50 protein-coding genes and 2 tRNA genes (1 of these 52 running past the window's edge) are annotated in these 57,671 nt (G+C 34.1%); 32 read left to right on the forward strand and 20 right to left on the reverse strand.

All coding sequences use genetic code 11. The features are described from left to right. Window positions 1-180: 180 nt before the first annotated feature. The 3 genes from PMI10_RS00275 to PMI10_RS00285 all read right to left on the reverse strand — a co-directional run bounded on the left by PMI10_RS00275 (window position 181) and on the right by PMI10_RS00285 (window position 2,580). On the reverse strand, window positions 181-1,212 hold the full coding sequence (locus PMI10_RS00275; protein ID WP_007803188.1) for a hypothetical protein: 1,032 nt from the start codon (window positions 1,210-1,212) through the stop codon (window positions 181-183). A gap of 89 nt (window positions 1,213-1,301) precedes the next feature. Continuing rightward, window positions 1,302-2,033 carry a hypothetical protein gene (locus PMI10_RS00280; protein WP_007803190.1) on the reverse strand — a complete coding sequence of 244 codons (732 nt, stop codon included), beginning with the start codon at window positions 2,031-2,033 and terminating at the stop codon, window positions 1,302-1,304. Then, complete coding sequence (locus PMI10_RS00285) at window positions 2,020-2,580, reverse strand: RNA polymerase sigma factor (protein WP_007803191.1); 561 nt, start codon at window positions 2,578-2,580, stop codon at window positions 2,020-2,022. The genes PMI10_RS00280 and PMI10_RS00285 overlap by 14 nt, the downstream gene beginning before the upstream one ends. Window positions 2,581-2,926: 346 nt before the next feature. On the opposite strand from PMI10_RS00285, the gene PMI10_RS00290 reads away from it, so the two are divergent. After that, window positions 2,927-3,454: a GNAT family N-acetyltransferase gene (locus PMI10_RS00290; protein WP_007803193.1), complete on the forward strand. Its 528-nt coding sequence runs from the start codon at window positions 2,927-2,929 to the stop codon at window positions 3,452-3,454. Between the two features lie 21 nt (window positions 3,455-3,475). Here the strand turns inward: PMI10_RS00290 and PMI10_RS00295 are convergent, their stop codons facing one another. Beyond that, window positions 3,476-4,453 carry a polyprenyl synthetase family protein gene (locus PMI10_RS00295; RefSeq protein ID WP_007803195.1) on the reverse strand — a complete coding sequence of 326 codons (978 nt, stop codon included), beginning with the start codon at window positions 4,451-4,453 and terminating at the stop codon, window positions 3,476-3,478. 153 nt (window positions 4,454-4,606) lie between these two features. Between PMI10_RS00295 and PMI10_RS00300 the strand changes: the two genes are divergently transcribed. Beyond that, the gene (locus PMI10_RS00300; protein ID WP_007803197.1) at window positions 4,607-5,467 is read left to right on the forward strand and encodes a hypothetical protein; all 861 of its coding nucleotides are present in this window, start codon (window positions 4,607-4,609) and stop codon (window positions 5,465-5,467) included. Between the two features lie 83 nt (window positions 5,468-5,550). Here the strand turns inward: PMI10_RS00300 and rlmN are convergent, their stop codons facing one another. After that, entirely contained in the window at window positions 5,551-6,594 is a 1,044-nt protein-coding gene (rlmN, locus tag PMI10_RS00305; protein ID WP_007803199.1) for a 23S rRNA (adenine(2503)-C(2))-methyltransferase RlmN, read from the reverse strand. A gap of 209 nt (window positions 6,595-6,803) precedes the next feature. Between rlmN and PMI10_RS00310 the strand changes: the two genes are divergently transcribed. The 3 genes from PMI10_RS00310 to PMI10_RS00320 all read left to right on the forward strand — a co-directional run bounded on the left by PMI10_RS00310 (window position 6,804) and on the right by PMI10_RS00320 (window position 8,773). After that, a complete protein-coding gene (locus tag PMI10_RS00310; RefSeq protein ID WP_007803200.1) occupies window positions 6,804-7,136 on the forward strand; it encodes a hypothetical protein in 333 nt (110 codons plus the stop codon). A 113-nt stretch (window positions 7,137-7,249) separates the two neighbouring features. Next, a complete protein-coding gene (locus PMI10_RS00315; RefSeq protein ID WP_007803202.1) occupies window positions 7,250-7,891 on the forward strand; it encodes an O-methyltransferase in 642 nt (213 codons plus the stop codon). Between the two features lie 171 nt (window positions 7,892-8,062). Beyond that, window positions 8,063-8,773 carry a phytanoyl-CoA dioxygenase family protein gene (locus PMI10_RS00320; RefSeq protein ID WP_007803204.1) on the forward strand — a complete coding sequence of 237 codons (711 nt, stop codon included), beginning with the start codon at window positions 8,063-8,065 and terminating at the stop codon, window positions 8,771-8,773. 127 nt (window positions 8,774-8,900) lie between these two features. Here PMI10_RS00320 and PMI10_RS00325 read toward each other — a convergent pair whose 3' ends face one another. From PMI10_RS00325 to PMI10_RS00355, 7 genes are all read right to left on the reverse strand, one after another. Continuing rightward, window positions 8,901-9,464 carry a phosphatase PAP2 family protein gene (locus tag PMI10_RS00325; protein WP_007803206.1) on the reverse strand — a complete coding sequence of 188 codons (564 nt, stop codon included), beginning with the start codon at window positions 9,462-9,464 and terminating at the stop codon, window positions 8,901-8,903. Beyond that, window positions 9,464-9,811: a Sec-independent protein translocase subunit TatA/TatB gene (locus PMI10_RS00330; RefSeq protein WP_007803208.1), complete on the reverse strand. Its 348-nt coding sequence runs from the start codon at window positions 9,809-9,811 to the stop codon at window positions 9,464-9,466. The genes PMI10_RS00325 and PMI10_RS00330 overlap by 1 nt, the downstream gene beginning before the upstream one ends. Window positions 9,812-9,914: 103 nt before the next feature. Further along, a complete protein-coding gene (locus PMI10_RS00335) occupies window positions 9,915-12,158 on the reverse strand; it encodes a M1 family metallopeptidase (RefSeq protein ID WP_007803210.1) in 2,244 nt (747 codons plus the stop codon). A gap of 65 nt (window positions 12,159-12,223) precedes the next feature. Continuing rightward, a complete protein-coding gene (locus tag PMI10_RS00340; RefSeq protein WP_007803212.1) occupies window positions 12,224-12,730 on the reverse strand; it encodes a DUF6702 family protein in 507 nt (168 codons plus the stop codon). Continuing rightward, window positions 12,727-13,482, reverse strand: a complete 756-nt coding sequence (locus PMI10_RS00345; protein WP_007803214.1) for a hypothetical protein — start codon at window positions 13,480-13,482, stop codon at window positions 12,727-12,729. Before PMI10_RS00345 ends, PMI10_RS00340 begins: the two co-directional genes overlap by 4 nt. Further along, the gene (locus PMI10_RS00350; RefSeq protein ID WP_035631171.1) at window positions 13,472-14,197 is read right to left on the reverse strand and encodes a carboxypeptidase-like regulatory domain-containing protein; all 726 of its coding nucleotides are present in this window, start codon (window positions 14,195-14,197) and stop codon (window positions 13,472-13,474) included. Before PMI10_RS00350 ends, PMI10_RS00345 begins: the two co-directional genes overlap by 11 nt. Continuing rightward, a complete protein-coding gene (locus PMI10_RS00355; RefSeq protein ID WP_007803219.1) occupies window positions 14,184-14,939 on the reverse strand; it encodes a hypothetical protein in 756 nt (251 codons plus the stop codon). Before PMI10_RS00355 ends, PMI10_RS00350 begins: the two co-directional genes overlap by 14 nt. A 162-nt stretch (window positions 14,940-15,101) precedes the next feature. Here PMI10_RS00355 and pepE point away from each other — a divergent pair, with 162 nt between their 5' ends. Continuing rightward, entirely contained in the window at window positions 15,102-15,809 is a 708-nt protein-coding gene (pepE, locus tag PMI10_RS00360) for a dipeptidase PepE (RefSeq protein WP_050992409.1), read from the forward strand. A 50-nt stretch (window positions 15,810-15,859) separates the two neighbouring features. Here the strand turns inward: pepE and PMI10_RS00365 are convergent. Continuing rightward, window positions 15,860-15,932: transfer RNA gene (locus PMI10_RS00365), tRNA-Gly, on the reverse strand. Between the two features lie 99 nt (window positions 15,933-16,031). Beyond that, window positions 16,032-16,104, reverse strand: a tRNA-Gly gene (locus PMI10_RS00370). A gap of 132 nt (window positions 16,105-16,236) precedes the next feature. Here PMI10_RS00370 and PMI10_RS00375 point away from each other — a divergent pair. Together PMI10_RS00375 and PMI10_RS00380 are read left to right on the forward strand one after the other, a co-directional pair. Continuing rightward, window positions 16,237-16,674, forward strand: coding sequence for a GNAT family N-acetyltransferase (locus PMI10_RS00375; RefSeq protein ID WP_035631172.1), 438 nt, complete (start codon window positions 16,237-16,239; stop codon window positions 16,672-16,674). Between the two features lies 1 nt (window position 16,675). Continuing rightward, window positions 16,676-18,259: a L,D-transpeptidase family protein gene (locus PMI10_RS00380; RefSeq protein ID WP_007803226.1), complete on the forward strand. Its 1,584-nt coding sequence runs from the start codon at window positions 16,676-16,678 to the stop codon at window positions 18,257-18,259. On the opposite strand, the gene PMI10_RS00385 is transcribed toward PMI10_RS00380, so the two are convergent. Beyond that, on the reverse strand, window positions 18,248-18,973 hold the full coding sequence (locus tag PMI10_RS00385; RefSeq protein ID WP_007803228.1) for a murein L,D-transpeptidase catalytic domain family protein: 726 nt from the start codon (window positions 18,971-18,973) through the stop codon (window positions 18,248-18,250). The genes PMI10_RS00380 and PMI10_RS00385 overlap by 12 nt on opposite strands. A gap of 269 nt (window positions 18,974-19,242) precedes the next feature. Between PMI10_RS00385 and PMI10_RS00390 the strand changes: the two genes are divergently transcribed. Then, window positions 19,243-21,651, forward strand: coding sequence for a DUF5916 domain-containing protein (locus tag PMI10_RS00390; protein ID WP_007803230.1), 2,409 nt, complete (start codon window positions 19,243-19,245; stop codon window positions 21,649-21,651). A 139-nt stretch (window positions 21,652-21,790) separates the two neighbouring features. Next, window positions 21,791-23,308 (forward strand): 2,3-bisphosphoglycerate-independent phosphoglycerate mutase, encoded by a 1,518-nt coding sequence (gene gpmI, locus PMI10_RS00395; RefSeq protein WP_007803231.1) that lies wholly within the window; start codon window positions 21,791-21,793, stop codon window positions 23,306-23,308. A gap of 167 nt (window positions 23,309-23,475) precedes the next feature. Here gpmI and PMI10_RS00400 read toward each other — a convergent pair whose 3' ends face one another. Further along, window positions 23,476-24,729, reverse strand: coding sequence for a DUF445 domain-containing protein (locus tag PMI10_RS00400; protein WP_007803233.1), 1,254 nt, complete (start codon window positions 24,727-24,729; stop codon window positions 23,476-23,478). A 248-nt stretch (window positions 24,730-24,977) separates the two neighbouring features. Here PMI10_RS00400 and map point away from each other — a divergent pair, with 248 nt between their 5' ends. The 7 genes from map (at window position 24,978) to pruA (ending at window position 33,670) form a co-directional block, all read left to right on the forward strand. After that, a complete protein-coding gene (map, locus tag PMI10_RS00405; RefSeq protein ID WP_035631175.1) occupies window positions 24,978-25,796 on the forward strand; it encodes a type I methionyl aminopeptidase in 819 nt (272 codons plus the stop codon). 59 nt (window positions 25,797-25,855) lie between these two features. Next, complete coding sequence (locus PMI10_RS00410) at window positions 25,856-26,230, forward strand: GxxExxY protein (RefSeq protein ID WP_007803236.1); 375 nt, start codon at window positions 25,856-25,858, stop codon at window positions 26,228-26,230. A 71-nt stretch (window positions 26,231-26,301) separates the two neighbouring features. Further along, window positions 26,302-27,075, forward strand: a complete 774-nt coding sequence (locus PMI10_RS00415; RefSeq protein WP_007803237.1) for a class I SAM-dependent methyltransferase — start codon at window positions 26,302-26,304, stop codon at window positions 27,073-27,075. Window positions 27,076-27,183: 108 nt separating this feature from the next. After that, on the forward strand, window positions 27,184-30,084 hold the full coding sequence (locus tag PMI10_RS00420) for a DEAD/DEAH box helicase (RefSeq protein WP_007803239.1): 2,901 nt from the start codon (window positions 27,184-27,186) through the stop codon (window positions 30,082-30,084). Window positions 30,085-30,164: 80 nt separating this feature from the next. After that, window positions 30,165-31,424 carry a type IX secretion system plug protein gene (locus PMI10_RS00425; protein ID WP_007803241.1) on the forward strand — a complete coding sequence of 420 codons (1,260 nt, stop codon included), beginning with the start codon at window positions 30,165-30,167 and terminating at the stop codon, window positions 31,422-31,424. A gap of 80 nt (window positions 31,425-31,504) precedes the next feature. After that, complete coding sequence (apaG, locus tag PMI10_RS00430; protein WP_007803244.1) at window positions 31,505-31,891, forward strand: Co2+/Mg2+ efflux protein ApaG; 387 nt, start codon at window positions 31,505-31,507, stop codon at window positions 31,889-31,891. Between the two features lie 153 nt (window positions 31,892-32,044). Then, window positions 32,045-33,670 (forward strand): L-glutamate gamma-semialdehyde dehydrogenase, encoded by a 1,626-nt coding sequence (gene pruA / locus PMI10_RS00435; RefSeq protein ID WP_007803246.1) that lies wholly within the window; start codon window positions 32,045-32,047, stop codon window positions 33,668-33,670. 148 nt (window positions 33,671-33,818) lie between these two features. On the opposite strand, the gene rsmG is transcribed toward pruA, so the two are convergent. Next, window positions 33,819-34,448, reverse strand: coding sequence for a 16S rRNA (guanine(527)-N(7))-methyltransferase RsmG (rsmG, locus tag PMI10_RS00440; RefSeq protein ID WP_007803248.1), 630 nt, complete (start codon window positions 34,446-34,448; stop codon window positions 33,819-33,821). A 107-nt stretch (window positions 34,449-34,555) separates the two neighbouring features. Between rsmG and PMI10_RS00445 the strand changes: the two genes are divergently transcribed. From PMI10_RS00445 to PMI10_RS00490, 10 genes are all read left to right on the forward strand, one after another. After that, window positions 34,556-35,656, forward strand: a complete 1,101-nt coding sequence (locus PMI10_RS00445) for a fatty acid desaturase family protein (protein WP_007803250.1) — start codon at window positions 34,556-34,558, stop codon at window positions 35,654-35,656. A 71-nt stretch (window positions 35,657-35,727) separates the two neighbouring features. Next, window positions 35,728-36,915 (forward strand): pyridoxal phosphate-dependent aminotransferase, encoded by a 1,188-nt coding sequence (locus PMI10_RS00450; protein WP_007803254.1) that lies wholly within the window; start codon window positions 35,728-35,730, stop codon window positions 36,913-36,915. A gap of 292 nt (window positions 36,916-37,207) precedes the next feature. Then, window positions 37,208-37,666 carry a ferritin-like domain-containing protein gene (locus PMI10_RS00455; protein WP_007803256.1) on the forward strand — a complete coding sequence of 153 codons (459 nt, stop codon included), beginning with the start codon at window positions 37,208-37,210 and terminating at the stop codon, window positions 37,664-37,666. Between the two features lie 202 nt (window positions 37,667-37,868). Beyond that, window positions 37,869-39,995, forward strand: a complete 2,127-nt coding sequence (locus tag PMI10_RS00460; protein WP_157489672.1) for a rhamnogalacturonan lyase family protein — start codon at window positions 37,869-37,871, stop codon at window positions 39,993-39,995. Between the two features lie 296 nt (window positions 39,996-40,291). Beyond that, window positions 40,292-41,365, forward strand: a complete 1,074-nt coding sequence (locus PMI10_RS00465) for a type I restriction endonuclease (RefSeq protein WP_007803260.1) — start codon at window positions 40,292-40,294, stop codon at window positions 41,363-41,365. Window positions 41,366-41,520: 155 nt separating this feature from the next. Then, window positions 41,521-43,395: a peptidase U32 family protein gene (locus PMI10_RS00470; protein WP_007803262.1), complete on the forward strand. Its 1,875-nt coding sequence runs from the start codon at window positions 41,521-41,523 to the stop codon at window positions 43,393-43,395. Window positions 43,396-43,956: 561 nt separating this feature from the next. Further along, window positions 43,957-47,118 carry a T9SS type A sorting domain-containing protein gene (locus PMI10_RS21500; protein ID WP_007803264.1) on the forward strand — a complete coding sequence of 1,054 codons (3,162 nt, stop codon included), beginning with the start codon at window positions 43,957-43,959 and terminating at the stop codon, window positions 47,116-47,118. 226 nt (window positions 47,119-47,344) lie between these two features. Further along, entirely contained in the window at window positions 47,345-48,505 is a 1,161-nt protein-coding gene (gene purT / locus PMI10_RS00480) for a formate-dependent phosphoribosylglycinamide formyltransferase (RefSeq protein ID WP_007803266.1), read from the forward strand. A gap of 3 nt (window positions 48,506-48,508) precedes the next feature. Then, window positions 48,509-48,826, forward strand: a complete 318-nt coding sequence (locus PMI10_RS00485) for a DUF6370 family protein (protein WP_007803267.1) — start codon at window positions 48,509-48,511, stop codon at window positions 48,824-48,826. After that, on the forward strand, window positions 48,826-49,401 hold the full coding sequence (locus PMI10_RS00490; RefSeq protein ID WP_007803269.1) for a Crp/Fnr family transcriptional regulator: 576 nt from the start codon (window positions 48,826-48,828) through the stop codon (window positions 49,399-49,401). The genes PMI10_RS00485 and PMI10_RS00490 overlap by 1 nt, the downstream gene beginning before the upstream one ends. Window positions 49,402-49,486: 85 nt before the next feature. On the opposite strand, the gene aceA is transcribed toward PMI10_RS00490, so the two are convergent. Beyond that, entirely contained in the window at window positions 49,487-50,767 is a 1,281-nt protein-coding gene (gene aceA, locus PMI10_RS00495; RefSeq protein ID WP_007803271.1) for an isocitrate lyase, read from the reverse strand. A gap of 214 nt (window positions 50,768-50,981) precedes the next feature. Next, window positions 50,982-52,583, reverse strand: coding sequence for a malate synthase A (aceB, locus tag PMI10_RS00500; protein ID WP_035631183.1), 1,602 nt, complete (start codon window positions 52,581-52,583; stop codon window positions 50,982-50,984). Between the two features lie 210 nt (window positions 52,584-52,793). On the opposite strand from aceB, the gene PMI10_RS00505 reads away from it, so the two are divergent. From PMI10_RS00505 to PMI10_RS00525, 5 genes are all read left to right on the forward strand, one after another. Further along, window positions 52,794-54,275, forward strand: a complete 1,482-nt coding sequence (locus PMI10_RS00505; RefSeq protein WP_007803275.1) for a helix-turn-helix domain-containing protein — start codon at window positions 52,794-52,796, stop codon at window positions 54,273-54,275. 6 nt (window positions 54,276-54,281) lie between these two features. Then, a complete protein-coding gene (locus tag PMI10_RS00510) occupies window positions 54,282-54,641 on the forward strand; it encodes a hypothetical protein (RefSeq protein WP_007803277.1) in 360 nt (119 codons plus the stop codon). Window positions 54,642-54,905: 264 nt separating this feature from the next. Then, window positions 54,906-55,622 carry a pirin family protein gene (locus PMI10_RS00515; RefSeq protein WP_035631177.1) on the forward strand — a complete coding sequence of 239 codons (717 nt, stop codon included), beginning with the start codon at window positions 54,906-54,908 and terminating at the stop codon, window positions 55,620-55,622. 172 nt (window positions 55,623-55,794) lie between these two features. Then, window positions 55,795-56,025 (forward strand): (4Fe-4S)-binding protein, encoded by a 231-nt coding sequence (locus PMI10_RS00520; protein ID WP_007803281.1) that lies wholly within the window; start codon window positions 55,795-55,797, stop codon window positions 56,023-56,025. Between the two features lie 155 nt (window positions 56,026-56,180). Then, the gene (locus PMI10_RS00525; protein ID WP_007803283.1) at window positions 56,181-56,714 is read left to right on the forward strand and encodes a YceI family protein; all 534 of its coding nucleotides are present in this window, start codon (window positions 56,181-56,183) and stop codon (window positions 56,712-56,714) included. A gap of 425 nt (window positions 56,715-57,139) precedes the next feature. Here the strand turns inward: PMI10_RS00525 and fabD are convergent, their stop codons facing one another. Further along, window positions 57,140-57,671: the 3' portion of an ACP S-malonyltransferase gene (gene fabD, locus PMI10_RS00530; protein WP_007803285.1), read on the reverse strand. It continues 344 nt past the right edge of the window; the window shows 532 of its 876 coding nt (coding positions 345-876); the start codon falls outside the window, past its right edge; it ends in the stop codon at window positions 57,140-57,142.

Raw genomic sequence — 57,671 nt, forward strand, 5'->3', positions numbered from 1 at the left:
CATCGAAACCTTTGTCCGGCTGAACGGAGTCGAAGCCCCTTCCAATTGACAAGCCTTCGACTCCGCTCAGGATGACACTTGGGTAATAGAGGTGTTTAGTACAATATAAAACGTCATTGGTAGCTTTTGTCGAAGGACTCAGCCTGACACCTATTTTTAATTATACCCAATAGATTATTCTTAATTCAAATCAAACCGAACACCTAACGAAACATTGTTTTCATTGACCACGTTATCTTTAAACAGCGGGTTTAAATCATATTTCAGATACAAACTTGTTTCTTTGTAACCAACATAGGCGCTTAAGCCATAAATAAATTTATTGGTATTGAAATCACCTTTTGTCTTAACAGTTGTTTTAAAATCGTCATCATCGTATTTCAGGATTTGTTTGGATTTTACATTTACTCCGGCATATCCTCCTACTCCAAAACGAAAACTTTGATGAGTTTTAAAAACCGGCTTTTCATTATAATTTTTACTTCCCGAAAAATCAAATTCCAAATGTACAGGGAGAACTAAATATACATTTCTAAAACGGGATTCTTTTAAGTCAACAGGATTCGTAACTAAATCTGTCTGATCTCCATTTACAACAAAACTTCGGTTATCTGTTGGTCGTATATTATTGTACATTAATGAAAGTCCATATTTTGCATGCAATAAATTATTATTTTTCAAAAGTCTGGAATTATACGTGAAACCCCACTCATAAAAATGAGAGCCTATAAACTTGTAATTCGAATCCTGAAGTTCTCCATCGATCATCGTATTATTCAAACCCAAAGCAAATACGAATTGAGAAGTTGTTCTCTTTTCACCATGAATAGAATCTTTATCCTTTTTTCCTCGGCTCCAATGAAAAGTAAATTTCTGTATAGAATCCTGTTCTTTAATTTTTCCGTCAACTTTTTGCTGTACCAGATCATTGAGTTCATTTTGTGCCAGGGTCACTTTTTCTTCAATAATTACTGCTCTTGCTTCTGCTAATTCTTTTTTTCGTTTATCAGCTTGCTCTTTGGTAATTTTCCCTTCCGATAATTGAATGTTAACCGCTTCGACTTCTTCTTTCAAAGTCTCTTTTTCTTCTTTTGTTATTTTTTCAATTTTGTTGGCGATCTGTTTCGCTCTTGATTCAAAAGTTTCCTGTCCCAGCACTTTGCTGACAAATAAGAAGACCAGAATAACGAGATAAATAGTAAAATTTTTCATGATTGATTTTTTTTAAAATTGATTGATTGATGATTATTTGTTATTGTTCATTATATCATTCCTGACATTGATATTGATATTGTATTTGATTATTCCTGCTGATTGCGGTTAGCTACCGCCACTTTTACGGTTTGGTAATTTTTATTGACTTTTGCAATTACTTTTTCCCTAAACGAAAGTTCTAATTCGCCATCAACCTGATTTAATAAGTCATTGGCATTGATTTTGATTTTGGATTTTGATTTTGACTTAGCCGAATTTTCTGCTATAACTGTTTTTTCGGCTGTGTTTAACAACTGATCTGCTGTTTCATTTTTAGGCGTTTCCGGAATAGAAATTTGATTATTAGTTGATTGTGTTTCTTGATTTTTTTTGATGATGACTGAAGACTCCGCTATTTGATTGTTTTCATTTTTAATAGTTTTATTTGATTTTTGAATTAATTTTTTTTCTTCTTCTTTAATTGAATTTCCTGTGTTTTTAATTGGTTCTTTTTCTGAGACTGCGATTTCTTTTTCAATTGAATCCATAGCATTCAAACTTGGTTTTACAACTGATTTTTTTTCAATATTTTCTTTAACAACGACTGTATTTTTTGGTATTTCAATTGTACTTTTCTTTTGATTAAAAAAGAAGGTCCCAACCAATAAAAATCCAACAATACTTGCTGCGATATACAGCCATTTATTTTTCTTTTTTGGTTTCTTTACTTCGGCCACACTCAACATGGCATCCAATCGGTCCCAGGCTTTATCACTTGGTTCAATTGTGCGTTGATTTAGTTTTTCACGGAAATCCTTGTCAAAATTATTCGGTTCCATTATCTTGTTTTTTTAAAATAGTAATTTGTGTTTGCAGCATTTTTCTGGCGTGCGATAATTGCGATTTCGATGTTCCTTCATTAATTCCTAACATCTTTGCAATTTCATTGTGTTTGTAACCTTCGATAGCGTATAAATTGAAAACCATCTTATAGCCATCCGGTAAAGCATCTATTAAAAACTGAATCTGATCTGTTGAAAACTGGCTATCGATTGCATTAAAACTCTCTTCGACATAAATCTCATCTTCAGTAAACTTTACTTTTTTCTGAACTCTTAAATACGATATACATTCGTTGACCATAATTCGGCGAATCCAGCCTTCAAAACTTCCTTTATGTTCAAATTTATTTAAGTTCGTAAACACTTTCATAAAAGCCGTAATCATTACATCTTCTGCTAATTGAATGTCTTTTATATATTGTCGGCATACACTTAACATTTTTGAAGAAAACCGGCTATAAACCTGCTGTTGTGCTTGTCGATTATTTTCGACAGCCAACTTTATGATTTTAGTTTCTTCTTGATGTAACTGAATAATTTTCATTAATAAGCGTTCAGGTTTTGTTTTTAAAACAGACTTCTATTAGCATAGACGAGTGAAGTTGTAAAATGGTTGCATGGAGGATAAAAATATTAAAAAATAAATTATTTAAATTCCAAATTCCAATCACAGAATCCTTATCTACAAAGGAATAAGAGCATTTTTATAGATTGAAAAAAATCTATTTTTTTTCTTTTAGTAACATACTTATTCCAAAGTTAATCTAAAGTTAATCCCGGAATTGCAAACTCTTTCATAATTTGGTATTTTTGAATAAAATGTTCATTCTGCTCTCGCAAAGAACAAGGAAGCTTAACAATAATCCCAAAAGAAACACTTCAAAAATCCGATGAAAAATATTGACATTCAAAAAGTAACTCTAAATGATATTGATCAACTACAGAAAATCGGCAGACAGACTTTTTCTGAAACTTTTTCAGGAGACAACTCTGAGGAAGACATGAAAAAATATTTAGATGAGAATTTTTCCATAGAGAAACTGACTGACGAACTTAACAATAAAAACTCTGAATTTTATTTCGCCAAGCTTGAAAATACTGTAATCGGGTATTTAAAACTGAACTTCGGTGAATCACAAACAGAATTAAAGGATAATAAAGCACTGGAAATTGAAAGGATTTATGTCCCAAAGGAATTTCACGGACAAAGTGTAGGACAAATACTTTACGAAAAAGCAATTCAGGTTGCTAAACAAAAAAATGTCGACTATGTCTGGTTAGGTGTTTGGGAAGAAAATCTGCGAGCGCTAAGCTTTTACAAGAAAAATGGTTTTACAGAATTTGATAAACACATTTTTAAATTAGGTAATGATGAGCAGACCGATATAATGATGAAGCTGCAATTGAAAGAACAATAATTCTAAACTAAAAACCCCGTTTTATTTTTTCCTTTCAATAACATAATTCACCATCAAAGTCAAAGCATCTTTATATTCAGAATCTTCGAAGTTTTGAAGTAATGAAAGCGCTTCCTGCTGAAATTCTACCATTTTGTTTTCGGCGTAAGCCAAACCATTATTATTTTTCACAAAAGCAATAACTTCTTTAACACGTTTTTTGTCTTTGTTATGATTTTTGATGGAGTTTATCAGCCATTTCTTTTCCTGTGGTGTACAAGTATTCAGAACATGAATTAATGGCAAGGTCATTTTTTGTTCTTTGATATCGATTCCGGTTGGTTTTCCGATAGCCTCTTCGCTATAATCAAATAAATCATCTTTGATTTGAAAAGCCATTCCGATAAGCTCTCCAAATTTACGCATCGTCTCTACCTGAACCTCATCTTCGATTACCGATTTTGTACCCAGGGCGCAACAAGCCGCAATAAGTGTAGCGGTTTTTTTTCGGATAATCTCATAATAAATATCTTCTGTAATATCGAGTCTTCGGGCTTTTTCTATCTGAAGTAATTCTCCTTCACTCATTTCACGCACGGCAACAGAAATAATTCGGAGTAAATCGAAATCACCGTTATCGATCGAAAGCAGCAGTCCTTTTGAAAGTAAATAATCCCCAACCAAAACGGCAATTTTATTTTTCCAAAGTGCATTAATGGAGAAAAATCCACGACGGCGATTACTGTCATCCACCACATCATCGTGTACCAAAGTTGCGGTATGAATCAACTCAATAACAGAAGCGCCACGATATGTTCGTTCGTTTACAACTCCTTCAGAAACCATTTTTGCTGTCAGAAAAACAAACATCGGGCGCATTTGTTTTCCTTTCCGGTTTACAATATAATAGGTAATACGATTTAGTAACGCAACCTTTGAGGTCATTGATTCATGGAACTTTTTTTCAAAAAGTTCCATCTCGTTAAAAATGGGCTGTTTTATTTGAGAAGTAATATTCATTTCGTTTTCAAATATACTATTTTAAATAAAAAAACGTTGTACATTTAAGGTTAGTATATGAACATTTTATACATTAATCTAAAAAACACACCAAAAATACCTCTATTTAATATCTAATTTGAATTCTAAAGTAAAACCCTAAAATTATTTATTATGAAAACAAAATTTTTATTAATTGCAACATTCATCACTTTATCATTTTTTATCAGTTGTAATTCTGATGATAAAACAAATGACGAGACAGCCAAAACAATCTCTAATGACGAAATTATCACCAACTCTAAAATCGATGCCTCAATAGAAGATGTAACGAATATTGCAGAAGATCAATTTACCGCACAACAAAACAGTACTAATAAACCTGGTGGAACCATAAAAAACTTTTTGCCAAGTTGTGCAGTTATTACAACCATACTGACTAATAACACCTGGACAACAACAGTTGATTTTGGTGTTGAAGGCTGTACGCTTGAAAATGGTAATTCAGTAAAAGGAAAAATGATTATTACATTCTCTAATGATTTTACAGCACCTACACAAACAATCAGTTATACTTTTGAAGGATTTTATCACAATGGTAAAAAACTTCAGGGCAGTAAAAGTATCGTCAGAACTAGAAAATCAACAGCTTTACTTTTAGCACAACATCCTGTTGCGACAGCGGCAATTGATATGACAATTACTTTTGATGACGGAAGTGTTTATACCAGAAAAGGTTCATTGACTAAAGAAACGATTGCAGGTTACGATACCTGGTTTAATTGGGAAGACAATGTTTTTGTTGTAACCGGAAGCGGATCAACAACTTTCCCGAATGGCGATACTTTTTCAGCAGAAATCACTACTCCGCTTGAATTTAAGGCCTCCTGCAAAACATCAATTGCTGTAAAAGGAATTCTATCTATTACCAAAAATGGGGCTACCGCTGTTATCGACTACGGAAATGGCGATTGCAACACTCTTGTAACGGTTACTAAAAATGGCGTTACAGAAGAAATTGATTTAAAAAAATAGACCCTTTTTTGCCCAAAAAAAAGCATTAAAAACAAGTTCAATTCTTGCTTTTAATGCTTTTTTATTTCGTTGAATATAAAAAATTATCCTTCTTTATTGGCTAATTGTCCACAAGCGGCATCGATATCTTTTCCGCGGCTGCGGCGAACTTTTACCACTACTCCAATATTCTCCAGTGCTTTTATGTAAGCCAGAATAGATTCTTCCGAAGCTTGCTGAAACTCTCCGTCATCAATTGGGTTATATTCAATTAAATTGACTTTACACGGCACATATTTACAAAATTTAACCAAAGCATCAATAGAAGCTTTATCATCGTTGATTCCTTTCCAGACTACATATTCGTAGGAGATTTTGTTTTTGGTTTTTCTGTACCAATATTCTAAAGCTTCACGTAAATCCGCTAATGGAAAATTTTTACTAAAAGGCATAATTTTAGCGCGAATTTCATCAATGGCTGAATGCAAAGAAACCGCCAATTTGAATTTCACATCATCATCGGCCATTTTTTTAATCATTTTCGGAATTCCGGATGTCGATACTATAATACGTTTTGGAGACATTCCTAAACCTTCAGGAGATGTAATCATATCGATTGCTTTAATGACGTTGTTATAATTCATTAAAGGCTCCCCCATTCCCATAAAAACAATATTCGAAAGTGGATGATTGTGATATAAACGGCTTTCTTTATCTATTGCAAGAACCTGATCGTAGATTTCGCCCGGTTCCAGGTTTCGCATTCTTTTTAATCGTGCCGTTGCACAAAAATTACAATCTAAGCTACACCCCACCTGACTGGAAACACAAGCTGTTGTCCGGGTTTCGGTTGGAATCAAAACAGATTCTACCACCAATCCATCATGAAGAAGAACTGCATTTTTCACGGTTCCGTCACTACTGCGCTGCATGGTATCAACCTTAATGTGGTTAATCACGAAATTATTCTCCAGCATCGCTCTTGTAGGTTTCGCTACATTGGTCATGTCGTCAAAACTGTGTGCTCCTTTACTCCACAACCATTCATAGACCTGATTTCCACGAAAAGCTTTGTCATTATTTGCGACAAAAAAATCCCGCAACTGATCTTTTGATAAGGCTCGTATGTCTTTTTTCTCGATTTGCATGCTGCAAAGTTACTAAGTATTTATGGAAACCTTTTCATTCTGAAAAAAGTTTACTTCAATCTTTTAAATTTATAAAACTTGGCACGAGAATTGTCTTACTGTCGATAGAAAAATAATCTTACAAAGAGCTCAATCATTTTAAAATTTGTATTTTTATTTTTTCAGCTTTATCCCTTTATATTTTATCAACTTTAAAAAATTAATTAATCATGAAAAAACAAATTTTAAGTTTAGCTGTTGTTGCTTTATTAGCATTCTCTGTTCAATCTTGCGGAGACAAAAAAGAAACCAAACCTGAAGATGAATTAACTCTTGGAAACAAGGTAGATTCATTGACAACGGATATTGAAGAAGTAAAAGATACTGCTGTGGTAAAAGCCAAAGCAGCTACTGAAGAAGTAAAAGAAAAAACCAAAGAAACGGTACAAGAAGTAAAAGACGCAACTAAAAAAGGGGCTGAAAAAGTAGAAGCAGCTGCAAAAGCAGCCAAAGACGGAACTGTGAAAACAGCCAAAGATGTTAATGAAGCTTTGAAAAAATAATTTCTTTCAGAATTCAAAATTGGAACCATTCGCTACAACGAATGGTTTTTTTATGCAAAAAAGTTAGCCGATATTTTTTGTATTTTTGTTCTTCAAATTTAGAAGATCATCACATGCATTTTATATCACAGGAACTAGAAGATTATATCGAACAACATTCTGAAAATGAACCGGAATTATTAGCGAAATTAAACAAGGAAACCTATCAAAAAATACTTTTGCCAAGAATGTTAAGCGGGCATTTTCAGGGTCGGGTTTTAAGTATGTTATCAAAACTGATCCGTCCGGTAAATATTCTTGAAATCGGAACTTATACAGGTTATGCCGCTTTGTGCCTGTGTGAAGGAATGCAGGAAAACGGGGAGCTTCACACCATTGATATTAAAGAAGAATTGATAGATTTTCAGCGAAAATATTTTGATGCATCTCCTTGGGGCAAACAGATTTTTCAGCATTTAGGCGAAGCAGTAAATATTATCCCAGATCTGGATATCAAATTTGATTTGGTTTTTATTGATGCCGATAAAGAAAATTACCTGAATTATTGGGAAATGATTGTTCCAAAAATGAATAAAGGCGGCATTATTTTATCTGATAATGTTTTGTGGAGCGGAAAAATCCTGGAACCTGTACACCCGAATGATGTTAGTACAAAAGTGCTTGTAGAATATAATTTACTTTTGAAAAATGACCCGAGGGTTGAAACAGTTTTATTACCCATTCGTGATGGATTGACTGTGAGTCGGGTGCTTTAATATACCTATTTTTGTCATTTCGAGGAACGAGAAATCACATCCAATATTCGACAACAATGCGTTCTCAGCTTGTGTGCTTCACTAGTGTGATTTCTCCTTCGTCGAAAAACAAATATGACGCTTATTTTTTTTCTTCCAGTTAAAGCAGGAGGCAATTCAAAATATTAAATAATGAAAAACGAAATTACTTCTGAAGGTTTTACAATTTTAAATAATGTTTACACTGAAAATGAACTTGAAAAACTGATTTCTTTGATTGAAAAAAAGACAGAAAGCAACACAGAAAATGCAACTTTTAGAAAATCTCAGGATTTATTTGCTATCAGACAATTTCATAAAGAAATTCCGGAGACTCTGGATTTTATTTTTAATCAAAACTTAAAAGATATTATCGAAAATACTTTTGGAAAAGGATATTTCATAACTAAATCAATTTATTTTGACAAACCGGAAAAATCGAATTGGTTTGTTGCTTATCATCAGGATTTGACTATTTCTGTGAATAAAAAAATTGAAATCGAAAATTTTGAAAACTGGACTGTAAAACAAAATCAATTTGCTGTTCAGCCTCCTACAGCAATTCTGGAAAAGAATTTCACTATTAGAATTCATATTGATAAAACCACCAAAGACAATGGCGCCTTGAAAGTCATTAATAATTCGCATTCGAAAGGAATTTTCAGAGTTGAAAATCTGGAAATTGAAAATGAAACCATTTGTGAAGTTGAGAAAGGCGGCATAATGATTATGAAACCTTTGCTTTTTCATGCTTCAAATAAGACAACAAATAACGAAAGAAGGCGCGTTATTCATATAGAATTTAGCAATCAACAACTCCCGGACGGATTAGACTGGAGCGAGAAAGATTTTATTCGAAATTAAATTGTCTTATGAAAATTGGTACCATAGCCCAGATGGAAACGGCATCCTTTTGTTTTTTTCTTTAAAAAATAAAAGATACAGTGAACAGCTGGATTAGCTCCTTATTTCAATTCTGCTTGCAAAATTATTATCCCGGAAAATATCTTGGTTTTAATTTTCGATACACTAAATAAAGCAGTGAACCAAAAACTGCTCCGAAGAAATAACCTGTAAGAATGTCTCCCGGATAGTGCAATCCCAGGTAAATTCGGCTATAAGCGAAGATTAACGGCCATAAAAACAGAAATCCTAAATATTTAAAATGACGTCTTAGAACCAGATATAAAAAGGTTGATACAGCCATTGTATTGGCAGCGTGACCTGAGAAAAAACTATACGATGATCTCACCTGAACGATTCGGATAAACGATTTGATATCCGGATTGTTACATGGACGCAAGCGCTCGAAAGTATTTTTAACCAGATTGGTGGCCTGATCTGTAAATGCGACTAAAACTGCTATAAAAAGCATCAAATACAAGGTTTGTTTAATTCCGATTTTTTTATAGATTATATAAAAAAGGAATAAAAAAAACGGTGTCCAATACAGCTGCTTAGTGATAATCAGCCAAAGGTTATCATATGTTTCAGAACCTAAACTATTAAGATATACAAAAAGACTGATATCTAATTCTTTTATTTTTTCGAGCATTATCCTTGGCGTTTTACAGGTCCTGAAATTGAATCAATATCTTCTTTTACTTTATCGATTTCCGTAGCTGTATTGCCCAGCAAAGTCTTTGTATCTCCCAATAAATTTGTTTTTGCATTATTGATTTCGGTATTGATATTTCCTGTAATATCGGTTAAGGATTTAGTATCAAAACCATTTGCTTCTGCTCCTTTTTGAATTTCACTTTTAATATCGTTAGTAGCGTTTTTTAATTGTGCCATGGCTTTTCCCATTGTACGCGCAATTTCCGGCACTTTATCTGAACCAAAAAGCATTAGTACTATAAACAGTATGAAAACTAATTCTCCTCCTCCTATACCGAACATATCTTTTTATTTTTATTGCCACAAAGATATTAAATTTTGTAGCTGAGAGCTTTAAAATTTACTTAAAAAAAAGGCTCTTTTCAGAGCCCTTTTCGTTTTTTTGCTAATCAAATTTTGATTTCTCTTCTGTTTTTGGCCAGGAGTTATTGGTTACATCAATATCTGCAGTCATTAATTTTGGATCTATCTGAATACTTTTGATTGCTTTTTCTGTTGCATAAACTTTCTTAGCTGTCTCATTATTTTTTCTCCAGATTTGAGCCGGATACTGGAAATTTTGTTTCGAACCATCTTCGTAAGTAATCTCAACAAGGATTGGCATAATCATTCCGCCAGGCTTATTAAACTCAACTTCGTAGAAATATTTAGGTGATTTTAAACTTGCTTTTTCTTCGGCTGTAAAAGTTTCGTTTACATAATCAGCCAATGGTTTGAAGTCTTGTACTTTCAATGCTTTTTTACTTGAAGCATTTACCTCAGTATTGTCTCCGGCAACTAAATAAACGAACGGTCCTTTCTCGAAACCAAAACGTCCTTTTTTCACTTTTACGTCTTTAAGATCCGCAGTTGGCGTTTCAGAAACGTAATATTGTTTTACTTCTTTGATTCCGATATCTACAAAATCAGTTGAATAAAACCATCCTCTGAAAAACCAGTCTAAATCAACAGCAGAAGCATCTTCCATTGTCCTGAAGAAATCTTCAGGGGTTGGATGTTTAAACTTCCATCTGTTAGCATATGTTTTAAATGCATAATCAAACAATTCTCTTCCCATTACTACTTCTCTCAAAATATTAAGTCCTGTAGCCGGTTTTCCGTAAGCGTTATTTCCAAATTGCTGAATTGTCTCAGAATTAGACATAATTGGCTCCAAAAACTTTTGGTCTCCGCTCATATAAGGAACAATATTTTTTGCAGGACCGCGTCTTGAAGGGAAAGTTGGATCTAATTCCTGCTCTGCCAAATATTCTAAAAATGAATTCAAACCTTCATCCATCCAGGTCCATTGACGCTCATCTGAGTTTACAATCATTGGAAAAAAATTGTGCCCAACTTCATGAACTACAACACCAATCATTCCGTTTTTAACTTCTTTGCTTGTGACTCCGCTTTCATCAGGACGTCCAAAATTCCAGCAAATCATCGGATATTCCATCCCCTGATCTTCTGCTGAAACTGAAACTGCTTTTGGATAAGGATAATCAAAAGTATGGGAGGAATAGCTTTTTAAGGTATGGGCTATAGTCATCGTTGACGTTTCTCCCCAAAGCGGATTTGCTTCTTTTGGATAAACCGATTCTGCCATAACAATTTTATCTCCTATTTTTACGGCCATTGCATCATAAATAAATTTTCTTGACGAGGCAATTCCGAAATCACGTACGTTTTTCGCACTGAATTTCCATGTTTTTTTCTTTTCAGAAAAACCTTTTTCGGTAACTTCAGCCTCAGCCTGCGTCACAATTACAACTGGTTTATCAAATGATTTTTGAGCCTGTTCGTATCGTTTTACCTGTTCAGGAGTAAAAACTTCACTTCTGTTCATCAATTCTCCTGTTGCATCAATTACGTGATCTGCAGGAACTGTAATATTTACGTCAAAATTTCCAAAAGGCAAAGCAAACTCTCCGCTTCCCCAGAATTGCATATTCTGCCAGCCTTCAACATCGTTGTAAACCGCCATTCTCGGGTAGAACTGAGCAATTACATATAATTTATTTCCGTCTTTTTCGAACAATTCATAACCTGAACGTCCTCCTTCTTTTCTATAATTATTGATGTTGTACCACCATTTGATAGCCAATGAAATTTTTTCACCCGGTTTTAGAGGCTTATCTAAATTGATACGCATCATGGTTTCATTGATGGTGTATGACATTGGGTTTCCTTTAGCGTCTTTTACATATTCGATGTTAAAACCACGCTCTAAATTTTTTTTCAAATATTTATTAGAAAAACCTTCCAATGGTAAGACCTGATTAATTTTTTCTCCTTCCGCCAAAGATGTTTGTGTATTTGCCTTTGCCTGATTTTGATCTAACTGAATCCATAAGTACTCTAAACTATCAGGTGAATTGTTAGAATAGGTAATCGTTTCTGAGCCACTCAATTTTGAGTTTTTATCATCCAGCTCAATATCAATTTTATAATCAGCCTGCTGTTGGTAATATGCAGGGCCCGGGGCTCCTGATGCTGTACGAAACATATTTGGTGTTGCCATCAAATCATACATCTGGCTAAACTTATTGGTATCGTACTTACCTTGTTGTTTTGGAGCAGCAGCAGCATTTTTTTCCTGAGCCATCAGCATCGCGGGAAAAAGCAATAGCAATGAAAGTTTTTTCATAAATATTTTTGGAGTTTTTTGAGGCTGTGAAAATAGTAATAATAAACAATAATATTACCTGTTCATTAATACTTTAACACTTCTTTCCTTGAAGATTCCGTAAAGAGAACACTCTTTTTTGTACCAAATGCTGAAATATGTGTAATGTTTTGCTGTTCAGCATTCCAATCTGTTAAAACTGTATTTGTAATCTCGAGTGTTTTAATTTTTTCGACAGCTGTAATTCTCGAATAACAAACTAAAACATCATTTGATTCGATTTCCTTCAATAAAAAAGTAATGACTTTTGGCTGACCGTTTACTTTTATTGTGAAATTTTCAGAAAGATATTTTTTCAATAAATCAACATCTTCCTGTGTTTCCTTTTCAGTTCCAATGAAGGTTTTTTTATGGTATTTCTTCTCTATTCCGCTATTTAAGTCATCGATAAATATTCTCGATGTAATTTGGATCATTTTTTTTTCGGCAGCATAATTAACCTGAAAAACACCCATATAAAATTTATGAAAAGTAAAGGCAGACAGCGAAAAAAATAACATCCCTATCAAACAATAAATTACTTTATTTTTCATTTTTGAATCACTGTAGCTTTTTTGAATTCTTTATTCTTATTGATCATAAAATCCATCAATTGAAATTTCTCATCCGGTTCTAAATATCTTTTAGATTCAGGATCATTTGAGCAATACATTAAAAAAAGCTCTATTTCGTCCGGTTTTAAATCCAGGGTTTTACTGTAAAAATCAGGTGTAAAATTATCTTTAGCATATTCTGCAAATGCAATATCAGAAATCACATTTTCCTGTACATCTTCTTTTTTACTAAGAAGCTTCTTTATATCTTTAAAAATACGGACAAAATCGGTTCCGTATTTAATGGTTTGATCAGAATACATCGCAGTATTTTTTGCAGTTGATAGTTTATCGTCTTCAAATTGCATATCTACATATTTCTGAGAACCTCCGTCAAGTGATTTAACTTTTAATTCCTTATGAACAATAACCTCTTTCAGCTGATTATTCACCAAATCTAAGCTCGCCTTAAAAAGCACCTCAGCACAGTCTTTCTCCGTCAAAACAATTTTTTTAGACTGAAACGCCAAACCAGAAAATAAAAGTGTGTCTTTTGGCCTTGCCATAATATCAAACAAGCCTCCAGTACCAATAAAAGTTCTGACATTTGCATTAATATTCATCACATAACCACTTTCTATAGCAAGAAAATCATTTATAACCTGCCCATGCAGCGATTTTCTCGAATTGTTTTGTCCTAAAACAATTTGGCAAAACAGACATACAACCAATATTCCTAATTTATCTCTCATGCTCTATAATTGTTAGATATTCTTGCGCTAAACCCGTTATTAAAAACATACTCATTGTTTTGTTCTTTGTATTCAAAGATACAGCAAATTCAGGATTATCTACGCAGTAAAGCTGAAATCCTTTAATATCTTCCAACGGAATTTTAAGTCGTTCAGTATAATATGCCTCATCAAAAAGGTATTCCATTTTTCTGAAAAGCATTTCCTTTTTTTCAACTTTTGCCTCTTTTTTCAGCATAGCTGTTCTCCCCGAAATTCCATTTAGCAGCTTATCTACTGAAGTTGAAGTTGCAGTATAGATTTTTCTTTCAGCAGGAGTATATTTTTTTTGACCTTGTGGAATAATCCCAAGATTTTCTGCTGTGATATTGGCATTTTCATTAACAATCACTTCCTTCAGTTCAATCTCCTTAACTTTCATTTTTATCCGAAGTAAATTGGAAGTTAAATCTTCCGCCGTAATTCGATACCGAAGAGGTTCTAAATTAACTGCCGAAAAAACCAAAACATCCCCTTCTTTAACTTTCATCGAAAACATTCCGTCTACATCAGAAACAGTTGTAACCTGAGTTGTATTATTGATAATATTTACTTTTTCTACAGAAGATGACTCCTCAGATACCTGCCCGAGAATTTCTTTGGTATTAGCATTTTGTCCAAAAGAAATTTGAAAAATGAATAAAAGTAAAACGAGAAAAGTATTATTTATTTTCAAGGGCAAGTATTTCTTTGTATTTAACTGCTAATTCCCCTAACAGGAATTCTGTAGAAGTTTTATTCTTAGAGTTTAAAATCACTGTAAACTTATCGTTCTCAACCGCATAATATTTGAATCCCTTTACATATTCAAGAGGAATTTTTAACCTGTCTACAAAATGATCTATTGTAAACATACTTTCTAAAAGTCTCATAAAAGTCTCTTTTTTCTCTACCGCAAGTTCCTTTTTCAACATTGCTGTTCTCCCGGATAAAAAATTTAGCAAAGGATCTACAGAAACAGACCCTCCAGCCATTGATCCGGCACTAGCGGTTGCATTTAATCCTGTAGCCGTCTGAAGCCTTCTTTCAGCCTGCGTATAGCTTTTCTGTCCACCCGGAATTATCCCTAATGCAACAGAATTAATATTATCATATCTTTTTATAATTACTTCCTGAAGCTGATGAATTACAGAGTTTAATTTTACAGTAAAGTTCAAGTCCGAAAAATTTTCTTCTGTAAGAACAATTCTGCTTTCTTTAAATTGTATCGATGAAAAAACAAGTGTATCTCCCACTTTAGCATCAATAGAAAAATCTCCTGAAGCATTGGTTACTACCATAACTTCTGTACGTGTATTTACTACATACACTCCTTCGACATCCCCGGCATTTGCAATTATTTTCCCATTGAAAGTATTCTGCCCCAAAACAATTTGAGACAATCCTAAAAACAAAACGATTATAATTTTATTTGTCAAAATACTGAAGAATTAGATTTTTCTTAAGTTGTAAAAATATCTTAATCTCTTCAAAATTTAGTATTAATGACATGGTAAAAATATGTTAATTAAAGTCTTAATCTTTAGCATAAAATAAGTCTATTTAATACCTTTAATCTAACAAAAATGAATTTAACTTTTATGAAAAAAATTATAATTGCAAGCACCTCTACTCTCCACGGGGGCAGTTATTTAGATTATTTATTACCTGTATTACAATCGCATTTTAAAGACTGCAAAAGTATTTTATTTATTCCATATGCCAGGCCAGGAGGTATTTCGCATGATGAATATACTCAAAAAGTATCTGAAGCTTTTCAAACCATAAGTATTTCCGTAAAAGGAATTCATGAATTTGAAAATGCAGAAAATGCCATAAAAAATGCAGAAGGAATTTTCACCGGCGGAGGGAATACTTTTTTATTAGTGACTCAATTGTACAGAAACAACATTATGCAGGTTCTTTCTGAAACGGTAAAAAACGGAACTCCATATTTAGGTACCAGCGCCGGAAGTAACATTTGCGGACTTTCGATGCAAACCACAAATGACATGCCTATTATCTATCCACCCAGTTTTCAAACTTTAGGATTAATTCCGTTTAACCTGAATCCGCATTATTTAGATCCTGAATTACAATCGAAACATATGGGAGAAACACGCGAAACAAGAATAAAAGAATTTCATGCTTTTAATAACACCCCGGTTTTAGGATTAAGAGAAGGCAGCTGGCTTGAAGTAAAAGGAGATAAAATTACTTTAAAAGGAAATTTATCTGCCCGTTTGTTTCAACAGAATCAATCTCCGACAGAATTGGAACCCGAAAGTGATTTGAGCCATTTAAAATAAATAGTTATAAAAACAAAAAACCTCAAACAATATGTTTGAGGTTTTTGAAGAGCGAAAGACGAGGCTCGAACTCGCGACAACCAGCTTGGAAGGCTGGAGCTCTACCAACTGAGCTACTTTCGCATTAACAGGGTGCAAATATAAATAATTAAATGGTTTAAAAAAATAAAAAACAATAATTATTCAATTTAAAAAAATCTAACTCTTAAGTTTCGATTTTAGAGCGAAAGACGAGGCTCGAACTCGCGACAACCAGCTTGGAAGGCTGGAGCTCTACCAACTGAGCTACTTTCGCATTACTGGTGCAAATATAAAAAATAAGTTAAGTTCAAAACAAGCTTTTCTTGAAAAAAAATAAATTAAAAATCACTATTTCTAGTAATCTATTTAAAATTAAAATGTTATAGCTTTGTTTTTTTATTCAAACATGGTATTAATCAAAGAAATAACCGCTCTGGAGACCTATATTATACGACAACCTATACTTCGACAAGGAAAACCTCCTGAAGCTTGTGCTTTTGAAGGTGATGATTTAGAGACAACACATCATTTCGGTTTATTTGAAAACTCAAATTTAACAGGAATTATTTCATTATTTCTAAAAACCAATCCTATATTTGCAGAAAATTTACAAGCTCAAATTCGCGGTATGGCTATTTTAGAAGCGCATCAGAAAAAGGGTTTTGGGGAAGCATTAGTAAAACACTGTGAGGATTATTGTGTTTCAAACCAGTTCGATCTAATCTGGTTTAATGCAAGAGCAACAGCCATAGGCTTCTATAAAAAAATGAGGTATGAAATCAATGGAAATCCATTTGATATACCTGAAATTGGAGAACATTATTTAATGTATAAAAAATTATAAAATGAATAAACTTTACTTTTTTCTAATAATATGTTTTCTTATAAGTTGCAAAAAAGAAGTTCCTAAAACCAAGCTTCCTTCAAAAAAAATACCCGCTATCATAATTACTGACGAACGTACAGTAGAAATTGATACTGCCTTAATCAGCTCTTTTAAAAGCGAAACATTAAAACAATTTTATACGGCATCAGAAAATAAAACAGTTTGGGGAAATCTACAAAAAAGAAATTATATTTTATCCCAACTGGAAAAATCAGATGAATTGGGACTGAATCCAAATGACTATAAAATAAAAATCCTAAAGCAATACGAAGGCATGGTCGATAAATTAAGCGATACTGAGCTTGCAAAGTATGATCTTATGCTAACCCGTAATTTTGAAAAATACATAACACATTTATACGAAGGAAAATTAAATCCTAAATATCTGTATGGAAACTGGGCACTTGAAGATAAATCTTTTGATATTAATACCGCTTTGGTAAAAAGTTTTAATCACAATAGCTTAGACAGCCTGGTTCAAAACGTCCAATCGAAATCCCAAACTTACAAACAGTTATTAAAAGCGTTAAAACTTATCAATGAATTTCCTGATGATGATATCAAAATCATTGAAACCGCAGTAAAGAAAATAGCACTTAACGACACCAATGCAGCCTTAATTAACATCAAAAAAAGGCTTTTATACTGGAATGACATGTCCGGAAAAGACAGCCTGACAAACATCTACGATAAAAAAACATTTGAATCTGTTAAGAAGTTTCAGGCACGTCACGGATTAATTCCGGATGGCATTATCGGATTCGGAACATTCAATGCCCTGAACTATTCAAAAACCAGAAGAAAGCAACAAATTATTGCCAATCTAGAGCGCTGGAGATGGTATCCGAACGAGTTTTCAGAAAATTATTTCATTGTAAACATTCCTGATTATAGTCTAAAAGTTATAGAAAAGCAAGATACAACTGTTGTTAGGAAAGTTGTGGTAGGTACCAGTAAAAGAAAAACTCCTGTTTTAACCTCAACACTTAAAACTATAGTTTTTAATCCAACCTGGACAGTTCCGCCAACTATTTTAAAAGAAGATGTGGTACCGGCAATGAAACGCAACAGGAATTATTTGAAACATAAAAATATTACTATTTATGACACAGCAGGGCATGAAGTAGATCCTGTAAATTGGAATGAGAACAAGCCCCGCAGTTATAGATACATACAAAGTCCCGGTTACAATAATTCATTAGGATTAATAAAAATTATGTTTCCTAATAATTATAGTGTGTATTTGCACGACACTAATCATCGCAACTATTTTGAAAGAAACAATCGTTCTTTGAGTTCCGGATGTGTTCGCGTAGAAAATCCTCTGGAACTAGCCCGACATATTTTGGATGATCCTAAAAATTGGTCGAAAGATAAAATCGATACTATCATTGCCCGTAAAAAAACAACCCACATCAAAATTACCAAAAAATATAAATTATATCAGTGGTACTGGACTGCCTGGAGCGAGAATAACAAATTAATTTTCAGAAATGACATCTATAATTTAGATGACGATTTGTATTCCAAATTAAGAAATTAGCTTTTCTTCTGTAGAGAAACTACTTCTGGATGGATGATAAATATACAAACAAGATTTATCTTTTATAGCCTCGATAATATCGTTTGTCAATTCAACCGGTATAGCTGGACAACCCTGGCTTCTGCCTAATCGTTTGTGGTTTCTGATAAAAGATTCAGAAACATAATCGGCACCATGAATTACAACAGCTCTTTCGCGGGCATGATCATTAATACCTTTTTCTAAACCGTCCAAACGTAATGAAATACCATGTTTTCCCTTATAGATTTCTCCGGTAGCATAAAACCCTAAACTACTTTTATAAGAGGAGTTTAGATTTGAAAAGTCAGATGCAAATTCTTCTCCGGTGTTTCTTCCATGAGCAACAAGAGATTGAAACAGAATAGTATTTGTATTTAAATCAATTACCCAAAGACGTTTGACGTTTGATGACAAACTAAAATCAATTAAAGTCAAAATATCTTTTTGGATAAGTCCTTTTTCTTTTAACAGATAAAAACCTTTCAAAGCTTCTGAAAAAGTTCTAAGTCCTGGCAAAGCAAAATTATGTGTGTTCAAGCTGTTATAGATACTTTCAATTTTAGAATCAACAGCTAATTTTTCAACTTTTGCAATGTTTTTTACTGTTACAGTTTTAGTTTCAGTACTATTTTTAGAATCTGTGCCAAATGACAAAAACAAAAATAAAAGTGCGGGATAAATCTTATAAATCATTGAATTCGTTTAGGTTATACTTAATTCGGGGTCTGACAAATGTATAATTTATTTGGAATTACAAAAATTTATATCACTAAATTTGGTGATATTTGTTCAAACTTTAACAATTTATGACGAAAAGAGTTAAAGTAAACTAATTAAATAATTATTTTTGGTCAGATTAAACTTAACTAACAAAATAATAGCCATTTTTAATTTCAAAAAATCTAATACATTCATTTTTAAAACACTACGCCCCAAGCTACAATAAACTGATTTAAAAAAATATGAAGAAAATACTTTTATTAAGTATCTTAATAATAACTATTCAAGGTTACTCTCAAAAAAAGACGCTCCAAACGCAATTTACTGATGAAAACATTTCTATTGATGGAAAACTAAATGAAGAAGCATGGAAAAATGCAGCAACAGCTTCAGACTTTGTTATGTTTACGCCAGATAATGGAAAAGCAATTCCTGATACTCAAAAAACAGAAATTAAAGTTTTGTATAACCATGATGCCATATATATTGGCGCCATGCTATATGACAATGAACCTGATAAAATTTTAAAAGAAATTTCTCAACGAGACAATTTTGGAACTGCTGATATTTTTGGCGTTTTTATAAATGGTTTTAATGATGGTCAGCAAAATTTCGAATTTTTTGTATCAGCAGCAGATGTTCAGGGAGACTGTATCATGACCGATATCAACGGAGAAGATTATGCCTGGGATGCCATTTGGAGCAGTAAAGCTACAATTACCGGGAATGGGTGGGTTGTTGAAGTTAAAATTCCGTATGCTGCACTGCGTTTTTCAAATGAAAATAAACAAACCTGGGGAATCAATTTTTTTAGGGAAATTAAACGTGAACGTAAAAAATATACCTGGAATTTAATTGATACCAAAATAGGAACTTTTACACAGCAAAATGGAAATCTGGAAGGAATTGAAAACATTAAACCTCCTACCCGATTGTTTTTAATGCCTTACTCCTCTTATTATGTGAATGCAGGATCCGGGCAAAAAACGTACGGTACTATTAAAGGCGGAATGGATATTAAATACGGGATCAATGATGCCTTTACGCTTGATGCCATTTTAATTCCGGACTTTGGACAAACAAAATACGATGACCAAATACTGAATTTAGGTCCATTTGAACAAAAATTCAATGAAAACAGGGCCTTCTTTACTGAAGGAACAGATTTGTTTAGTAAAGGAAAAATGTTTTATTCAAGAAGAATTGGAGGAACACCATCAACAGAACCTACTTTAAACGAAGATGAAGAAATAATAGAAAGCCCTCAAACCGTAAATCTTATCAATGCTCTAAAAGTTTCAGGCAGAACCAAAAAGGGTCTTGGAATTGGGATTTTAAACGCCGTCACAGAAAAGACTTATGCCACCATACGAAATACAACAACAGGAGAAACAAGAAATGAGGTATTGGAACCATTGGCAAATTACAATGTCTTAGTTTTAGATCAACGTTTTCGCAAAAACTCATCTGTATCTTTAATTAATACCAATGTTACCCGCAATGGGCAATTTAGAGATGCGAATGTAACCGGTTTAGTCTGGGACTTAAACACCAAAGCGAATACTTATAATTTATCCGGAAATTTTAAATACAGTACGATCAACGATACTAAAGATAAAAATGGTTTTTATTCAACCCTTGGGCTAGCGGAAACAAGTGGAAATTACCGTTATAGTGTAGGCACTGATTTTGTTACTAAAGATTTCGATCCAAATGATTTGGGAATTAATTTCTATACCAATTATTACAATTTTTACGGTAATGCCAATTACAGGATTCTGAATCCAAGCAAGCATTTTAATAGTTTTAGAATAGATTATAATATGTATGCCGAGTTTAATAAAGAATCCGGGAAGGTACAGGACAATACTATCGGTATAGAATTGAATTCAACCACTAAAAAAAATAATTATTTCGGAATCGGAATTACTCTTATCCCTTTGGAATCAAACGATTATTACGAACCCAGAGCCGAAAACAGATATGTAATAATTCCAAGAAAAATAGAAAGCTGGGGAAGTATTTCAACAAATTACAACAACAAATTTGCTTTAGACCTGAATCCTTCAATTTCTATTTTAGATCAGCCGGGGAGAATGTCTTACGGAGTTGATGTCGGGCCAAGATATCGTTTTAATGACAGACTTTTAATGATCTATACATTTAGTTTTTTCAGGAGAAATAATAACAAAGGCTATATTGATACTGTAAATCCGGAAACAATTGTTTTTGCAAATCGAAATGTAATCACCTATTCAAATACCTTAAGCGGAAAATATGCCATTAATAGTACAATGACACTTAATTTGGCTGTTCGTCAATATTGGTCTTATGCCGAAAATAAAAACATTTTAGAACTTGAACCTGACGGAACTTTAACTCCTTATCCGCAATATACCGAAAATAAAAACTCCAGTTTTTATTCCTGGAATGCTGATTTATCATACTCCTGGTGGTTTGCGCCCGGAAGTCAGATTTCAGCATTATACAGAAACAATGCTTCGAATTTTGAACGCATTATCGATAAAAATTTCGGAAACAACGTCAGGAATCTGGTAAATAATGATGCCTTAAAACACATTTTTTCTATAAGCGTAAAATATTTTATTGACTATAATGGTGTCAAAAATAAGATTAGAAACAAGGTCTAGTGTGCATTTATTTTAAAAAACCAAGCCTTCTGTAATTAAATTATTATTTTTTAATGTGGTTCGGTTTATAAAGCATAATTGTACTGGTAGTTTCTTGCACATTTTATAAATGGTTTATCTTTGCAAAAACAAAAAACCAATGAACAAGAAAGTAATCCTTATGATTTTAGATGGTTGGGGAAAATCTCCTGACCCTAAAGTATCTGCAATAGACAATGCAAATGTTCCTTTTATAAACAGTCTTTATCAAAATTACCCTAGCGCCCAACTTAGAACTGACGGTTTAAACGTAGGTTTACCGGAAGGTCAGATGGGAAACAGCGAAGTAGGCCACATGAACCTTGGTGCCGGAAGAATTGTATATCAGGATTTAGCCAAAATAAACTTAGCTGTAGCACATAAAACATTAGCCAAAGAACAAGTACTTATTGATGCTTTTACTTATGCTAAAGAGAATAATAAAAAAGTACACTTTTTAGGATTAGTTTCTGATGGAGGTGTTCACTCTCATACTTCACACTTACGCGGATTAATTGATGCATCGCAAGAATATGGATTAAAAGATGTTTTTATTCATGCTTTTACAGACGGTCGTGATGTTGATCCAAAATCGGGAGCAAAATACATTCATGACTTAGAAGAGCATATTAAAGATACTCCGGTAAAAATTGCGTCTATCATTGGCCGTTATTATTCAATGGATCGTGACAAACGCTGGGAACGCGTAAAACTGGCTTATGATTTAGTTGTAAATGCTATTGGAACTCACTCAAAAAATGCGGTTGCAAGTATCCTTGACAGTTATGCAAATCATATAACAGATGAATTTATTGAACCAATTGTAATGGTTGATGAAGAGGAAAAACCATTGGCAACTATTGTTGAAGGTGATGTTGTAATTTTCTTTAATTTCAGGACAGACCGTGGTCGTGAGCTTACAGAAGCACTTTCGCAACAAGACTTTCACGAGCAAAACATGCATAAACTTAACTTGTATTATGTTACGCTTACCAACTACGATGAAACGTATCAAAATGTAAAAGTCGTTTATAACAAAGATAATATCACTGAAACCCTTGGTGAAGTTTTAGAAAAAGCGGGCAAGAAACAAATCCGTATTGCTGAAACAGAAAAATATCCGCACGTAACATTCTTCTTTTCGGGAGGAAGAGAAACTCCTTTTGAAGGCGAATCAAGAATTTTAAGAAATTCTCCAAAAGTAGCTACTTACGATTTACAGCCGGAAATGAGTGCTTTCGAATTAAAAGATGCTCTTGTACCTGAATTAAACAAAGGAGAAGTTGATTTTGTATGTTTAAATTTCGCCAATGGTGATATGGTTGGACATACCGGAATCATGAGTGCAGCAATTTTAGCCTGTGAAGCTGTTGATGCCTGCGTAAAAGAAGTTATCGAAGCTGCTTTGGCAAATGATTATACAACAATCGTTATTGCCGATCATGGAAATTGCGAAACTATGATTAATCCTGACGGCAGCCCAAATACAGCACACACAACAAATCCGGTGCCGATTATTTTAGTTGATAAAGATTTGAAAAACATACAAGATGGTGTTTTAGGTGACATCGCTCCTACTATTTTAGAGTTAATGGGAGTTGAACAGCCAGCTGCAATGACTTGTCATTCGTTGTTGTAGTAACCATTTTTTATCCAATAAAAAAGAGACAAGTTTTGAAATTTGTCTCTTTTTTGTTTTTATAAATAAAATAACGTTATGTCACCCTGAGCGGAGTCGAAGGCTTGTGATACAGAAAGGGTTTCGACTCCGCTCAATCTGACATTTGTGTTTTGAAATAAATTTTATCACATTATAAAATAATGATAAGTCCATTCGACACCATAAATCACAAGTCCGATAAGTCCTCCTACCAAAGTGCCGTTGATTCTTATATACTGAAGATCCTTTCCTATTTCTAATTCTAACTTTTCAGAAACTTCTTTACCATCCCAGCTTTTTACTGTTGAAGATATTAAGTCCCCAATTACTTTTTTATTATTCAAAAGCACTGACAGCAAATCATTCTTAATAAAATTATTAATCTTATCGATCATCACAGGATCTTCTTTTAGTCCATTTCCAAAACTCTGAATCAGGCTGGCAATATTCTTTTTAATAGAAGATTCATCACCTTTTCCGATATCATTGGTTATCGATAATTTTATCTCATCCCAAATTCCGTTAACATAATCCTGAACTTCTTTTTTGCCTGCAAAATCAAGAATCATATTGTTGATTTTTACCCTCATCTCTTCAGAGTTTTTTACTTTATCCAGAAAATCATACACATACTCATCTATTTTTATTCTGATTTCACTTTCAGGATTTTTTGCTTCATTTAAAAATTCCTGTAATCCATTAAAAATACCTTCTGAAATACTTTTATCAGCAAGGCCAAAACTCAAAAATGGTGTTGATTCCTTTACTTTTTTTCTAATGAGATCTTTATTATTACTCAATTCCGCACTCATGACTTCTAAAAGATTTGTCAATAATCGATCCTTTACGTTTCCTTTCTGCAAAGGTTCTAAGGCCAGAGCTACCCAATCTCCAAAATTAATAGCTTCTAATTTTTCCTTGAACTGAACCTGAATAAATCTTTTTATATCCTCATCTTTTATGGCTTTCAGGATTCCCGGAATAATATTTAACGCTATTGCGTTGGCGATTTTATCTGCATTTTCTTCTTGTGATAACCAATCAGATGCTTTTACAGCAAAATTGAATTCCTCTAATTTAATTTCTAATTTCTCACGGTTCAAAAATTCTTCTGAAACAAAATTCCCCAGATTTTCTCCAATTTCATTTTTTTTTGTTGGAATAATGGCGGTATGCCAAATCGGAATTCCCAAAGGGTGACGAAACAAAGCAACAACTGCAAACCAATCGGCAATTCCACCTACCATTGCAGCTTCACTAAAAGCCTGCAGCATCGGAATTTTAAAGTAAATAGCAATTATAAACAAAAGCACCGCAACACCTAAAAGTGACAAAGCACTGGCCTTCATTTTTCGCAAAGCTTTTAATTTAACTATATCTTGATCTGTAGAAGTCTCCATGATTATAACGTTTTTCTACTAATTTACGTTTTTTCTGTCAAATAATAAACCCAAAAGACTTTGAAATTAAAAAGGGTTGCCACAAATTTCACGAATCTTCACTAATTATTTTCTGCGTAAATTTTAAAACAAATGAAATTCGTGAAATTCAATTTTTAGGTTAATATTGAATTCGTACTAATTCGTGAAATTCGTGGCGAAAAATTTATATTAAAATTGTACTTTTGCGAACTGAAAATCTGAAAAATATGATTATCCAAAAAACCAGAGAGGAAATAGAATTAATGCGCGAAAGTGCTTTGATCGTATCTAAAACATTAGGAATGATTGCTTCTGAAATTAAAGAAGGAGTAACTACATTATATCTTGACAAATTAGCCGAAGAATTTATTCGCGATCACGGTGCAGTTCCCAGCTTTTTAGGATTGTATGATTTCCCTAATTCGCTTTGCATGAGCCCGAACGCTCAGGTCGTACACGGAATTCCAAACAATACACCTTTGAAAAACGGAGATGTTATTTCGGTAGATTGCGGTGCATTCAAAAATGGATATCACGGCGATCATGCCTATAGTTTTGAAATTGGAGAAGTTGCCCCTGAAACTAAAAAACTTTTGCAGGTAACCAAAGAATCTCTTTACATAGGAATCAGAGAATTTAAAGCCGGAAATCGCGTAGAAGATGTTGGAAATGCGATTCAAAAATATACAGAATCTCACGGATACGGAGTTGTTCGTGAATTGGTTGGTCATGGTTTAGGACAAAAAATGCACGAAGCTCCCGAAATGCCAAATTATGGTAAAAAAGGCAGAGGAAAACTTTTTGTTGAAGGAATGGTGGTTGCAATTGAGCCGATGATTAACATGGGAACAAAAAACATCAAACAACTAAAAGACGGCTGGACTATCCTGACCGCTGACGGAAAACCAAGTGCGCACTTTGAGCATGATGTTGCTTTAATTGATGGAAAACCTGAAATTTTATCGACTTTCTATTACATCTACAAAGCATTAGGAATTGAAAGCAACGAAGAAGATGAATTCAGAAAAGTGCCGTTAGTTATCTAACACGAATTTCACTAATTTACACAGATTAATATAGCTTTGAAATTTCACTAATATAAATTATGAACGAATTATATTTAAAGGATGAGTCCTATAAAATTATAGGAATCTGCATGGAGGTTCATAAAATATTGGGTAAAGGACATAGTGAAAAAGTTTATGGTGACGCATTAGAATATGAGTTTCAAAGAAATGAAATTCCATATAACAGGGAGCTAAAATATAATATAGCTTACAAAGACATCATATTATCAAGCTATTATTTTGCAGATTTTGTAATTTACGATGAAATCATTTTAGAACTAAAAGCAATTACAGCACTGTCAACAAGTGAAATCAAACAAACATTAAATTATTTAGCCGCATCAAAAAACAAATTAGGATTACTAATCAATTTTGGAGAGGACAGCCTGAAATATAAAAGAATAATACTTTAACCCAAATAAAGATCCGTGAAATTTCACCGCAATACAAATCCGTAAATTCGTGTTCAAATATCTATTAAACCGTGAAGAAACTATTTAAATTAGTACTTAATACAATTCCACGTCCATTATTAATTCGTTTGAGTTATGTGGCGCGTCCAATTTTGGCTTTATCATTAAAAGGAAATAAATATACTGATCCTATTGACGGGAAAAGTTTTAGGTCATTTTTGCCTTACGGATATGGCAAACAACGTAACAATGTACTTTCACCAAGTACACTTTCGTTAGAGAGACACCGCTTGCTTTGGTTATACCTAAACGACCAGACTGATTTTTTTACAGCACCTAAAAAAGTATTGCATTTTGCTCCGGAACAAGCTTTTTATAAATTATTCCGCAAACAAAAAAATCTTGATTATACGACAACCGATTTATTTTCGCCTTTGGCAGATGTAAAAGCAGATATTTGTAATTTGCCTTTTAAAGACAACGAATATGATGTGATTTTGTGTAACCACGTTTTAGAACATATTCCGGATGATACAAAAGCGATGCAGGAATTATTTCGTGTATTAAAACCAGGCGGAATGGCAGTTTTGCAGATTCCACAAGATTTAAACAGAGAAGTGACCTTTGCAGACGACTCAATTACAGATCAAAAAGAACGTGCTAAAATATTCGGACAATATGACCATGTTCGTATTTACGGCCGTGATTATTTTGACAAGCTAAGAAGTATTGGATTTATCGTAATTGAAGAAGATTATACCAATAAACTTACTCCTGAACTGGTTGAGAAATATTGTCTGGCAAAAGGAGAAATTATTCCGCTTTGCTTCAAACCGGAAAACTAATTTTTCCACCATATAAGTTCATTTAAAAAGTTTTCAAAATAGTAATAATTTGGAAACTTTTTAATTTTATAGAATTCCCAAATTACAACCTAACCAAATCCCAAAATCTTGGAACCTACAAAATCATTTCAGTTTTGTTTTGATATCAGTTTTGAAAAAAATCTGAATACCTATATTCCAACCTCATATATTGTTGAGGGTACTTCTGAAATTAAATATTTAGACAAAAAAGCGACTAAGAATGTCCTTGAAAGTTTTGGAATTGTTTTTGAAAATTTAGATTCCAATACAAAAAAAATACTGACAGTTTGTGAATCTTTAAAACCTGAATTTATTTTCAAAAAATTCAGCGTCAAAATCAAATCGGCAAAAACCATTGCCGATCTGCAAAAAGATTCCAAAATTGATTTTGCAATTCGTCAGCATTTAAAATTCAATTTAAGTTCCTTTTACGATTTAATTGTGAAGGAACAATTTCCTTTATCTTTGGATTTAGGACCTGAGAAAGACTTTTATCGATCCAGAGTTAATATCGATTCTCGTGATTTTGAACCTCAAATTCAATTTGCTAAACATTCAGAAGGTATTACTTATACCCTTTCCTTAAAAGAAAATAAAACTACTTTTTCACCTATGAATAGTAGTATCGATATTCTTTTGGATGAGCCGGGCTGGCTAATTGTCAATAAGAAATTAGGGCAATTAAAAGAGCTTAATTCTAAAAAACTGACTCCTTTTCTAAAGAAAAAATCAATTGAAATACCTTCAAAATTGGTTGATAGTTATTTTAAAAGTTTTATTCCCGAAATAGCCAAAAAAATTGATATTGAAGCCACTGGTTTTGAAATGGAACAGCGTGATCAAATAATTTCGAGTACGATTCAGCCAGTTTATGATTTCTTTAAAAATTGTTATTACCTCAATCTTTATTTCGATTATAACGGTTATTTATTTGACGCCGGTAAAACTAAAAAAACACATTCTTTTGTTGATTTCAGCATTGCTAATGAGCCCAAAATAATTCAGTTTAAAAGAAGTGCCGTCGAAATTTTATACACAAAAAAATTATTTGAAATTGGTTTAGTAAAAGTCAAAAACGAATTGTTTGGGCTGGATACAGATTTAGAAACCGATGATCCTTATATCAATATTCAATTAATTATTGACAATAAAGAAAAGCTTGAAAGTTTAGGTTTTACGATCCAAAACCTGAAACTTGAAAGCAAAGAAATCATTACAGAAAACCATACTGTTTCGGCCTCAAAAGATACAAATGGAGACTGGTTCGACATTAAAATCATTATTACGATTGGGGCTTTTAAGATCAATTTCAGCGAAATTATTCCCAATATAAAAAACAAGGAAAGACTTTTTTTACTGCCTGACGGAAACTATTTTTTGATTCCTTTAGAATGGCTCAGCAAATATAGTTCGCTGGTAAAATTGGCCAAAACAGATAACGGAAATCTCCTTTTACGTAAAAGTAATTTTGCCGCTTTAGATGCAATTCCGGAAATTAAAAACGATGTAATTCACGAAGCAGAATATGTAGCTTCTGATTTGCTAAAAGCAACTTTGAGACCTTATCAAATTGATGGTGTAAAATGGCTTTTAGGTCATTTCAATTCAAATTTAGGGGCTTGTCTGGCAGATGATATGGGACTGGGAAAGACATTACAAACTTTAGCGGTCTTGGTTGCCGTACAAGAACAGTTAGGATATACAACTAAAACAACCAATTTTGATTTGTTTCAGAATGAAACTGTTGTTGAAAAAGAACCTTTAAGAGCCCTGATTGTTTTGCCTTCTTCATTGGTTTTTAACTGGTACAACGAAGCTGTAAAATTCACACCACATTTTTCAAAAATGCAATATGTTGGCAACGACAGAAAATTATTAGCAAGCCGATTAGAATCAACTGATTTAATTTTTACCAGTTACAGCATCGTTCATCGTGATATTTCAATTTTAGAAAAATACAATTTCCGTTATTTAATTTTGGATGAAAGCCAATACATTAAAAATAAAAATTCTAAAATTTTTAAAGCCATAAATAAAATAAACACGGCTCATAAAATGGCGCTAAGCGGTACGCCAATCGAAAACTCATTGGACGATTTATGGTCGCAGATGCAATTTATAAATCCGGATATTTTGGGCACTTATGCTTTCTTTGCAGAAAATTTTAAAATTCCGATTGAGAAAAAACAGGATGAAAATAGTTTGTCTGAATTAAAAAACCTTATTCAGCCTTATATCTTAAGAAGGACCAAAGAACAGGTTTTAAAGGATTTACCCGAATTAACAGAACAGATTTATTATTGCGATATGGATCCTGAACAGGAAAAATTATATGAAAAAGAAAAATCAAAAGCCCGGAATTTTTTACTGAAAACAGATGGATCAAGCCCTGACAAAATTAGCATTATCAATACGCTGATGAAGTTAAGACAGTTGAGTAATCATCCAAAAATGGCAGATCAGGAATCGGAAATTGATTCAGGAAAATATAATGCGGTCACTAATTATCTGGAAACGTTAGTAAAAGAGAAACAGAAAATCATCATTTTTAGCTCATTTGTTACTAATTTGAGTTTTTACACCGATTGGTGCAAGGAAAACAAAATAGATTTTTGTGAAATTACAGGCGAAACCCCTGCAAGGAAAAGAGAGCAACAGGTAAATCTGTTTCAGGAAAACGAAGATCCTTTGCTATTTTTTATTTCGCTCAAAGCTGGCGGCGTTGGTTTAAATATCACCAAAGCTTCTTATGTTTTGTTCTTAGATCCCTGGTGGAATCCTTTTGCAGAAAAACAAGGTGTTGGAAGGGCACACCGGATTGGACAGTTAAATAAAGTAAATGTTATTCGGTTTATTTCGAAAAATACGGTAGAAGAAAAAATAATCAAGCTGCAGGAAAACAAAAAGCTGTTATCTGATTCACTTTTAGAAGAAAGCTATATTAACGACGAAATTGAAGTTAATCTGGAATACATTTTGGGTTCTTAATAATTTGTTTTTAAAACCAATAAAATGTCCTATTTTTCGTTATATAAATTCTTATATTTACAATCTTACAATGTAATAAGATGCCAAAATTTTTATTTCAAAAACTTCTTCTGGTTTTCATTTTTACTTCGGCAACAGCCCAGGAAGTACAAACTGAGGTGACTCCGCCCTATAATATCAAGACTGTGTCATTTGTTCAGGGTGGAAGTAATGTCGTTCCTATATTTGAATTAGGTGCTACATTTGAATTGCAATTTGATGACTTATTTGGTAATGAAGCCAATTATTATTTTGAAATTACACATTGTGATTATAACTGGAAACCGACAGGTATTCCTAAAACAGATTACATTCTCGGTTTCGATAATCAACGAATTACAGATTACTCGAATTCTTTCAATACACTCCAGCTTTATTCCCACTACAGACTCCCTTTTCCAAACCAGTTTACTACACAACTGCGAATTTCCGGGAATTATATGCTAAAAATCCTGAATGAAGACAGGGAAGTTGTTTTTTCGAGAAAATTTATTTTATACGAAGAGCGTTGTACTGTTGCGGCTCAGGTAAAAAGAAGCAGAAACCTCAGCAATATTGATTACAAACAGAATCTTGATTTTTCAATCACATCCAATGATATTGTTTTTCAAAATCCTCTGCAAAATGTAAAAACACTTTTGATTCAAAATGGAAATTTTAATACGACTATCAAAAATGTACCTCCACAATATACACTGGCAAATGAATTGGTTTATAAATACGATAGTGAAACACAGTTCTGGGGAGGAAATGAATTTTTATATTTTGAAAATAAAGATATAAGGGTTGCCAGTAATAATGTCGCAAAAATAGGCGCTAATAGCGATATTTACAATTCATATTTATATACTAGTCCGGCAAGGGCAAATCATATTTACACGGTAAATCAAGATGTAAACGGAAATTTTGTAGTCAAAAATATCAATGCCTCAAATAATGCTGTTGAAGCCGATTATGCCTGGGTATATTTTAGTCTTTCGGCTCCAACTTTCAGATTAGACAAAGACATTTATATTACGGGAATGTTCAATAATTATAGTTTATCACCCGAATATAAAATGGATTATAATGCCGAAAAAGGTATTTATGAAAAAGCAGTAATGATTAAACAGGGTTTTACTAATTTTCAATATACAATAGCGGACAAAAAAGGAACTATTGATTATGAGAATGCTATCGATGGAAATTTTTACCAAACTGAAAACGAATATACAATTTTAGTTTATTACAGGGAAAGTACTGACCGCTACCAGAAAGTTATTGGAAAGGGAAATGCGAACTCATCAAATATTATCAATTAAAACATTCTAAAAGGATTTTAATAGAATCATTTTTTTTCGTAAGTTTGCAGTTATAACACTCACATATATACTACTTTAGTATGGTTTCTCAGATAACAAGAGGCATAAAAATATCTGTTTTGACTAGTTTTGAAGGTACTTACTTCAAAAACTACAAGATTCATTTTGCCTTTAGCTACGTGGTTACAATCGAAAATCACAGCAAAGATTCCGTACAATTAACCTCTCGTCACTGGGAGATTTTCGATTCCTTAAATGACATAGAAATAGTTGACGGTGAAGGAGTTATAGGCAAAAAACCTGTATTAAAACCAGGAGAAAATCATACCTATAGTTCAGGTTGTTTATTATCTTCTCCTTATGGAGCAATGAAGGGTCATTTTAATATGATAAATTTTACCACGACAAAAATATTTAAAGTAATCGTTCCTACTTTTAGAATGTGTGCTCCTTTTGCCATAAATTAGGTCTTAGCTAAAACTTTTTTCTTCCATAGTTATCTTATTCTTAAAATTATCAAATTATTAATTTATCCTTTGTACTTTTGTACTCCGTTAGAGTATTCGCAATAAATCAAATCTTCTAACAGCTAAATTGTTTAATTATCTAATTTTAATAACATGCTAAAAGGATTCTTTCATGTACCAAAAGCGGTAAACGAGCCAGTTAAAGGATACGCACCGAACTCGCCAGAAAAAGCAGCTGTTCTTGCAGCTTACAAAACAATGTGGAATTCTAAAATCGATGTTCCATTATACATTGGAAGCGAAGAAATAAGAACTGGAAACACAAGAACAATATCAGCACCTCATGATCACAAACATATCGTAGGAACTTATCATTTGGCTGAAAAACAACATATAGAAAAAGCCATTGCCAATGCGCTTGAGTCAAGAAAAGCATGGGCAAATATGGCATGGGAACAACGTGCAGCTATTTTTTTAAAAGCTGCTGAACTTATTGCTGGTCCATATAGAGCACGTATCAACGCTGCTACAATGATCGGGCAATCTAAAAATATTCACCAGGCAGAAATTGATGCATCTTGCGAATTAATCGATTTTTTACGTTACAACGTAGAATTTATGACTCAAATTTACAACGATCAGCCAAAATCTGATTCTACAACATGGAATCGTTTAGAATACAGACCGCTTGAAGGGTTTGTTTACGCGATTACTCCTTTCAACTTTACTGCAATTGCTGCAAATCTTCCTGCAAGTGCTGCTATGATGGGTAACGTTGTGGTTTGGAAACCAAGTGACAGTCAGGTATTTTCTGCAAAAATCATTATCGAAGTTTTCAAAGAAGCCGGAGTTCCTGATGGGGTTATCAACGTAGTTTTTGGAGATGCTTTAATGATTACCGATACTGTTTTGGCAAGTCGTGATTTTGCAGGAGTTCACTTTACAGGCTCAACTCATGTTTTTAAAGATATCTGGGCAAAAATTGGCACAAACATTCACCATTATAAAACATACCCAAGAATCGTTGGGGAAACGGGTGGTAAAGATTTTATTATTGCACACCCAAGCGCTAACGTAAAACAAGTTGTTACGGGAATTACTCGTGGTGCATTTGAATTTCAGGGACAAAAATGTTCTGCAGCTTCAAGAGCTTATATTCCGCAAAGTTTATGGCCAGTTGTAAAAGAACAATTGATTACAGATGTAAAATCTATGAAAATGGGTTCTCCTGAAGATTTCGGAAACTTTATTACTGCAGTTATTCACGAAGGATCTTTTGATAAATTAGCCAGTTATATCGATCAGGCTAAAAAAGATGCTGATGCTGAAATTATTGTTGGAGGAAATTATGATAAATCTGTGGGTTACTTTATTGAGCCGACAGTTATTGTAACGACAAACCCAAAATATACTACAATGGAAACCGAATTATTCGGACCAGTAATTACTATATATGTTTACGAAGATTCAAAATGGGAAGAGACTTTAGAATTGGTTGATACTACTTCTGAATATGCTTTAACAGGAGCTGTATTTAGCCAGGATCGCTATGCTATTGAAGTAGCAACTACGAAATTGCAAAATTCTGCCGGTAACTTCTACATCAATGATAAACCAACAGGAGCTGTTGTAGGAATGCAGCCTTTTGGTGGTGCCAGAGCATCCGGAACCAACGATAAAGCCGGTTCTGCTTTGAACTTATTGCGTTGGGCTTCTCCAAGAACCATCAAAGAAACTTTTGTAACCCCGGAAGATTACAGATATCCATTCTTGGGGTAATTTTGTTTCAAGTTTAAAAAATTGCAGGTTTCAAGTTTATGAAACTCTGTTCATATAAAAAATCCGAATCTTAAATATTTTAAGATTCGGATTTTGTTTTTTACCCAGTTCCGGAACAAAACTTGAAACCTGAAACTTGAAACCTTTTTTAAGCCTGAAACTTCAAAGGCAAATGCACCACTTTTTTGGTTTCAAAAAATTCATCTTCAAAAATTGTCGATAAATCATATAAGGTTGCTTTAGGAAAATCTTTTAATTCTTCGGTTAAATCGCCTCCTTTTAAATATAGAATTCCGTTTTTTAAGGTGTGTTTGTGCTGTTTTTTGATTTTATCATGAATCCAGGACACAAAATCAGGCATATTGGTTACAGCACGACTTACAATAAAATCGAAATCTCCTTTTACCAATTCGGCACGCTTCTGTTCTGCTTTTACATTTTTTAATTCCAAGGCATCTACAACGCCTTGCACTACTTTTATTTTTTTTGCAATAACATCAATCAGATAAAAACGGGTTTCCGGAAAAAGAATCGCCAACGGAATCCCGGGAAATCCTCCACCTGTTCCAACATCCAGAACAGTTGCCCCTGGTTCGAACTTCATGATTTTTGCAATTCCAAGTGAATGCAAAATGTGTTTTGTATATAAGGCATCAATGTCTTTTCTTGAAATAACATTGATTTTTTCATTCCAATCATGATATAAAAAGTCTAATTTTTGAAATTGTTCGATTTGAATGTCGGTCAAATCAGGAAAATATTTCAGAATCTCATCCATTGCTGTAATTTTTTAACAAAAGTAATACTTTACGATTGAAATATTTAACTCAATTTTGCAAATTGAAAATTTATAATAATTACCTTTGAAAACTATTTAAATTAATTATGAATAACACTGCGCCTACATTTGCAAAGCAAGACAATCTGAAGTTCTTCAGAACACTTAACTCACGGGTAAACACATACTTTAAGGAGAACAACATTCAGAAAACCGGAAATTGGAAATTGCATCTAAAAGCGATTATTCTTTTTACGGTTTTCCTCACTCCTTATTTTTTAATTCTGGCTCTTGATACAATGCCGTTTTGGGCACAATTATTATTGAATATCGTCATGGGAATCGGAATGGCGGGAATCGGAATGAACGTTATGCATGATGGCAACCACGGTTCATATTCCTCTAAATCATGGATTAATAAAATTATGGGCGGAACTATTTATGTTTTAGCCGGAAATGTTCACAACTGGCAGGTACAACATAATGTATTACACCATACTTATACCAACATTCACGGGCACGATGAGGATCTTGATGCCGGAAGAATCATTCGTTTTACGCAAAATGCAGAATGGCATCGCTTTCATAAATTTCAACATTATTATTCCTTTTTCTTATATGGGTTATTAACTTTTAATTGGTCTTTGACAACCGATTTCAAGCAAATGAAAAACTACCTGAAAAGAAAATTGTCTTACGGAACACCTCAAAGTCCAACTAAACTCTGGACAGTTTTGGTAATCACAAAAATAATTTACATTTTAATCTGGATGGTTTTACCAATGGTTTTAGGAGTAACATGGTGGAAAGTCGTTATTGGTTTTTTTGTGATGCATTACGTTGCAGGATTAATTTTAAGTATTGTTTTTCAATTGGCACATGTTGTTGAGGAAACTTCAAATCCGGTTCCTAATGAAGAAGGGGAAATCGAAAATACATGGGCTATTCATCAATTGTACACCACCGCTAATTTTGCACCGAAAAACAAAATAGTAAACTGGTTTACCGGAGGATTAAATCATCAGATTGAACATCATATATTCCCAAATATCAGCCACGTTCATTACGGAAAAATAGCTGAAATTGTAAAACAAACAGCCAAAGAGTGTAATTTACCTTATTATGAATTCAAAACAATGAGGAGCGCTGTTTGGGCACATTACAAGCATCTGAAAGATCTTGGAATGAAACCTGAATTATCACTTTAAACTAAAAAATCTATTAATAATTAACCTTCCTTAGTTTCAACTTGAAATTAAGGACAATCAAAATTTTTATAATGAACCATATTCTTTCAGACAGAATTAACAATTTAGCTACTTCGCAGACTTTAGCGATGGCTGCATTAGCTCGTGAGTTAAAAGCACAAGGAAAAGATATTATCAGTTTAAGTTTAGGTGAGCCTGACTTTAATACCCCTGACTTTATTAAAGAGGCTGCAAAAAAAGCTATCGATGAAAATTACAGTACATATTCTCCGGTAGATGGATATCAGGATTTAAAAGAGGCTATCTGCAGAAAATTCAAAAGAGACAATGGTTTAGAATACAAACCATCACAAATTGTAGTTTCTACAGGGGCAAAACAATCTTTATACAACATTGCACAAGTAATGCTGAATGATGGTGACGAGGTTATTTTACCTGCACCTTACTGGGTTTCTTATTTCGAAATTGTAAAACTTTCCGGCGGAGTTCCTGTTGAGGTGCCAACGTCTGTAGATACAGATTTCAAAATTACACCGGAACAATTAGAAGCAGCCATCACACCAAAAACAAAAATGATGTGGTTCAGTTCACCTTGTAACCCATCTGGATCTGTTTATAGCAGAGAAGAGTTAACAGCTCTTGCAAAAGTGTTGGAGAAATACCCAAATATATATGTAGTAGCTGACGAAATTTATGAGCATATCAATTTCTCAGGAACTTTCTGCAGTATCGGTTCAATCCCTGGAATGTTAGAAAAAACAGTTACTGTAAACGGAGTTGCAAAAGCATTCGCAATGACAGGATACAGAATTGGTTACATCGGAGCTCCGGAATTTATCGCAAAAGCGTGTACAAAAATTCAGGGACAGGTAACTTCAGGAGCAAATTCTGTAGCGCAGCGTGCTACTATTACTGCCGTAGATGCTGACCCAAGCGTATTAAACCATATGGTTCAGGCTTTCCACAGCCGCAGAGATTTGGTTGTTGGATTATTAAAAGAAATCCCAGGTGTAAAAATCAACGTTCCGGAAGGTGCATTTTATGTTTTTCCTGACGTTTCTTCTTTCTTCGGAAAAACATTAAAAGGAACTGAAATTAAAGATGCAAACGATTTATCAATGTATCTTTTAGCAGAAGCAAACGTAGCAACCGTAACAGGTGACGCTTTCGGAAATCCGGACTGTATCCGTTTCTCTTACGCAACAAGCGAAGATATTTTAAAAGAAGCATTACGCAGAATCAAAGAAGCTTTGGCTTAGTCAAGATTCAAATTATATATATGAAGCTTCAGGAAATTCCTGAAGCTTTTTTTATGGCGTGCCCCAAGGGTCGGGCTATTCACTACAAGTCCTCGCACTTCCTTTGTCAGGCTGTGGGCTTTTCGTTACTATCCCTCACGCAAAACGGCAAGCAGAGATTGTCATTTCAAAGAAATATGATATCTCAAAGTTCCTATTCTAAAAATATTGTAAATAACCAGCATAATTCTGTAAAACAGAAGGCTTTATAAAATCCCATCTTTGTATTATTAATATTTTAAAAAATTACATCATGATACATACAGATGAAACTACAAAAGAAACAGTCAGTACATTAGAAGGATTAATCTCTATTTTGGAAGATGGAAAACTAGGATATACAAATGCCGCTGAACATGTAGAAAACCCGGCTATTAAAGCTGATTTTTTAGAATATGCCCGCGAACGTGCGCTTTTTATTGTAGAAATACAAGATGAAATCAACAAACTGGGAAAATCAACCGATACTTCCGGCGGAGGGCCATTGGGAGCTTTACACCGTACCTGGATTGATATTAAATCATCATTCACCGGTGGTGATACCGAAGCAATTATTAATGCCTGCATTACCGGAGAAGAAGCCGCTATTGAAAAATACAAAATGGCATTAGAAAAAAACGAACTTGAACTCAATCAGATCGCTGTTGTTTCGAAACACTTAAATAGTATCGAAAATACATTAGCAAAAATTAAAGCTAAAAAATTGTCTTAATACATAAAGTGTTTTTATTAAAAATGCTTCAGGAATAACCCTGGAGCATTTTTTCGTTATATACAAATATGGGGCCTCTGTAAAAAGCACTATCTCACTAAGTTAACACTTGTTAAAATTTAACAAAACAGATTCTTTTTATTGTTTTTTGATTGTTTATTTTATGTATTTTCATACAACTAACCAATCTATCAGAACCATTATGAACAAAAAAATCAGAACCGGATTATTCAAAAAGACGTACTTTTTATTTCTAATTTTATTTGGAATATCCACTCAAATGTATGCGCAACGTACTGTTGAAAAACTCAATCATGGCTTGATAGCCATTCGTTTAAATCCGAATCAGGTCTATGTAGGCTGGAGAATGCTGGGTACCGAACCAACAGATGTAAGTTATAACTTGTATTACAATGATGTAAAAGTTGCTGAAAGTCCTTTTGCAACCACCACGAACTTCACTCACAATATCACTACTGACGGAAGTTATTCTGTTCGTGCTATTATTAATGGTGTCGAAGAAACAACTACTGAAACCGCTGTGGTATGGGCCAATCAATATTTAGATATTGCGATGCAAATACCTCCTGACGGAACCACTCCAAATGGACTTAGCTATACGTATAGCGTAAATGATTGCAGCGTTGGGGATGTAGATGGCGATGGACAGTATGAAATATTTGTAAAATGGGATCCATCCAACTCTCAGGACAACTCAATAGAAGGCTATACCGGAAATGTATTTATTGATTGCTACCGTTTAGACGGAATACGCCTTTGGAGAATTGACTTAGGGAAAAACATTCGTGCCGGTGCACATTATACCCAGTTTATGGTCTATGATTTAGACTCAGATGGTAAAGCCGAAATGGCATGCAAAACAGCTGATGGTACTATAGATGGAACAGGTGCTGTCATTGGATCGGCTACTGCAGATTACAGAATTGCTACTGCCGGAAAAACTTTGGGACGTATTTTATCAGGCCCTGAGTTTTTAACTATTTTTAATGGGGAAACAGGGAAAGCAATGGCTTCAACTGATTATTTACCGGCACGCGGAACTGTTTCTTCCTGGGGAGACAGTTATGGCAACCGTGTAGATCGTTTTATTGCTGCCGTAGCCTATCTTGATGGTTCAAAACCAAGTTTGATTATGGGTCGCGGATACTACACAAGACTGGTTCGCGTGGCTTGGGACTGGCGAAACAACACCCTTTCACAACGATGGATCTTTGATAGTAACAATACTGGAAATTCTTCTGTTGCAGGCATGGGTAATCATCAAATGACTGTTGGAGATGTAGATGGTGATGGCAAAGACGAAATATTTAACGGCTCCAGTGGTATTGATGACGATGGCACAAAATTATACGCTAACAGCTTGGGACACGGAGATGCTTTACACATGAGTGACATGGATCCTGATCGTCCAGGACAAGAAATATGGCAATGTCTGGAAGAACCGGCCAAGTATAAAACTAATGGGATGGTTTTTTTAGATGCTCAGACAGGAGTACCATTATGGGGATTGAATGGAGAAGGAATTGACATTGGGCGTGCGAATGCAGCTGATATAGACCCTCGTTATAAAGGATACGAGTGTTGGGGCTCCAGAGGTGGATTATTTGATTGCAAAGGAAATAACCTCAGCGCTAAAAGACCTTCAATTAATTTTTCTGTTTGGTGGGATGCTGATTTGAACAGGGAACTATTAGATTCCAATAAAATTGACAAATGGGATTATATCAATTTTAAAAGTGTCAATTTGCTTACCGCCACAGATTATGCTTCAAACAATACCACTAAAGCAACACCGTGTCTGAGTGCTGACCTTTTTGGGGACTGGCGTGAAGAAGTTGTCCTTCGAAAAACAAATAACACTTCAATTCGAATTTACACAACTAATATTCCTACTACGCATAAATTATATACTTTAATGCACGACACACAATACAGAGTAGCAATTGCCTGGCAAAACTCTGCTTATAATCAACCGCCTCATCCAAGCTATTATCTGGGAACAGATATGGCAGCACAAACACAACCCAATGTAGTTACAACAGATATAACCCTAGCTGTCAATGATTTTTCAAAGAAAGCACCTTCGGTAGGCGCTGTTGTCTATCCAAATCCTGCAAGTCAAACTTTCACCATTGTAGCCGAGGGCAAATTCACTTACACTATCCATAACATTCTTGGAGAAAAAACAGGATTCGGAGAAGGAGAAAACCAAACTGAAGCAGGAACAATTTCTACCAAACCGGGAGTATATATTATTACTGTAAAATCTGAGAAAGGGACCTCATCCATCAAACTGATTAAAGAATAAATAACATTTTAATTTGCAACATTAAAAGCTCCAAGAAATCATGGAGCTTTTTTCACATTTACCATCCTGTAAAACAACAACTTATTTAAACATTTGTAATGTTTTTTTTATATTTTTAACAAATGATATATAAATCAGATTTATTAAACACCCTTCATTTGAACTTATAAAATCAATTTATAAACAGAGCTATACTTCGTTGAAAGTAATTATATTGAATATTATCAATGCAAATAACTAACCATTAACAAAATACGACTTTAAAATTTTAACAAAAACATTATATCAAATTAATTATGGAAGCAGATTTAAAATTAAAATTAGAGCAACTACATCAAAGAGTTGATTCATTGAAAGATCAAATTAATACTGAAGAAGCAACAAAAAATGCTTTCGTAATGCCGTTCATTCAAATATTAGGTTACGATATTTTTAATCCTACTGAAGTTATTCCCGAATTTATTTGTGACATAGGAACAAAAAAAGGTGAAAAAATAGACTATGTAATTAAAAAAGATGGTGATCCAATTTTAATAATAGAATGTAAACATTGGAAAGAAAATACAGACGCTCATAATTCCCAACTACATAGATATTATCATGTATCAAAATCTCGATTTGGAGTTTTAACAAATGGACATACCTATAATTTTTACGCAGACTTAGAGAAGCCTAATATAATGGATGAGAAACCTTTCTTCACATTAGATTTAGCTAACCTTTCAGATTCCAGCTTAAAAATCCTTGAAAATTTCACCAAGAACAGCTATAATTTGGAAAATATTTTAGATTCTGCAGAGGGCCTAAAATATATTAAAGCAATACGTAATGAGTTTGAAAAAGAATTACAAAATCCTTCTGACGAAATAGTAAAACTTTTGGTTAATAGATTTTTTGACAAACCTTTAATTGCCTCAAGATTGATCGCTTTTAGAGAATACACCAAAAAAGCATTTTCAAACTCTATAAATGAATCAATAAATTTTAGACTTAAAAATGCGCTTAATATTAACGAATCAATTCCTTCGAAAGAAAAACAACAATTATCTTCAGTAGACGAAAGTGTAGATTATCCAAAATTTATAACAACACAAGAAGAGATTGAAGGTTCACAAATTATCAAGGCAATTTTAAGAGAATCTATTCCATCAAATAGAATTTTCTTTAGAGATACCCAATCTTATTTCGGAATTTTATTAGATGATAATAATAGAAAACCACTTTGTAGGTTACATTTTAATTCATCAAATAAATATGTCGAACTATTTAATAATGGTAAAGATAATGGAGAAAAAAAATTACTAGAAAGCCTTGACGACATTTACAAATACAAAATAGAATTATTAACTACATTCAAAAACTATGAATAAACTATTACTAATTAAAATCAAAACCTTAACCAACATCATTCCATATTACCCAACTATTTCAAAAAAAGTCACTTCAGTATTAGTAAACTCGAATTATTTATAAGAACTTTGCAAACTTTTTTGCTTGAATACTGCAAAAACCTAAAGTCTTAGAAATGAAGAAGAAAATTGAAATATTAGCTCCTGCTAAAGATTTAATTGGAGGAATGGCCGCCATAAATAGTGGAGCCGATGCCGTTTATATTGGCGCACCGCAATTTGGCGCACGTTCAAACGCTAACAACTCAATTGAAGATGTTGCGGCTTTGGTACAATATGCACATTTATTTAATGCTCAGGTTTTTGTGGTAATGAATACCATTTTGTACGACAACGAACTCGAAACCTGTCGTAAAATGATTTATGAATTATACGATATTGGCGTAGACGCCCTGATTATTCAGGATATGGCGATTATGGAAATGGAACTCCCTCCTATCGTACTTCACGCCAGTACACAAGCTAATAATCGTGACGCTGATAAAATTAAATTCCTAAAAGATGCAGGAATCAAACGTGTGGTTTTAGCCCGCGAATTAAACTTGCATCAAATTAAGACAATCTACGACGAAGCAGATGTTGAATTAGAATTTTTCGTTACCGGAGCTTTATGCGTTTCGTTTAGCGGAAACTGTTATATGAGTGTAGCTAACGGAGAACGCAGCGCCAATCGTGGTTCCTGCGCTCAAAACTGCCGTCTACCTTATAACTTAATCGACGGAAACGGAGAAACTTTAATCAAAAACAGTCACTTGCTTTCTATTAAGGATTTAGATATTTCAGAGCAAATTCCGAATTTGATTGAAGCAGGAATCGTTTCTTTTAAAATTGAAGGACGTCTAAAAGATGTGGTTTACGTTAAAAACAACGTTTCGTATTTACGTCAAAAACTCGACAGCTTTTTAGAAAACGAAGGAAGCGATAAATACATGAAAGCTTCTTCCGGAACATGTACCTATACTTTTGATTCTGCATTAAACAGAACTTTTAACCGTGGTTATACCGATTATTTTGTAAACGAAAGACATGCTTCTATTGGTTCATGGGAAAGCCCAAAATCAAAAGGCCAATATATCGGAAAATTAATCCGAACTGTTGGAAATGCTTACGAAATAGAGAACGGAGAATTGTTAAACAACGGAGACGGTCTTTGTTTTATCAACGAAAATAACGAAGCTGAAGGAATCTATGTAAACAAAGCCGAAAATGGAAAAATATATCCAAACGTTTTAAAAGAAATAAAAGACGGAACTTTTATTTACCGAAATAACGATGCTGCTTTTATCAAAATTGTTGAAAGAGAAGACAGTGCCGTTCGAAAAATCAGCACGACTTTATTGCTTACAGAAAACGAAACAGGTTTTGAATTGATCGCAACCGATGAAGACGGAAATATAAGCATCGTAAATTTAGAACATTCAAAAGAGCAGACTAAAACTGGCGAATCAATCGAAGAAAACATCAAAACTCAATTGGCAAAAACAGGTTTTACACCTTATACGGCCGATGAAATTAACATTATGTTCTCTCAAAACTGGTTCCTTCCTATTTCGAAAATTAACGAAATACGCAGAGCCGTATACGATCAATTGACTCAAATTCGTTTGGCCAACTATAAGCGTGAAGAACACCAATTGGTAAAAACTTCTCATCCGTATCCTGAAACCAAACTGGATTTCATGTACAATGTTTCGAACAAAACGGCTCGTAAATTCTACGAACGTCATGGCGTTACCGAAATCGAAAAAGCATTCGAATTGCAATGGGATCCAGGAAAATCTCGTGTAATGACAACCAAATACTGCATCAAATACGAATTAAAAAAATGCCCAATACACCAAAAAGACATAGTAGGTGTTAAAGTAAAAGAACCATTGGTATTAAAACAAGGCGAGCTGGAATACAAATTAAAATTCAACTGTAAACCCTGCGAAATGGAAATCTGGGAAAAAGATGCTGAATTTGAAATCGAAGAAGATCATTTTCACTAAAAACACAAAACCGATGCTTTTTGAAGTATCGGTTTTTTTATTGTTATTTTATATCATTTGAAAAAACAACTGTCATCCTGAACAGCCAGAAGGCTGATTATACCAAAAGGCTTCGGCTTTTTTTTTATCTGAACAGAAAACATATTTACAAAGTCAAACTACTTTATTAATACAATGAAATCAAACACTTAGAAAGCAACATTCCCTCTTCAGTCTCAATCTCAAGTGGTGGAAAAAATTAGAAGTTAATAAAAAAGACATCTATAATTATCAGATTTCAATATGCAGTTTCTGAGACTGAAAACTGAAACTCCATTTCTTAATTCAGATAAGTGTATTTAACACAGTTAATTTATTGAGTTATTATAAGACGTTATGCACATACCATGAATAAATAATAATTTTTTATCATAAAATCAATAAATAATGTGTAATAAATCTGATTTCTACTCATAAATGACAAAATATTTATTATTAGATTTGCACGATTTTTAAAAGCAACATACAATTAATGTCATGTTGTAATATAGATTTATTTAAAACCCCAAATTTATCAATTTTATGAAAAAATGGAATTTAGTCCTTGTCGGACTGTTACTGCTTTCGCTTACCCGAATGTCAGCACAAGATTATTACATGACTGCACCTATTGGATATGGCAAAGCAGCGACTGGTGGAGGAAATGCGACACCAACTTTAGTAACCAACTTTACCGAATTAAGTAATGCCTTAACAGCATCTGGCCCGGGAGTGATCCTGATACAAGGCTCTATCCAAATCGATTATCTTAGTGTTCTTGCAACGAACAAAACAATTCTTGGGTTACCAGGTTCCAAACTATACACAAATGATCAGACTTCAGGAAAATCAGGTATTTTATATTTTAAGCCAGGCACTAAAAATGTTATCATAAGAAATGTAACATTTGTTGGTCCAGGCGCATATGATTCAGACGGAAGGGACTGCCTTACATTTGATGGCGTTACTGATTGTTGGGTTGACCACTGTGATTTTCAGGACGGAATGGATGGAAATTTTGACAACAAAGGAAACACAGATAACATCACTGTTTCATGGTGTAAATTTAGCTACAATAAAACACCTAAAGCAGGTGGTTCGGGAGGTACAAATGACCATCGTTTTAGCGACTTAATTGGTTCTAGTGCCACTAACTATCCACAAAACACAACTTCAGATACTCAATATAGCATAACATGGCAATATTGCTGGTGGGCTGAAGGTTGTGTGGAGCGTCAGGTACGTGCCAGAAATGCTGAATTACATATGCTTAATTGTTATTGGAATAGTTCTGTTGCCAATAAATGTATTGGTCTGGAAGATGGTAGTAATGGAAAAGGGACACAATGCTATGTCGAAGGAGGTGTTTTTGAAACCCCATCAACAACAAAAAACATTGATGCATCCTATGGTGGCACACCTGATGTTACTGTTGTAGATTGCGTTGGAAACAATTTAGCTAATAATTCATCTACTGTTTCAAAACCCTCTTATTCCTACACGGCTTTGTCTTCATCATTGGTAAAAGCCGCATTAACAGGAAGTTGTGGTGCTGGTGCTACTTTGAATATAACCACTGCTGGTGTCATATCTTCTTCTTGCAATAGTGGTACTCCTGTTGCACCAACATTATCACTTTCATCAGGTTCAACTTCTCAAAGTGTAGCTGTAAATAGTGCTATTTCAAATATTACATATACTTATGGAGGTTCGGCTACCGGAGCTACAGTTACAGGATTACCTGCCGGTGTATCTTATTCCGTTAGCACTTCTGCAAAAACGGTTACTATTAGCGGAACTCCAACTTCAGTTCAATCTGCTGCTTATACTGTTACGACTTCACAATCCAGTGGGAGCGCAGTATCATTATCAGGAACAATTACAACAGTTGCAAATGCTACCTTAGTATTAATAAGTGGCTCAACTAATCAATCCATTGTTTTAGGAAATCCAATCGCAACGATTGTATATACTTATGGAGGTTCAGCTACAGGAGCAGCAGTTACAGGATTACCTGCCGGAGTATCATATTCAGTAGACACATCTGCAAAAACGGTTACTATTAGTGGAACTCCAACTTCAGTTCAATCTGCTGCTTATACTGTTACGACTTCACAATCAAGTGGAAGTGCAGTATCATTATCAGGAACAATTGCAACAGTTGCAGCTGCTAGCTTAACACTAACAAGCGGCTCAACTAATCAATCCATTGTTTTAGGAAATCCAATCGCAACGATTGTATATACTTATGGAGGTTCAGCTACCGGGGCAACAGTTACAGGATTACCTGCCGGGGTATCATATTCAGTAGACACATCGGCAAAAACGGTTACTATTAGCGGAACTCCAACTTCAGTTCAATCTGCTGCTTATACCGTTACGACTTCACAATCAATCGGAAATGCAGCATCATTATCAGGAACAATTACAACAGTTGCAACTGCTACCTTAGCATTTACAAGCGGCTCAACTAATCAATCCATTGCTTTAGGAAATCCAATCGCAACGATTGTATATACTTATGGAGGTTCAGCTACCGGAGCAACAGTTACAGGATTACCTGCCGGGGTATCATATTCAGTAAACACATCGGCAAAAACTGTTACCATTAGTGGAACTCCAACTTCAGCAGTAACAAACGCTGCTTATACCGTTACAACTTCGCAATCAAGCGGAAATGCAGCATCGTTATCAGGAACAATTACGGCAATTGCATCTGTAACATTAGCGGTTCCTGCAAACATTACAGCTTCGGCTACTCAAACTTCAGCAACTATTAATTGGGGTGCTGTAGCCAACGCAACAGGTTATACTGTTAACTTATGCAGCAGCAGCACAACTTTAAGCAATGTAGTAATGTTATTAAATTCTACATCTGCAACATCTGCCGGCGTTTATACTTTAAACACTGGTGATCAATATAAAACCTCGTCAACTATTAGTACATCGAGTGCTTGCAGCCCTGCCGGATACACAAATACATATAGAAGTGGTTCTATTAACGACAATGTCTTAAAATTAGTAAATACTACTCGTGTATCTTCATTAGTGATAGGAGCAAAATCATCTGGCTCAACCGCAAGAAATCTATTAGGTTACACCATAAATGGAGGTACTCAAATTGCTACGGGTATTACTCAATCCAGTGTTGCAACTTGTGGTGAATATGTAATCACCGGCTTAAACCTATTAGCTGGCGATCAAATTGCATTTGTGTTTGATGGTAATGTTCAAATCTCATACTTCATTGCAAAGGTAAGTAGCTCTGGTACCACTACATGTACTGAAACAAATGTTACAGGTACATCATATACTGCAACCGGGCTTTCAGCAAATACATCAATCTCATACCAGGTTAAAGCTACAAGCACTAGTTCTGCATACGTAAACAGTGCATATTCAACTGCTGTAAATATTACAACAAATAATAGCACAACAGCTCGCTATGCTGCTATGGAAACCGAAAATATTTCAAAACCAGAATTTCAATGTTATCCAACACTAGTGGAAAACGAAATACAAATTTCACTTCCGGAAACTGGCAATGCAACAATTACAATTTTTGATCTTACTGGTCATAAATTAATGACCGTTGCAACTAAAGAAAGAAATACAACCTTAGACCTTTCTTCTTTAAAACATGGAGTATATATTGTATCCGTTTTCCAAAACAAAAACTTCGTGCAACGTATTATTAAAAAATAATCAACTAAAAAATTATCCACATCAAAGGCGCTTCTTCGGAGGCGCCTTTTATTTTGAAAAAAAACTCAGCCTTGTTTTAGCTCAACATTAATCTTTGGCTAAAGCTCTTGATTACTCCATTTTATTATTCTGCGAAAGCTGGAAACCATTCAAAATTCCTAACTTTAAAATCTTAAACCGTCAAAAAATAACTATTTTTGTTTACCGAACATTTCAAAATTCAAAAATGAAAATACTACTCCTCGGTTCAGGCGAATTAGGCAAAGAATTTGTCATTGCAGCACAACGAATCGGTCAAACCATAATCGCTGTTGACAGTTACGAAAATGCTCCTGCAATGCAGGTTGCTCACGGTTTTGAAGTCATTAACATGCTCGACGGTGAAGTTCTCGACCGAATCGTAGCCAAACACAAACCCGACTTTATAGTTCCGGAAATAGAAGCCATTCGAACTGAACGCTTTTACGATTACGAAAAACAGGGAATTACCGTAGTTCCTTCTGCAAAAGCGGCCAATTTCACCATGAATCGTAAAGCCATTCGTGATTTAGCTTCAAAAGAACTTGGACTAAAAACTGCTAAATATCAATACGCAACTTCCGCTGAAGAACTGCAAAAAGCCGTTCAGGAAGTTGGAATTCCATGCGTTGTAAAACCTTTAATGTCATCCTCCGGAAAAGGACAATCAACCATTAAAACAGAAGATGACATCGAGAAAGCCTGGCAATATGCCGTTGCTGGTTCACGTGGCGATGTTATTGAAGTTATTGTAGAAGCTTTTGTAGATTTCCATTCGGAGATTACTCTTTTAACGATTACTCAAAATAATAATCCAACGTTGTTTTGTGCGCCAATTGGGCATAGACAGGAACGCGGTGATTATCAGGAAAGCTGGCAGCCGGCAAAAGTTTCCGAAGCCGATTTGCACGAAGCGCAGGATATGGCCGAAAAAATTACCGAAGCACTTGGCGGAGCAGGACTTTTTGGCGTTGAATTTTTTCTGACCAATAATGGTGTCTATTTCTCTGAACTTTCTCCCCGCCCGCACGATACCGGAATGGTAACATTGGCCGGAACTCAGAATTTCAATGAATTCGAATTACATTTACGTGCCATTTTAAGTCTGCCAATTTTCGAAATTACGCTTGAAAAAGCCGGGGCAAGTGCCGTAATTTTAGCTTCAGAAGATTCTGCTAATCCAACTTTTACCGGAATCGAGAAAGTAGCTGCTTTACCAAAAACCGATTTCAGAATCTTCGGAAAACCAACTTCCAGACCTTATCGCAGAATGGGAGTGGTTTTAAGTTATGATTCATTAGCATCTTCAATCGAAGAAGTGGTAGAACGCGCCAAAGCAACATCAAAATTAATAACTGTAAACTCTTAAAAAATGAAAAAATTAGTATTTCTAGTATTGTTATTTGTCGGCATTTCGATGCAGGCCCAAGATAAAAAAAAGATCGAAAAACCTCAAATCGTTGAAGTTTCCTGCGGGGAATGCCAATTTGGAATGGAAGGTAAAAGTTGTGATTTAGCCGTTCGTATTGACGGAAAAACCTATTTTGTTGACGGAACTACAATTCACGATCATGGTGATGCCCATGCCAAAAATGGTTTTTGTAATGCAATCAGAAAAGCTTCTGTTACCGGAGAAATTATCGGAAATCGTTTTAAAGCAACTTCATTTACTTTAATCGCAGAAAAATAATGGCATTGATTCTCGAAAATATTGCCAAACATGTTTCGCTGACTCCGGAAGAACAGACACTTTTTTTATCTAAAACAGAATCTCATACTTACAAAGCCAAAACCATTTTATTGAATGCCGGCGAAGTTTGTAAACATTCGTATTTTGTAAATTCCGGAATTTTAAGAAGTTTCAACATCAATGATAATATTGTCGAGCATGTTCTCGCATTTTCTTGTTCAGGCTGGTGGATGAGCGATATGTACAGTTACTTTTCGCAAAAACCCGGGCAACTATTTATTGAAGTTCTGGAAGATGCAGAAGTAGTCTCACTTTCCAAAGAAAATCAGGAACAATTGTATCTGGAGATTCCAAAATTAGAACGTTTTTTTAGAATATTAATCGAAAATTCATTAGTAGCGAATCAACAAAGATTAATGGATAATTTAAGTTTATCCGCTGAAGAGCGTTTTGAAAAGTTCTGTGCTAAATATCCAACACTGGTTTATAAAGTTCCTCAAAAACAAATCGCTTCTTTTATTGGCGTTACACCTGAGTTTTTCAGCAAAATGAAAGCCAGGCTTTTGAAAAAATAGTCTTTTTATTTTACTGAAACCTAATATTATAATTGGTAAAAGTTTAAAAACCAGTTCAATATAGAACTGGTTTTTTTTAATTGAATTAAAATTGCTCAACCTCAGTAGAATGTTTCATTGCCGTAGTTGTTGATTTACCAATTGTAACCGTATTTTGAACTGCATCAAAATAAGAAGTTCCAACAAATGCCTGATGTTTTACAGCTCTGAATCCGTTTTTCTGCAAAGCAAATTCTCTTTCCTGCAATTCAGAGTAGCCTGCCATACCGCGTTCTTTATACGCTTTAGATAATTCGAACATGCTCGTGTTCAAAGCATGAAAACCTGCTAAAGTGATAAACTGGAATTTGTATCCCATAGCAGCCAGATCTTCTCTAAAAGTTTCCATTTCTTTTACTGATAATTTCGCAGCCCAGTTAAAAGAAGGCGAACAATTGTAAGCCAGCATTTTATCCGGGAATTGTTTTTTCATGGCATCTGCAAACTTTTTAGCATAAACCAAATCAGGATTACTGGTTTCCATCCAAATTAAATCAGCATACGGTGCATAACTCAAACCTCTCGCAATTCCCTGATCGATTCCGCTTTTTACGTAGAAAAAGCCTTCGTTTGTTTTTTCGCCCGTAATAAATTTAGCATCTCTCGGATCGGCATCACTGGTCAGTAAATTAGCGGCATCGGCATCGGTTCTTGCTACTATCAAAGTTGAAACTCCCATAACATCTGAAGCCAAACGCGCGGCAATCAATTTATTAATTGCTTCCTGAGTCGGCACCAAAACCTTTCCTCCCAGATGCCCGCATTTTTTAGCAGAACTTAACTGATCTTCAAAATGAACTCCGGATGCTCCCGCTTCGATCATAGATTTCATTAATTCGAAAGCATTTAAATTTCCTCCAAAACCAGCTTCGGCATCGGCTACAATTGGAACCAGATAATCTTTTTTATCTTCAACTTCATTTACGGTTTGAATTTGATCAGCCCGTAATAAAGCATTATTAATTTTTTTAACCACCATCGGTACACTATTTACCGGATAAAGCGATTGGTCCGGGTACATTTCTCCAGCCAGATTCGCATCGGCAGCTACTTGCCAGCCACTTAAATAAATCGCTTCTAAACCCGCATCAACTTCCTGAATTGCCTGATTTCCGGTTAGCGCTCCCAATCCAGCTACATAATCCTGACTTTTTAACTTTCTCCATAATTTTTGTGCTCCCATTTTGGCAATAGAATGCTCAATTTGATAAGAACCCTGAAGCGTCACCACTTCTGTAGCCGTATAAGGACGTTCAACACCTTTCCATCTCGGGTTCGTAATCCAATCGTTAATCAATTCCTGAATTCTGTCTTCTGTTGTTTTCATAAATAATATAGTTATAAGTGGTTAGTAAAGCATTTTTCTTTTCTTTGAGTTTAAAATTTTAACACATAGAGGCATAGTTTTTCTTTATGGTTAAAGGCATTTCACTTGTCTGAATACACACAGCTATGTGTGAAAATCTAGATTTTTTTAAACACCTTTCTTTTTAAATTTTAATACTATGTTTCTATGTGTTAAAGAATAAATCCAATGATTGTTATAAATATTTGTAACACGGAATCGTCAAAAAGTCAACAAAATCAGTATTTACAACCAATCTTTCCAATACTTTTTCTGCCAAAGGAAATTGACGTTTTTCGTAATTTTCTTCACCTAGTTCCGTTTTTATTTTATTGAATTCATCTAAAGCCAATTCGTGATAATATGCCAGGTTCAATTGTTCCCCATTATCCAAAACCACTTTATTCTGAAGCCATTGCCACAATTGCGATCTCGAAATTTCGGCAGTTGCAGCGTCTTCCATCAAGTTGTGTAAAGCAGCTGCACCCTGACCGTTGAGCCACGAAGCGAGATACAAAACTCCAACATTGATGTTTTTTCGAACACCATTTTCTGTAATGATTCCAATTGGTGGTTCGATCAAATCAGCTTCTGTTATTTTGCGATGTTCTCTTTTAATATGAATTTGATTTGGAGTTGGCATTCCTTCATCAAAAACTGCTTTTGCCAGCGAAACCAAATCCGGATGTGCCACCCAGGTTCCGTCGTGACCATTTCGAACTTCACGTTCTTTGTCTGTTTTTACTTTTGCAAAAGCAGCGGCATTGGCTTCTTCATTATTTTTAATCGGAATCTGCGCTGCCATACCACCAATTGCATGAATACCACGTTTATGACATCTCTGAATTACCAGATTCGAATACGCATTCATAAAAGGCGAAGTCATATTTACCTGATCACGATCCGGAACAATGAACTTTGGATTCTTGCGAAATTTCTTGATGTACGAGAAAATGTAATCCCAACGCCCACAATTCAATCCTACAATATGTTCTTTCAGTTCGTAGATGATTTCATCCAATTGAAAACTCGCTGTTATAGTTTCAATAAGTAGAGTAACTTTGATTGTACCACGTGACAGTTTTAAATAATCCTCAGTAAAATCAATTACATTATTCCACCAGCGTGCTTCCAGATAATGTTCCAATTTTGGAATGTAGAAATACGGCCCGGAATTATTTTCCAACAACTTTTTATGATTATGAAAAACATACAATCCAAAATCTATTAGAGAACCTGAAACTTCTTTTCCTTCAATTAAAAGATGTTTTTCCGGTAAATGCAAACCTCTCGGACGTATAATCAGCGTTGCAATCTTCTCATTTAATTGATATGTTTTATTTTTTGAAGTATCAGTATGAGAAATTGTTTTATTGACTGCATCTATTAAATTCATTTGCCCTTCCATCAAATTTTGCCAGGTTGGCGAAGTACTGTCTTCAAAATCGGCCATAAATGTTTTTGCTCCTGAATTCAGGGCATTGATAATCATTTTACGATCGACTGGTCCGGTAATCTCAACTCTGCGATCTAATAAATCTTTCGGAATTTCTCCAGCCATCCAATTACTTTCTCTGATGGTTTTGGTTTCTGAAGGAAAAATTGGCATGACACCCTGATCAAAAGCCGTTTGTTTTTGTTCTCGCTGTAACAATAACAGCTTTCGTTGCGATTCGAATTTTCGATGCAAATCGGTTATAAAAACAATCGCTTCTTCTGTCCAAATGTTCGGATAAGAAAGGTTCTTTTCGGCTAAAAATTCCATTGCCGTTTCGGTAATCTCTAATTGGTTTTTCATAGCTGCAAATTTTATTTTTCCATTGTTCATATGTTATCGCTACAAATGCATTTTATGTCTTTAAAAACATTTTTAATTAATAGCAATTTCATAGCTAATAAGTTTTACACTACAATGTTATGAAAAAGTTTTTTACAAAACAAGCGAACGTTCGCTAAATATTAAAAATAATTTTTTGGCGTTTATTTTTTAAATGGTTATATTTGAATTATGGATATCGAAAAAGACTATATAAAGCTGATATTTGGGTTAAAACTCAAACAAGTACGCACTCAAAAAAATCTTTCGCTTTTTGGCTTAGCCAAATTGACAAATCTTTCAAAATCGTATTTGAACGAAATTGAAAAGGGGAAAAAATATCCAAAAGGAGATAAAATTCTGCTTTTATGCAAAACTCTGGATGTTACTTACGACCAAATGGTCTCTTTAAAACTTGATAATAACCTTGCTCCGATTGGTGAAATTTTAAAATCAGGTATTTTAAAAGAAATTCCATTAGAGCTTTTTGGTATTCAGGAAGCCGATTTAATTGATATAATTGCAAACGCCCCGGCAAAGGTCAATGCCTTTATTAGTACCATTATTGAAATTGCACAACATTATAATTTAAGTCGGGAAAGTTTCTTTTTGGCTGCTTTGCGTTCTTATCAGGAAGCACACAGTAATTATTTTGAAGATTTAGAAAATAAGGTAATTGCTTTTTCGAAATCCTTTCAGATTAATTTAGATTCCAAAATAAGCATTGAAGAGTTAGAAGCCATTCTAAAAGAAGAATACGAATACACTATAAAAGAAATTGCTTTTACAGATCAGGAAGCTTTGGGAGATTTACGCTCGATTTATGTTCCGAAAAGCAAAACTTTATTGCTTTCTACAGAAATTGACAACCCTCAAAAGGCATTTGTTTTAGCCAAGGAAATTGCTTATAATTATCTAAATTTATCTGACAGGCTACTGACTTTCAGCTGGATTAAATTTGATAATTTCGATCAGGTTTTGCATAATTTTTATGCTTCTTATTTTGCGGGAGCATTATTACTGCCAAGACAATTGGTTCTTGACAAAATCAATTTGTTCTTAAATAATGAACAGCCCAAACCGGAAGAATTTGTTGCGCTAATAGAGAGCTTCGAAGTTTCTCCGGAATCCTTTTACCAAAGACTGACAAACTTATTACCTAAAGATTTTCATCTGAAAAACTTATTCTTTCTGCGGTTATCGCACCAAATAGGTTCTGATGTTTATCAGATAAAAAAAGAATTACACATTACCAATCAACAGGAACCTCACGCGAATGAAGCGAACGAGCATTATTGCAGAAGATGGGTTTCGGTAAAAACGATAGACGAAGCCATCAGACAAAATAAACCTCATTTTTTTGATGCCCAAATTTCCAGTTATGCCAATAGTGGAAATGAATATTTAGTTTTTTCATCAGCAACAAAAGATCCGTTTGCAGAGAATTGTATCCGAAGTATTTCAGTTGGAATTTTGATCAATCCAACAATGAAAAAGAAATTCAAATTCATAGACGGAAAACCGCTTGTCAAAAGAATTGTTGGTGTTACCTGCGAAACCTGCGATGTAAAAGATTGTCTTGAAAGAGCAGCGCCACCTATTGCACTGGAAAAGAAAAAACGCCATGAAAATACGGATGCAGTTGTTCAGCAGTTTATAAATCAATATAGCTAGAATGTTATGAAATATTTCACTTTAATAATAACTCTGATTTCTATTAATTCAAACCAGAAAACAGATAAGCTTAATGGCCGCTACAATTATTTAATCGAAGACAACAATTTCTATATCCAAAAAGATAAAATTTCTTTTAATGATAGTGTTTTTGTATTTGACAACAAGTATATGCCAAAGGGGAAAATCTCATATGGCAATATTGTACTATTGGAAAATTTCATAAATGCAGATTTAATTATAAGCATTTCAAAAGATCAAATTAAAAAAGATACTATTCTATTTTACATGCATGACAAGAAAAGTTCCTCTGCGAATTACCTTGACGAAGTAGTTGGAAAAGGGAAATTAATCAAAATTAAATAATTCAGTTTTTTAAGAGACTTCAACATAATTATTCATCAGAATCTTGTCATCTCTGACGAAAGAGAGATGACAAGATTGCGTTAGACGCACTGCTGTGCGCCTCTACTTTAAAAACCTCTGCTCCTTTGGCAACTTTGCACCTAAAATCTTAACCACTTAGAATCTCAGAAACTTAGAACCTTAAAGAACTTAATCTACATTAAGTACATTTCATTGATGTTGGTGGTAAATTTGTACTATAAAAATAACAAAACATATAACATCATGGAAAATATAGTATTGCACAAGGCAGAAACAAGAGGAAATGCAAATCACGGATGGCTTAACGCTTATCATAGCTTTAGTTTTGCAAGCTGGTACAATCCGGAAAGAGTTCAGTTTGGGGCACTTCGCGTTTTAAACGATGATACAATTGCAGGCGGAATGGGTTTTGGAACTCATCCACACGATAATATGGAAATCATTACCATTCCGTTAGAAGGTGATTTAGCACACAAAGACAGTATGGGAAATACGGAGATTATCAAAAATGGTGATATTCAGGTAATGAGTGCCGGAACCGGAATTCAACATAGTGAATTTAATCCAAATGCTGATCAGCAAACCAAATTGTTACAAATCTGGTTGTTTCCAAACCAACGAAATGTAACACCTCGTTACCAACAGATCACTTTGAATGTTGCGGACAGACACAACAAATTAGCTCAGGTTTTATCCCCAAATGCAGATGACGAAGGTGTTTGGATTCATCAGGATGCCTGGTTTAATATGGGTAATTTTGATGCCGGAACTACTACAGAATATAAAATTAAAAAAGAAGGAAACGGAGTTTATGCTTTTATTTTAAAAGGAAACGTAACTATTAATGGTCAGGAATTAAACACTCGTGACGCTCTTGGAATTTCGGATTTTGAAACTTTAAACATCAAGGCAAATACTGATGCAGAGTTTCTGTTAATGGATATTCCGATGAATTATTAATTAAGGAAATAACTAATACCCTTTCAAGAAACGATAAATAAGTTGAAAATCACCTTATTTATCGTTTCTTTTTTTTGCCTAAAATTTTTACAAAACCCAAAAGAAAGACTAAATTTATTAAAAGAAAATTGGTCTGACTTTAAATAAAAATAAACCACTAAATTTCTCAACCATGAATCCAAATAACCTTACCAAAGAATATACAAACGGTGAAGTAACAATTGTATGGGAATCCGGAAAATGTATACATTCAGCCAACTGTGTAAAAAATAATCCGGATGTGTTTCATCCAAAAGAAAAACCCTGGATTAAAGCTGAAGCCTCAACATCAGAAAAAATCATGGAAACAATAAAAAAATGTCCGTCTGGTGCTTTAACTTATTATTTGAACAACAAGAAATAGTCCTTCGACTTCGCTTAGCATGACAACAATATAAATGTGATAATCAAAAAGTTATCACATTTTTTATTTCTTAATCTAGGTTAAGTGACTTTAGAATACTGTCAACGTAACTTTGTCTTATCAAAATGAAATTATAATATTTAAAAAATAAAATTATGGCAACTACAAAATGGTCAATTGATCCAACGCACTCAGAAATTGGTTTTAAAGTAAAACACATGATGTTTACAAATGTTTCAGGAAAATTTGGAGCTTACGATGCAACAATAACTACAGATGGTGATAATTTTGAAAACGCAGCAATTGAATTTTCCGGCGATATCGCTTCTATCGATACTGCAAATACCGACAGGGATAATCACCTAAAAAGCGGCGATTTTTTTGATGCTGAAAATCATCCAAAGTTAACTTTCAAAGCTTCAGCATTCAAAAAGATTAATGATGAAAAGTATGAACTTAAAGGAGATCTGAACATCAGAGGTATTGCAAAAACAGTAACTTTTCCAGTAGAATATAGCGGAATCATGACTGACCCATGGGGAAATACAAAAGTAGGTTTGAGTATTGAAGGAAAAATAAACCGCAAAGACTGGGGTTTAAACTGGAATTCGGCTTTAGAAACCGGTGGAGTTTTAGTTGGTGAAGAAGTTAAATTAAATATTGAACTGCAATTTGCGAAACAGGCGTAATTATTATTTATTTTTAACCTGAGTTCAATAAATCTATTCTTTCACAATCAATTTTACATGAATCGTTCCTACGGAACTCTTTTTATCATTCTTTATTCCCAACGGATTAAAATCCGTCGCTACAATATCTTGCTAGCCTACAGCTCTTTATGTAAAAGTTTCAAAGGAACGATTCGTTTTGTAGCAACGGATTTTAATCCGTTGAAAATATTTGATTATGAATTATAGAGTTCCGTAGGAACGATTCATATAAAATTAATTGAAATTTTGAAACAATAGATTTATAACTAAATCAGGCTTCTATTAAGATACGCGAAATATCTACATACAAAAAACCCTTCTTAAACTATTTGTCTATGAAGGGTTTCTTTATTTTAACTTGTTAACGGGATACTGAGACCGAAAACTGAGACTGAAAACTAATTTTAAGCATTAGCCGTAGTTGCTTCTTTATCAATTTTACCGATTAAACCTGCCAATACCTTTCCAGGACCAACTTCAGTAAATAAAGTAGCACCGTCAGCAATCATTTGCTGTACAGATTGCGTCCATTTTACCGGAGCAGTCAACTGAATAATTAAGTTCTTTTTGATTTCGTTTGCATCCGAAACAGCACTTGCCGTTACGTTTTGATATACCGGACAAATTGGAGTTGAAAAGATAGTCGCTTCAATAGCTGCTGCCAATTCTTCTCTTGCAGGTTCCATCATTGGTGAGTGAAATGCTCCTCCAACAGGTAAAATTAATGCTCTTTTTGCTCCCGCAGCTTTCATTGCCTCACACGCTTTTTCAACTGCTGAAGTTTCTCCTGAAATTACTAATTGTCCGGGACAATTATAATTTGCAGCCACTACAATTCCGTCAATAGAGGCACAAACATCTTCAACCACATTATCTGCTAATCCTAAAACAGCAGCCATTGTTGAAGGTGTTATTTCGCAAGCTTTTTGCATAGCC

It is taken from the genome of Flavobacterium sp. CF136, assembly GCF_000282055.1.
In the GTDB taxonomy this organism is placed as follows: domain Bacteria; phylum Bacteroidota; class Bacteroidia; order Flavobacteriales; family Flavobacteriaceae; genus Flavobacterium.

Excerpts from the sequence above, each read along its gene's own strand:
- PMI10_RS00410 (WP_007803236.1), top strand. The coding sequence starts at position 25,856 with ATGAACGAATTATATTTAAAGGATGAGTCCTATAAAATTATAGGAATC.
- PMI10_RS00390 (WP_007803230.1), top strand. The coding sequence starts at position 19,243 with ATGAAGAAAATACTTTTATTAAGTATCTTAATAATAACTATTCAAGGT.
- PMI10_RS00520 (WP_007803281.1), top strand. The coding sequence starts at position 55,795 with ATGAATCCAAATAACCTTACCAAAGAATATACAAACGGTGAAGTAACA.
- PMI10_RS00375 (WP_035631172.1), top strand. The coding sequence starts at position 16,237 with ATGGTATTAATCAAAGAAATAACCGCTCTGGAGACCTATATTATACGA.
- PMI10_RS00340 (WP_007803212.1), bottom strand. The coding sequence starts at position 12,730 with ATGAAAAATAAAGTAATTTATTGTTTGATAGGGATGTTATTTTTTTCG.
- PMI10_RS00345 (WP_007803214.1), bottom strand. The coding sequence starts at position 13,482 with ATGAGAGATAAATTAGGAATATTGGTTGTATGTCTGTTTTGCCAAATT.
- PMI10_RS00445 (WP_007803250.1), top strand. The coding sequence starts at position 34,556 with ATGAATAACACTGCGCCTACATTTGCAAAGCAAGACAATCTGAAGTTC.
- PMI10_RS00455 (WP_007803256.1), top strand. The coding sequence starts at position 37,208 with ATGATACATACAGATGAAACTACAAAAGAAACAGTCAGTACATTAGAA.
- PMI10_RS00400 (WP_007803233.1), bottom strand. The coding sequence starts at position 24,729 with ATGGAGACTTCTACAGATCAAGATATAGTTAAATTAAAAGCTTTGCGA.
- PMI10_RS00330 (WP_007803208.1), bottom strand. The coding sequence starts at position 9,811 with ATGTTCGGTATAGGAGGAGGAGAATTAGTTTTCATACTGTTTATAGTA.
- apaG (WP_007803244.1), top strand. The coding sequence starts at position 31,505 with ATGGTTTCTCAGATAACAAGAGGCATAAAAATATCTGTTTTGACTAGT.
- aceB (WP_035631183.1), bottom strand. The coding sequence starts at position 52,583 with ATGAAAAACCAATTAGAGATTACCGAAACGGCAATGGAATTTTTAGCC.
- PMI10_RS00510 (WP_007803277.1), top strand. The coding sequence starts at position 54,282 with ATGAAATATTTCACTTTAATAATAACTCTGATTTCTATTAATTCAAAC.
- PMI10_RS00310 (WP_007803200.1), top strand. The coding sequence starts at position 6,804 with ATGAAAAAACAAATTTTAAGTTTAGCTGTTGTTGCTTTATTAGCATTC.
- PMI10_RS00460 (WP_157489672.1), top strand. The coding sequence starts at position 37,869 with ATGAACAAAAAAATCAGAACCGGATTATTCAAAAAGACGTACTTTTTA.
- PMI10_RS00450 (WP_007803254.1), top strand. The coding sequence starts at position 35,728 with ATGAACCATATTCTTTCAGACAGAATTAACAATTTAGCTACTTCGCAG.
- PMI10_RS00290 (WP_007803193.1), top strand. The coding sequence starts at position 2,927 with ATGAAAAATATTGACATTCAAAAAGTAACTCTAAATGATATTGATCAA.
- PMI10_RS00335 (WP_007803210.1), bottom strand. The coding sequence starts at position 12,158 with ATGAAAAAACTTTCATTGCTATTGCTTTTTCCCGCGATGCTGATGGCT.
- PMI10_RS00315 (WP_007803202.1), top strand. The coding sequence starts at position 7,250 with ATGCATTTTATATCACAGGAACTAGAAGATTATATCGAACAACATTCT.
- PMI10_RS00325 (WP_007803206.1), bottom strand. The coding sequence starts at position 9,464 with ATGCTCGAAAAAATAAAAGAATTAGATATCAGTCTTTTTGTATATCTT.
- pepE (WP_050992409.1), top strand. The coding sequence starts at position 15,102 with ATGAAAAAAATTATAATTGCAAGCACCTCTACTCTCCACGGGGGCAGT.
- aceA (WP_007803271.1), bottom strand. The coding sequence starts at position 50,767 with ATGAAAACAACAGAAGACAGAATTCAGGAATTGATTAACGATTGGATT.
- PMI10_RS00275 (WP_007803188.1), bottom strand. The coding sequence starts at position 1,212 with ATGAAAAATTTTACTATTTATCTCGTTATTCTGGTCTTCTTATTTGTC.
- PMI10_RS00505 (WP_007803275.1), top strand. The coding sequence starts at position 52,794 with ATGGATATCGAAAAAGACTATATAAAGCTGATATTTGGGTTAAAACTC.
- PMI10_RS00300 (WP_007803197.1), top strand. The coding sequence starts at position 4,607 with ATGAAAACAAAATTTTTATTAATTGCAACATTCATCACTTTATCATTT.
- PMI10_RS00320 (WP_007803204.1), top strand. The coding sequence starts at position 8,063 with ATGAAAAACGAAATTACTTCTGAAGGTTTTACAATTTTAAATAATGTT.
- rlmN (WP_007803199.1), bottom strand. The coding sequence starts at position 6,594 with ATGCAAATCGAGAAAAAAGACATACGAGCCTTATCAAAAGATCAGTTG.
- rsmG (WP_007803248.1), bottom strand. The coding sequence starts at position 34,448 with ATGGATGAGATTCTGAAATATTTTCCTGATTTGACCGACATTCAAATC.
- PMI10_RS00425 (WP_007803241.1), top strand. The coding sequence starts at position 30,165 with ATGCCAAAATTTTTATTTCAAAAACTTCTTCTGGTTTTCATTTTTACT.
- PMI10_RS00485 (WP_007803267.1), top strand. The coding sequence starts at position 48,509 with ATGAAAAAATTAGTATTTCTAGTATTGTTATTTGTCGGCATTTCGATG.
- pruA (WP_007803246.1), top strand. The coding sequence starts at position 32,045 with ATGCTAAAAGGATTCTTTCATGTACCAAAAGCGGTAAACGAGCCAGTT.
- PMI10_RS00490 (WP_007803269.1), top strand. The coding sequence starts at position 48,826 with ATGGCATTGATTCTCGAAAATATTGCCAAACATGTTTCGCTGACTCCG.
- PMI10_RS00385 (WP_007803228.1), bottom strand. The coding sequence starts at position 18,973 with ATGATTTATAAGATTTATCCCGCACTTTTATTTTTGTTTTTGTCATTT.
- gpmI (WP_007803231.1), top strand. The coding sequence starts at position 21,791 with ATGAACAAGAAAGTAATCCTTATGATTTTAGATGGTTGGGGAAAATCT.
- PMI10_RS00380 (WP_007803226.1), top strand. The coding sequence starts at position 16,676 with ATGAATAAACTTTACTTTTTTCTAATAATATGTTTTCTTATAAGTTGC.
- map (WP_035631175.1), top strand. The coding sequence starts at position 24,978 with ATGATTATCCAAAAAACCAGAGAGGAAATAGAATTAATGCGCGAAAGT.
- purT (WP_007803266.1), top strand. The coding sequence starts at position 47,345 with ATGAAAATACTACTCCTCGGTTCAGGCGAATTAGGCAAAGAATTTGTC.
- PMI10_RS00465 (WP_007803260.1), top strand. The coding sequence starts at position 40,292 with ATGGAAGCAGATTTAAAATTAAAATTAGAGCAACTACATCAAAGAGTT.
- PMI10_RS00525 (WP_007803283.1), top strand. The coding sequence starts at position 56,181 with ATGGCAACTACAAAATGGTCAATTGATCCAACGCACTCAGAAATTGGT.
- PMI10_RS00285 (WP_007803191.1), bottom strand. The coding sequence starts at position 2,580 with ATGAAAATTATTCAGTTACATCAAGAAGAAACTAAAATCATAAAGTTG.
- PMI10_RS00295 (WP_007803195.1), bottom strand. The coding sequence starts at position 4,453 with ATGAATATTACTTCTCAAATAAAACAGCCCATTTTTAACGAGATGGAA.
- PMI10_RS21500 (WP_007803264.1), top strand. The coding sequence starts at position 43,957 with ATGAAAAAATGGAATTTAGTCCTTGTCGGACTGTTACTGCTTTCGCTT.
- PMI10_RS00280 (WP_007803190.1), bottom strand. The coding sequence starts at position 2,033 with ATGGAACCGAATAATTTTGACAAGGATTTCCGTGAAAAACTAAATCAA.
- PMI10_RS00515 (WP_035631177.1), top strand. The coding sequence starts at position 54,906 with ATGGAAAATATAGTATTGCACAAGGCAGAAACAAGAGGAAATGCAAAT.
- PMI10_RS00470 (WP_007803262.1), top strand. The coding sequence starts at position 41,521 with ATGAAGAAGAAAATTGAAATATTAGCTCCTGCTAAAGATTTAATTGGA.